Source organism: Streptomyces sp. NPDC051563, from assembly GCF_044454225.1.
In the GTDB taxonomy this organism is placed as follows: domain Bacteria; phylum Actinomycetota; class Actinomycetes; order Streptomycetales; family Streptomycetaceae; genus Streptomyces.
On sequence record NZ_JBITDL010000030.1, the window covers coordinates 1 to 56578 of the forward strand.

The 56578-nt window shown below is 71.9% G+C and carries 51 protein-coding genes and 2 riboswitches (1 of these 53 cut by a window edge); of the genes, 17 read left to right on the plus strand and 34 right to left on the minus strand.

The genetic code is table 11. The annotated features are described in order from the left end of the window. Positions 1-144: 144 nt before the first annotated feature. The gene (locus tag ACIA8F_RS29985; protein ID WP_243330105.1) at positions 145-510 is read right to left on the minus strand and encodes an Rv2175c family DNA-binding protein; all 366 of its coding nucleotides are present in this window, start codon (positions 508-510) and stop codon (positions 145-147) included. A gap of 571 nt (positions 511-1081) precedes the next feature. Then, on the minus strand, positions 1082-2326 hold the full coding sequence (locus ACIA8F_RS29990; protein WP_399383456.1) for an NAD(P)/FAD-dependent oxidoreductase: 1245 nt from the start codon (positions 2324-2326) through the stop codon (positions 1082-1084). A gap of 130 nt (positions 2327-2456) precedes the next feature. Further along, positions 2457-2569: riboswitch (TPP riboswitch) on the plus strand. Here ACIA8F_RS29990 and thiO point away from each other — a divergent pair. The 6 genes from thiO to ACIA8F_RS30020 all read left to right on the plus strand — a co-directional run bounded on the left by thiO (position 2567) and on the right by ACIA8F_RS30020 (position 8342). Further along, positions 2567-3790: a glycine oxidase ThiO gene (gene thiO / locus ACIA8F_RS29995; RefSeq protein ID WP_399383457.1), complete on the plus strand. Its 1224-nt coding sequence runs from the start codon at positions 2567-2569 to the stop codon at positions 3788-3790. (Overlaps the previous riboswitch by 3 nt.) After that, positions 3787-3987, plus strand: a complete 201-nt coding sequence (thiS, locus tag ACIA8F_RS30000) for a sulfur carrier protein ThiS (RefSeq protein ID WP_399383458.1) — start codon at positions 3787-3789, stop codon at positions 3985-3987. Before thiO ends, thiS begins: the two co-directional genes overlap by 4 nt. Positions 3988-3991: 4 nt before the next feature. Then, positions 3992-4786: a thiazole synthase gene (locus tag ACIA8F_RS30005; protein ID WP_399383459.1), complete on the plus strand. Its 795-nt coding sequence runs from the start codon at positions 3992-3994 to the stop codon at positions 4784-4786. Between the two features lie 111 nt (positions 4787-4897). Next, entirely contained in the window at positions 4898-6880 is a 1983-nt protein-coding gene (gene pknB, locus ACIA8F_RS30010; protein ID WP_399383460.1) for a Stk1 family PASTA domain-containing Ser/Thr kinase, read from the plus strand. Between the two features lie 9 nt (positions 6881-6889). Beyond that, positions 6890-7765: a deoxyribonuclease IV gene (locus ACIA8F_RS30015; protein WP_399383461.1), complete on the plus strand. Its 876-nt coding sequence runs from the start codon at positions 6890-6892 to the stop codon at positions 7763-7765. 88 nt (positions 7766-7853) lie between these two features. After that, positions 7854-8342 carry a DUF4396 domain-containing protein gene (locus tag ACIA8F_RS30020; protein WP_399383463.1) on the plus strand — a complete coding sequence of 163 codons (489 nt, stop codon included), beginning with the start codon at positions 7854-7856 and terminating at the stop codon, positions 8340-8342. 50 nt (positions 8343-8392) lie between these two features. On the opposite strand, the gene ACIA8F_RS30025 is transcribed toward ACIA8F_RS30020, so the two are convergent. Then, a complete protein-coding gene (locus ACIA8F_RS30025; RefSeq protein WP_399383464.1) occupies positions 8393-9025 on the minus strand; it encodes a sulfite oxidase-like oxidoreductase in 633 nt (210 codons plus the stop codon). A gap of 173 nt (positions 9026-9198) precedes the next feature. On the opposite strand from ACIA8F_RS30025, the gene bfr reads away from it, so the two are divergent. Next, positions 9199-9675 carry a bacterioferritin gene (gene bfr, locus ACIA8F_RS30030; protein ID WP_112446344.1) on the plus strand — a complete coding sequence of 159 codons (477 nt, stop codon included), beginning with the start codon at positions 9199-9201 and terminating at the stop codon, positions 9673-9675. 45 nt (positions 9676-9720) lie between these two features. Here the strand turns inward: bfr and ACIA8F_RS30035 are convergent, their stop codons facing one another. Beyond that, positions 9721-9987, minus strand: a complete 267-nt coding sequence (locus tag ACIA8F_RS30035; protein ID WP_383950621.1) for a bacterioferritin-associated ferredoxin — start codon at positions 9985-9987, stop codon at positions 9721-9723. 164 nt (positions 9988-10151) lie between these two features. Continuing rightward, positions 10152-11516, minus strand: coding sequence for a class II 3-deoxy-7-phosphoheptulonate synthase (locus tag ACIA8F_RS30040; RefSeq protein ID WP_399383466.1), 1365 nt, complete (start codon positions 11514-11516; stop codon positions 10152-10154). Positions 11517-11805: 289 nt separating this feature from the next. Here ACIA8F_RS30040 and ACIA8F_RS30045 point away from each other — a divergent pair, with 289 nt between their 5' ends. Next, the gene (locus ACIA8F_RS30045) at positions 11806-13710 is read left to right on the plus strand and encodes an anthranilate synthase family protein (protein ID WP_399383467.1); all 1905 of its coding nucleotides are present in this window, start codon (positions 11806-11808) and stop codon (positions 13708-13710) included. A gap of 188 nt (positions 13711-13898) precedes the next feature. On the opposite strand, the gene ACIA8F_RS30050 is transcribed toward ACIA8F_RS30045, so the two are convergent. From ACIA8F_RS30050 to ACIA8F_RS30070, 5 genes are all read right to left on the minus strand, one after another. Continuing rightward, positions 13899-14897 (minus strand): 2-hydroxyacid dehydrogenase, encoded by a 999-nt coding sequence (locus tag ACIA8F_RS30050; RefSeq protein ID WP_399383469.1) that lies wholly within the window; start codon positions 14895-14897, stop codon positions 13899-13901. Between the two features lie 106 nt (positions 14898-15003). After that, positions 15004-16032, minus strand: a complete 1029-nt coding sequence (locus ACIA8F_RS30055; protein ID WP_399383580.1) for a 6-phosphofructokinase — start codon at positions 16030-16032, stop codon at positions 15004-15006. A gap of 194 nt (positions 16033-16226) precedes the next feature. After that, positions 16227-16871, minus strand: coding sequence for a response regulator transcription factor (locus tag ACIA8F_RS30060; protein ID WP_250743819.1), 645 nt, complete (start codon positions 16869-16871; stop codon positions 16227-16229). A gap of 104 nt (positions 16872-16975) precedes the next feature. After that, positions 16976-18184 carry a MacS family sensor histidine kinase gene (gene macS, locus ACIA8F_RS30065; protein WP_399383471.1) on the minus strand — a complete coding sequence of 403 codons (1209 nt, stop codon included), beginning with the start codon at positions 18182-18184 and terminating at the stop codon, positions 16976-16978. 38 nt (positions 18185-18222) lie between these two features. Further along, the gene (locus ACIA8F_RS30070) at positions 18223-19005 is read right to left on the minus strand and encodes a 1-acyl-sn-glycerol-3-phosphate acyltransferase (protein ID WP_399383581.1); all 783 of its coding nucleotides are present in this window, start codon (positions 19003-19005) and stop codon (positions 18223-18225) included. A gap of 163 nt (positions 19006-19168) precedes the next feature. Here ACIA8F_RS30070 and ACIA8F_RS30075 point away from each other — a divergent pair, with 163 nt between their 5' ends. Beyond that, complete coding sequence (locus tag ACIA8F_RS30075) at positions 19169-19948, plus strand: alpha/beta hydrolase (protein WP_399383472.1); 780 nt, start codon at positions 19169-19171, stop codon at positions 19946-19948. Then, the gene (locus tag ACIA8F_RS30080; RefSeq protein WP_399383473.1) at positions 19941-20543 is read left to right on the plus strand and encodes a hypothetical protein; all 603 of its coding nucleotides are present in this window, start codon (positions 19941-19943) and stop codon (positions 20541-20543) included. The genes ACIA8F_RS30075 and ACIA8F_RS30080 overlap by 8 nt, the downstream gene beginning before the upstream one ends. 825 nt (positions 20544-21368) lie before the next feature. On the opposite strand, the gene ACIA8F_RS30085 is transcribed toward ACIA8F_RS30080, so the two are convergent. From ACIA8F_RS30085 to ACIA8F_RS30110, 6 genes are all read right to left on the minus strand, one after another. Beyond that, positions 21369-22124, minus strand: a complete 756-nt coding sequence (locus ACIA8F_RS30085; RefSeq protein ID WP_399383474.1) for an endonuclease/exonuclease/phosphatase family protein — start codon at positions 22122-22124, stop codon at positions 21369-21371. A 69-nt stretch (positions 22125-22193) separates the two neighbouring features. Continuing rightward, positions 22194-23135 carry an ROK family glucokinase gene (locus ACIA8F_RS30090; RefSeq protein ID WP_383957068.1) on the minus strand — a complete coding sequence of 314 codons (942 nt, stop codon included), beginning with the start codon at positions 23133-23135 and terminating at the stop codon, positions 22194-22196. A 61-nt stretch (positions 23136-23196) separates the two neighbouring features. Continuing rightward, positions 23197-23742 (minus strand): DUF5304 domain-containing protein, encoded by a 546-nt coding sequence (locus tag ACIA8F_RS30095; RefSeq protein WP_399383476.1) that lies wholly within the window; start codon positions 23740-23742, stop codon positions 23197-23199. A 124-nt stretch (positions 23743-23866) separates the two neighbouring features. Further along, entirely contained in the window at positions 23867-25015 is a 1149-nt protein-coding gene (locus tag ACIA8F_RS30100) for an ArsA family ATPase (protein WP_399383478.1), read from the minus strand. Positions 25016-26065: 1050 nt separating this feature from the next. Continuing rightward, on the minus strand, positions 26066-26521 hold the full coding sequence (locus tag ACIA8F_RS30105) for an SRPBCC family protein (protein WP_399383479.1): 456 nt from the start codon (positions 26519-26521) through the stop codon (positions 26066-26068). A gap of 82 nt (positions 26522-26603) precedes the next feature. Further along, on the minus strand, positions 26604-27386 hold the full coding sequence (locus ACIA8F_RS30110) for a metallophosphoesterase (protein ID WP_399383480.1): 783 nt from the start codon (positions 27384-27386) through the stop codon (positions 26604-26606). Positions 27387-27626: 240 nt separating this feature from the next. On the opposite strand from ACIA8F_RS30110, the gene ACIA8F_RS30115 reads away from it, so the two are divergent. Continuing rightward, entirely contained in the window at positions 27627-29423 is a 1797-nt protein-coding gene (locus tag ACIA8F_RS30115) for an AMP-dependent synthetase/ligase (protein WP_399383482.1), read from the plus strand. A 33-nt stretch (positions 29424-29456) separates the two neighbouring features. Here the strand turns inward: ACIA8F_RS30115 and ACIA8F_RS30120 are convergent, their stop codons facing one another. From ACIA8F_RS30120 to ACIA8F_RS30150, 7 genes are all read right to left on the minus strand, one after another. Beyond that, a complete protein-coding gene (locus ACIA8F_RS30120; protein ID WP_399383483.1) occupies positions 29457-31073 on the minus strand; it encodes a GMC oxidoreductase in 1617 nt (538 codons plus the stop codon). 227 nt (positions 31074-31300) lie between these two features. Next, a complete protein-coding gene (locus ACIA8F_RS30125) occupies positions 31301-32443 on the minus strand; it encodes a glycosyltransferase family 4 protein (protein WP_399383485.1) in 1143 nt (380 codons plus the stop codon). Between the two features lie 355 nt (positions 32444-32798). Then, positions 32799-33992 carry a hypothetical protein gene (locus tag ACIA8F_RS30130; protein ID WP_399383486.1) on the minus strand — a complete coding sequence of 398 codons (1194 nt, stop codon included), beginning with the start codon at positions 33990-33992 and terminating at the stop codon, positions 32799-32801. Positions 33993-34016: 24 nt separating this feature from the next. Beyond that, the gene (locus ACIA8F_RS30135; protein WP_399383487.1) at positions 34017-35069 is read right to left on the minus strand and encodes an NlpC/P60 family protein; all 1053 of its coding nucleotides are present in this window, start codon (positions 35067-35069) and stop codon (positions 34017-34019) included. A 318-nt stretch (positions 35070-35387) separates the two neighbouring features. After that, entirely contained in the window at positions 35388-36419 is a 1032-nt protein-coding gene (locus ACIA8F_RS30140) for an NlpC/P60 family protein (protein ID WP_399383488.1), read from the minus strand. A gap of 252 nt (positions 36420-36671) precedes the next feature. Next, complete coding sequence (locus tag ACIA8F_RS30145) at positions 36672-38036, minus strand: NYN domain-containing protein (protein WP_399383583.1); 1365 nt, start codon at positions 38034-38036, stop codon at positions 36672-36674. A 40-nt stretch (positions 38037-38076) separates the two neighbouring features. Continuing rightward, positions 38077-38316, minus strand: coding sequence for a hypothetical protein (locus ACIA8F_RS30150; RefSeq protein ID WP_008738811.1), 240 nt, complete (start codon positions 38314-38316; stop codon positions 38077-38079). Positions 38317-38449: 133 nt separating this feature from the next. Here ACIA8F_RS30150 and ACIA8F_RS30155 point away from each other — a divergent pair, with 133 nt between their 5' ends. Both ACIA8F_RS30155 and ACIA8F_RS30160 read left to right on the plus strand, forming a co-directional pair. Continuing rightward, positions 38450-39184 (plus strand): rhomboid family intramembrane serine protease, encoded by a 735-nt coding sequence (locus ACIA8F_RS30155; protein ID WP_399383489.1) that lies wholly within the window; start codon positions 38450-38452, stop codon positions 39182-39184. Then, positions 39181-39462, plus strand: coding sequence for an Lrp/AsnC family transcriptional regulator (locus ACIA8F_RS30160; RefSeq protein WP_243330042.1), 282 nt, complete (start codon positions 39181-39183; stop codon positions 39460-39462). The genes ACIA8F_RS30155 and ACIA8F_RS30160 overlap by 4 nt, the downstream gene beginning before the upstream one ends. Positions 39463-39501: 39 nt before the next feature. Here ACIA8F_RS30160 and ACIA8F_RS30165 read toward each other — a convergent pair whose 3' ends face one another. From ACIA8F_RS30165 to ACIA8F_RS30190, 6 genes are all read right to left on the minus strand, one after another. Beyond that, the gene (locus ACIA8F_RS30165) at positions 39502-40887 is read right to left on the minus strand and encodes an aminotransferase class V-fold PLP-dependent enzyme (protein WP_399383491.1); all 1386 of its coding nucleotides are present in this window, start codon (positions 40885-40887) and stop codon (positions 39502-39504) included. Positions 40888-41135: 248 nt separating this feature from the next. Beyond that, positions 41136-41252: riboswitch (SAM riboswitch) on the minus strand. Between the two features lie 105 nt (positions 41253-41357). Further along, positions 41358-42422, minus strand: coding sequence for an anthranilate phosphoribosyltransferase (trpD, locus tag ACIA8F_RS30170; RefSeq protein ID WP_399383493.1), 1065 nt, complete (start codon positions 42420-42422; stop codon positions 41358-41360). A gap of 207 nt (positions 42423-42629) precedes the next feature. Continuing rightward, a complete protein-coding gene (locus ACIA8F_RS30175) occupies positions 42630-44258 on the minus strand; it encodes a cytochrome bc complex cytochrome b subunit (protein ID WP_399383495.1) in 1629 nt (542 codons plus the stop codon). Then, a complete protein-coding gene (locus ACIA8F_RS30180; RefSeq protein WP_399383497.1) occupies positions 44255-45313 on the minus strand; it encodes a Rieske 2Fe-2S domain-containing protein in 1059 nt (352 codons plus the stop codon). Before ACIA8F_RS30180 ends, ACIA8F_RS30175 begins: the two co-directional genes overlap by 4 nt. Next, complete coding sequence (locus ACIA8F_RS30185) at positions 45310-46119, minus strand: c-type cytochrome (protein WP_399383499.1); 810 nt, start codon at positions 46117-46119, stop codon at positions 45310-45312. The genes ACIA8F_RS30180 and ACIA8F_RS30185 overlap by 4 nt, the downstream gene beginning before the upstream one ends. A 76-nt stretch (positions 46120-46195) precedes the next feature. Beyond that, positions 46196-46816 carry a heme-copper oxidase subunit III gene (locus ACIA8F_RS30190; RefSeq protein WP_008738823.1) on the minus strand — a complete coding sequence of 207 codons (621 nt, stop codon included), beginning with the start codon at positions 46814-46816 and terminating at the stop codon, positions 46196-46198. Between the two features lie 212 nt (positions 46817-47028). Here ACIA8F_RS30190 and ACIA8F_RS30195 point away from each other — a divergent pair, with 212 nt between their 5' ends. Beyond that, positions 47029-47430, plus strand: a complete 402-nt coding sequence (locus tag ACIA8F_RS30195) for a hypothetical protein (protein ID WP_250742508.1) — start codon at positions 47029-47031, stop codon at positions 47428-47430. Between the two features lie 129 nt (positions 47431-47559). On the opposite strand, the gene ACIA8F_RS30200 is transcribed toward ACIA8F_RS30195, so the two are convergent. The 4 genes from ACIA8F_RS30200 to coxB all read right to left on the minus strand — a co-directional run bounded on the left by ACIA8F_RS30200 (position 47560) and on the right by coxB (position 52041). Then, positions 47560-48807 carry an Ig-like domain-containing protein gene (locus ACIA8F_RS30200; protein WP_399383501.1) on the minus strand — a complete coding sequence of 416 codons (1248 nt, stop codon included), beginning with the start codon at positions 48805-48807 and terminating at the stop codon, positions 47560-47562. 137 nt (positions 48808-48944) lie between these two features. Then, positions 48945-49343, minus strand: coding sequence for a cytochrome c oxidase subunit 4 (locus ACIA8F_RS30205; RefSeq protein ID WP_389433978.1), 399 nt, complete (start codon positions 49341-49343; stop codon positions 48945-48947). Continuing rightward, on the minus strand, positions 49340-51070 hold the full coding sequence (gene ctaD, locus ACIA8F_RS30210) for a cytochrome c oxidase subunit I (RefSeq protein WP_383952640.1): 1731 nt from the start codon (positions 51068-51070) through the stop codon (positions 49340-49342). The genes ACIA8F_RS30205 and ctaD overlap by 4 nt, the downstream gene beginning before the upstream one ends. Then, positions 51067-52041 (minus strand): cytochrome c oxidase subunit II, encoded by a 975-nt coding sequence (coxB, locus tag ACIA8F_RS30215; RefSeq protein ID WP_399383504.1) that lies wholly within the window; start codon positions 52039-52041, stop codon positions 51067-51069. Before coxB ends, ctaD begins: the two co-directional genes overlap by 4 nt. Before the next feature lie 305 nt (positions 52042-52346). Here coxB and ACIA8F_RS30220 point away from each other — a divergent pair, with 305 nt between their 5' ends. Beyond that, entirely contained in the window at positions 52347-53732 is a 1386-nt protein-coding gene (locus ACIA8F_RS30220; RefSeq protein ID WP_399383505.1) for a cysteine desulfurase/sulfurtransferase TusA family protein, read from the plus strand. A gap of 278 nt (positions 53733-54010) precedes the next feature. On the opposite strand, the gene ACIA8F_RS30225 is transcribed toward ACIA8F_RS30220, so the two are convergent. Next, positions 54011-54988, minus strand: a complete 978-nt coding sequence (locus ACIA8F_RS30225; RefSeq protein WP_399383506.1) for a carbohydrate kinase family protein — start codon at positions 54986-54988, stop codon at positions 54011-54013. Positions 54989-55120: 132 nt separating this feature from the next. On the opposite strand from ACIA8F_RS30225, the gene ACIA8F_RS30230 reads away from it, so the two are divergent. Then, positions 55121-55339, plus strand: a complete 219-nt coding sequence (locus ACIA8F_RS30230) for a hypothetical protein (RefSeq protein WP_399383508.1) — start codon at positions 55121-55123, stop codon at positions 55337-55339. A gap of 93 nt (positions 55340-55432) precedes the next feature. Then, positions 55433-56578: the 5' portion of a hypothetical protein gene (locus ACIA8F_RS30235; RefSeq protein ID WP_399383509.1), read on the plus strand. It continues 351 nt past the right edge of the window; only the first 1146 of its 1497 coding nucleotides appear in the window; the start codon lies at positions 55433-55435; its stop codon lies off the right edge, out of view.

The following is a 56578-nucleotide window of genomic DNA, read 5'->3' on the forward strand; positions in this document are numbered from 1 at the left end:
GGGCACTGTTCGCGCGGGGCTCGGCCCGGGGGGGGGCCGTGGGGGAACTGGGGGGCACCCCGGGGTTGGGGGGGGGCCCCCCCCCCGGGGGGGGGGGGCCCCGGGCGGGGCCCCCCCCCCCCGCGCCCGTACGGCGGAGTCAGGTCAGATGGCGAGCGCCTGAGCGCGGCGCTTCACCTCCGTGCCGCGATTCTCGCTCAGCGCCTGCACGGGGGTGCCGGGCAGGGTCTCGTCGGCGGTGAAGAGCCACTCCAGGATCTCCGCGTCGGTGAAGCGGTCGTCACGGAGCACGGTCAGCAGGCCGACCAGCCCCTTGACGATCTTGTCTCCGTCGATGAAGGCCGCGGGGACCTGGAGGGAACGGTTCTCGCCGCGGCGCACCGCGAGCAGCTGCCCCTCCTTGACCAGCTGGCGAACCTTGGTCACTTCGATGTCGAGCATCTCCGCGATGTCGGGGAGGTACAGCCAGGCGGGAACAAGGGCATCGATCTTTGCGTCAATCTCGGTCACGAGCACAAGCCTGCCATCTCCCACCGACCGCCGGTACCCGAGCGACCCCGTCCGGGGAGCGGGGGCCCCGTGACCGGGGCCGGGGACGGGGTCCGGGCGGGGGCCGGGCGGAGTCCGGGCGGGCCTCAACGGGGCGGCCTCGGGCCGGGGGTGGGGGCAGGGGCGCAGCCCCGATGCGGGTCCGGGCACAGCCCGGGGAACAGGGGCGCAGCCCCGGAACAGGTCCGGGCACAGCCCGGGGAACAGGGGCACAGCCCCGGAACGGGTCCGGGCGCAGCCCGGGGAACAGGGGCCGGGGCTCAGCCCCGATGCGGGTCCGGGCGCTGCCCGGGGAACGGGCGAAGGGCGGTTAGGGGACTTCCCAGGGCCGGGACCGGGCGGGTGTCGGCGCAGCCCGGGGGCGCTCAGGGCAAGGGCCCCGGGCTCGAGGCCGGCCCGGGCGGGAGCCGGTGCAGCCGGGCCGGGCAGCGCCCAGGGCAAGGCCCCCGGGCTCGGGGCCGGGCGGGCACGGGGTGTTCGGGCTCGGGGCCCAGGTGCTGCCCGGGGGCGTCGCCGGGACGGCTTCGCCGGGTCAGTGGGGGGCCGACTTCAGGGCGACCCCCGGGTCCGCGACCTTCGCCGGGTCCACCGGGACGCCCGACTCGATGAGGCGCCGCCCCTGGGCGAGGTCGCGCGGGCGCCCCACCGCGAGGACCGCGACGAGCCGCCCCTCCCGCAGCCAGCACACCGACCAGGTGTCCTCCGCCGGGGAGCCGCGCCACACCAGCGCATCCGCGGAGCCGTGGTGCCCCGCGTACTGCACGAAGCGGCCGAACTGCTCCGACCAGAAGTACGGCACCGGGTCGTAGACCTGCTCGCCGGAGCCCCCGGCCACGATGTCCGCCGCGACCACCCGCGGCCCCTGGAGCGCGTTGTCCCAGTGGTGCACCAGCAGCCGGGACCCGTAGCGCCCCGAGGGGAACGAGGCGCAGTCCCCCACCGCGTACACCCCGCGCACCGAGGTGCGCAGCCGCTCGTCGGCGATCACCGCCCCGTCCGCCCCGGGCTCCACTCCCGACCCCGCCAGCCATCCGGTGGCCGGCCGGGCGCCGATGCCCACCACCACCGCCCCGGCGGGCAGCGCCCGCCCGTCGGCGAGCAGGACCCGGCCCGGTTCCACGGAGGCCACCCGCGCGCCGGTCAGCAGCTCGGCGCCCGCCTGGGCGTACCACCGCCCCATCGGCTCGGCGACCTCCGCGGGCAGCGCGCCCGCCAGCACCCGGTCGGCCGCCTCGACGACGGTCACCGCGCAGCCCGCCCCGCGCGCGGCGGTGGCGAACTCCGCCCCGATCCAGCCGGCCCCGACCACGACCACCGGCGAGCCGGCCTCCAGTACGGGCCGCAGCCGGGCCGCGTCGTCCAGGGTGCGCAGCAGGTGCACCCCGGGGACGCCCTCCGCGCCGGGCAGGGTCAGCGGGAGGGCGCCGGTCGCCAGCACGAGGACCTCGTACGGGACCGGGCCCGCCTCGGTGTCCACCTCCCGGTCGGCGGGGCGCAGCCCGGTGACCTCGACGCCCAGCCGGAGCCCGATGCCGAGCTCCTCGAAGTCGACGTCGAAGGCCGAGTCCTCCGCCTTGCCGAGGAGCACCGCCTTGGACAGCGGGGGCCGGTCGTAGGGCTGGTGGGGTTCGGCCCCCAGCAGGGTGACGGGGCCGGTCCAGCCCTGTTCCCGCAGGGCAACCGCGGTCTGGACCCCGGCCATTCCGGCGCCGACGATCACGACTCCGCGCGGAGGGGTGCCGGCCTGTTGCGTCTGCTGTTGCGTCTGCTCGCTCACGCGGCTCAGCCTAATCAACTGACGGTCCGCCAGGAATAGCGGGCGGAAACCTCCCGCGGGCCGGGCCGGGCCGGCCCCGGCACCGGGGAGGCAGCCTTACCGGCCGTCGGCCTCGGCGTTACTCTGGCACCGAACCTATCGCGGGAGTCCGGGCGCACCGGGCTGAGAGGGAGGCTGGCCGGCCTCCGACCGTACGAACCTGATCCGGGTCATGCCGGCGAAGGGAGGGGCTGGACGCCCATGCATTCATCCAGGAACGGCCGGAGTCCCGGCCACGACGTCCTCGTCATCGGGGGCGGCATCATCGGGCTGGTCACCGCCTGGCGGGCGGCTCGCCGCGGGCTGCGCACCGCGCTGGCCGATCCGGACCCCGGCGGCGGCGCCGCCCAGGTCGCGGCCGGCATGCTGGCCGCCGTCACCGAGCTGCACTACGGCGAGGAGACCCTGCTCGGGCTCAACCTCGCCTCCGCCGCCCGCTACCCCGCGTTCGCCGCCGAGCTCGCCGAAGCCAGCGGCGGCATGGACATCGGCTACCGCGCCTGCGGCACCCTCGCCGTCGCCCTCGACGCCGACGACCGGCTGCACCTGCGCGAGCTGCACGCCCTCCAGCGCCGCTGCGGCCTGGAGTCCGAGTGGCTGACCGGCCGCGAGTGCCGCCGCCTGGAGCCGATGCTGGCTCCGGGCGTACGCGGCGGCCTGCGCGTGGACGGCGACCACCAGGTCGACCCCCGCCGCCTCGCCGCCGCCCTGCTGGCCGCCTGCGAACGGGCCGGCGTCACCCTGCACCGCGCCGCCGCGGCCCGGCTGCTGACCACCGCCGACCGGGCCTGCGGCGCGGTCCTCGACGACTCGGATGCCACGGAGCTGCGCGCCGACCAGGTGGTGCTGGCCGCGGGTTCGCTCAGCGGCCGGCTGGACGGCGTACCGCCCGAGGCCGTGGCCCCCGTACGGCCGGTGAAGGGGCAGGTGCTGCGCCTCGCGGTGCCGCCGTCCTACGCGCCGTTCCTGTCACGGACCGTACGGGCCGTGGTGCGCGGCAGCCACGTCTACCTGGTCCCCCGCGAGAACGGCGAACTCGTCGTCGGCGCCACCAGCGAGGAACTCGGCTGGGACACCACCGTCACCGCGGGCGGGGTCTACGAACTCCTGCGCGACGCCCACGAACTGGTGCCGGGGATCACCGAACTCCCCCTGGTGGAGACCCGCGCGGGGCTGCGTCCCGGTTCCCCGGACAACGCCCCCCTCCTCGGCCCGACCGAACTCCCCGGCCTGCACCTGGCCACCGGGCACTACCGCAACGGCGTCCTGCTGACCCCGCTGACCGGGGACGTGATGGCGGACCTCCTGACCACCGGCGAACTGCCGGAGATCGCCCGCCCCTTCACCCCACGCCGTTTCACCCTCACGTCCACCCCCGCATCCCCCCTCACATCCCCCCTCACGCGACAGGAGTCGTTCGCATGACCATTTCCGTCAACGGCGAGCCGCGCGAGATCGCGGACGGGACCATGCTCGCCACCGTGGTCGCCACCCTCACCGAAGCCACCAAGGGGGTCGCGGCCGCCCTCAACGAAACCGTCGTGCCGCGCGGCCAATGGCCCTACACCTCCGTGGCCGACGGCGACCGCGTCGAGGTCCTCACCGCGGTCCAGGGAGGCTGACCCCATGGCAGACGACGCCTTCACCCTCGCCGGCCGGACCTTCTCCTCCCGCCTGATCATGGGCACGGGCGGAGCCCCGAGCCTGGACATCCTGGAACGGGCGCTGGTCGCGTCCGGCACCGAACTCACCACGGTCGCGATGCGGCGCCTCGACCCGACGGTCCAGGGCTCGGTCCTGTCCGTCCTGAACCGCCTCGGCATCTCCGTACTCCCCAACACCGCGGGCTGCTTCACCGCCGGCGAGGCCGTACTGACGGCCCGGCTGGCCCGCGAGGCCCTCGGCACGGACTGGATCAAACTGGAGGTCGTCGCCGACGAACGCACCCTCCTCCCGGACGGGGTCGAGCTGCTCGACGCGGCGGAGACCCTGGTCGACGACGGCTTCACCGTCCTCCCCTACACGAACGACGACCCGGTCCTCGCCCGCAAACTGGAGGACGTGGGCTGCGCGGCGATCATGCCGCTCGGCTCCCCCATCGGCTCCGGCATGGGCATCCGCAACCCGCACAACTTCGAGCTGATCACCGAGCGGGCCGGGGTCCCGGTCATCCTGGACGCGGGAGCCGGAACGGCCTCGGACGTGGCCCTGGCCATGGAACTCGGCTGCGCGGCGGTCATGCTCGCCTCCGCGGTGACCCGCGCGCAGCTCCCCGTCCTGATGGCCGCGGCCATGCGCGACGCGGTCTCGGCGGGCCGCCTGGCCCACCGCGCGGGCCGCATCCCCCAACGCCGCTTCGCGGAACCCTCCTCCCCGACAGAAGGCCGAGCCACCCTGGACCCGGAACGCCCGGCGTTCTGAGGGGGCTGTACGGGTTCACGCCCGCGCGGGGCCCTCGCCCCACGTCACAGCTGCGCTGCAACCGTTCGGTGCCCGGGGCGGGGGGCTCGGGGGCCCTCGTAGAATCGGCGGGTGGATACGACCCTGGATGACCCGCTCGTCGGGCAGACGCTCGATGGCCGCTACCGCGTGGACGCCCGTATCGCGGCCGGCGGCATGGCCACGGTCTACCGGGCCGTCGACACCCGTCTGGACCGGATCCTCGCCCTCAAGGTGATGCACCCGGCCCTCGCCGCCGACCCCGGCTTCGTCGACCGGTTCATCCGCGAGGCGAAGTCCGTGGCCCGGCTGGCCCACCCCAACGTCGTGGCCGTCTTCGACCAGGGCACGCACGGGCCGTACACGTACCTCGCCATGGAGTACGTGTCCGGCTGCACGCTGCGCGACGTGCTGCGCGAGCGCGGTGCGCTCCAGCCCCGGGCGGCCCTCGACATCCTGGAACCGGTGCTCGCCGCCCTCGGCGCCGCGCACCGTGCCGGTTTCGTGCACCGGGACATGAAGCCCGAGAACGTGCTGATCGGCGACGACGGCCGGGTGAAGGTGGCCGACTTCGGGCTGGTGCGGTCCGTGGACTCCGTGACCAACACCACCGGGTCAGTCCTCGGCACCGTCTCCTACCTCGCTCCCGAGCAGATCGAGAACGGCGTCACCGACACCCGGGTGGACGTCTACGCCTGCGGGGTCGTGTTCTACGAGATGCTCACCGGATCCAAGCCGCACACCGGGTCCAACCCCGCCCAGGTGATCTACCAGCACCTCAACGAGGACGTTCCGCCGCCGTCGGCCGCCGTCCCGGGGCTGCCCGTCGCGCTCGACGAGCTCGTCGCCCAGGCGACCGCCCGCCATCCCGATCTGCGGCCCTACGACGCGGCCGCCCTCCTCGGGCTGGCCATAGAAGCCCGCGTGCAGCTCAGCGACTCCGAGCTGGACGCCGTGCCTCCGCAGGCCCGGGCCGGGGAGCGGACCGCGGCCGAGGACCGCACCAGCGTGATCCCCCGCCCGGTGACCACCCGGGCCGCACACGCCTCGCACGCGCCCCACGCCTCGCATGCCTCGCACGCCGTCCGCGTCTCACACGCCTCGCACGCCGAGCCCGTGTCCCACACCTCCCGGCTCGCGTCCCCGCCGCTGCCCCCGGCGGCGGCGCCGGCCGCCTCCCGGATCCGGCGCCCCGGCCGCCCGCTGCTCCTCGCGCTCGCCGTCCTGCTCTTCCTCGGCCTCGGTACCGGGGTCTGGTACATCAGCTCGGGCCAGTTCACCAAGGTCCCGAACCTGCTCGGCAAGACCGAGGCGGAGGCCAAGTCCCAGCTGTCGGCGGCCGGGCTCGGGGTGAAGCGGGTCGACCGGAGGTTCAGCGCGGCCTTCGACAAGGGGACCGTGATGAACACCGACCCGGCCGGCGGCAGGCGCATCCGCGGCAACGGCGCGGTGACGCTCACCATCTCGCGCGGTCCGGAGGTCGTGGTCGTCCCGGACCTCAAGGGCAAGCCGCTGGAGGCCGCGAAGGGCGAGCTGACCTCGGCCGGCCTGACGCCGGGGGCCGTCACGCAGGCGTTCAGCCAGGACGTCGCGCAGGGCTCGGTGATCAGCACCGACCCGGCGGGCGGCCAGAAGCGGTCGCTCGACACCCTCGTCGCGATGGTCGTCAGCAAGGGCCGCCCGGTGGCGGTCCCGCGCGTGACGGGGACTCCTGTGGACCAGGCCCGTTCCACCCTGGAGGGCCTCGGCCTGAAGGTGGAGATGGCTCCGGAGCAGGTCGATTCGCCCTCCCCCGCCGGTACGGTCGCCAACCAGTCGATCGGCGCCGGCAGCCAGGCCGCCGCGGGTGACACCGTGACCCTCACCGTGTCCAAGGGCCCCCGTCAGATCCCCGTCCCGGACGTCACCGGGCAGGAGGCCGACGCGGCCCGCGCGACCCTGGAGGGACTGGGCTTCAAGGTCAAGGTCGACAAGCCCTTCCTCTCCTTCAGCAACACCGTCGACTCCCAGTCGGTCCCCGCGGGCCAGAACGCCGCCGAGGGCAGCACCATCACCATCAGGACCAAGGGGCTGTAACAGCACGCCATGAAGAACAATTCAACGGGCCGCAATCCAGTCGGCGGGCACGTGCCCGTCGCGGGCGGGCTCGCCTCGGTCGGGCTGGCGTACGCCCGCGAGATGGGCGCCGAGGCCGTCCAGGTCTTCGTGGCCAATCCGCGCGGCTGGGCCACCCCGGTCGGCAATCCGGCGCAGGACGAGCTGTTCCGCGAAGGCTGTGCGGCCGGGGGCATCCCGGCGTACGTCCACGCGCCGTACCTGATCAACTTCGGCTCGCACACCGAGGCCACCGTCGAGAAGTCCGTGGAATCGCTGCGGCACTCACTGCGCCGGGCCCGGGCGATCGGCGCGCTCGGGGTGGTCGTGCACACCGGCTCGGCGACCGGGGGCCGGCCGCGCGAGGCGGCGTACGCGCAGGTCAGGGAGCACATGCTGCCGCTGCTGGACGAGCTGACGCATGACGACGACCCCTTCCTGCTGCTGGAGTCCACGGCCGGGCAGGGTTCCTCGCTGTGCTCGACCGCGGAGGAGTTCGGCCCGTACTTCGACGCCCTCGACCGGCATCCGATGCTCGGGGTCTGCCTCGACACCTGCCACATCTTCGCGGCGGGCCACGATCTGGCGGAGCCGGGCGGGACGAAGCTGACGCTGGACCTGCTGGTGGACACGGTGGGCGAGGGCCGGCTGAAGCTGGTGCACGCCAACGACTCCAAGGAGGGTGTCGGCGCCCACAAGGACCGGCACGCGCAGATCGGTCAGGGCCACATCGGCCGGGAGGCCTTCGCCGAGCTGTTCACGCACCCGGCGATGGAGGGCGTACCGCTGATCATCGAGACGCCGGGCGGCAAGGAAGGGCACGCGGCGGACGTGGCGCTGCTGAAGGAGCTGCGCGCGCTCGGCTGACCCGTTGAGGAATACCCCAGGGGGGTATACGGTTCTGTCCTATCGACCGACAGAGCCGCTATCCGGCGTTCCTCGCCAGGGGGTTGTCATGGAGCACGCGCACGAGCAGCACCCACACCACCACGGCGCCGCCGGCGGAAAGGTCACCTGGGCCGCCGCCGCGCAGGCCACGCTCCACTGCCTCACCGGATGCGCCATCGGCGAGGTGCTCGGCATGGTCATCGGTACGGCGCTCGGCTGGGGGAACGCCCCGACGATGGTCCTCGCGATCGCCCTGGCCTTCTTCTTCGGCTACGCGCTCACCCTGCGCGGGGTCCGCGCCGCCGGCCTGGACGTCCATACGGCCATCCGGGTGGCTTTGGCGGCGGACACCCTGTCGATCGCCGTCATGGAACTGATCGACAACGGGGTGATCCTGCTCTGGCCCGGAGCCATGGACGCGACGCTGTCGGACCTGCTGTTCTGGACGACGCTCGGGATCGCGCTGGCGCTGGCCTTCGTCGTCACGACGCCCGTCAACAAGTGGATGATCGGCCGCGGAAAGGGTCACGCGGTGGTCCACCAGTACCACCACTGAGCCACCGAACCGATGAGCTAGGGCACCGGTGAAGTTACGGCACCGGTGAGCTACAGCTCGGGGCCGTCCCCCGGCTCCTCCTGGTACGAGTAGCGCTGCTCTCGCCAGGGGTCGCCGATGTTGTGGTAGCCGCGCTCCTCCCAGAAGCCGCGGCGGTCGGCGGTCATGTACTCGATGCCGCGGACCCACTTGGGGCCCTTCCACGCGTAGAGGTGGGGCACGACCAGCCGGAGCGGGAAACCGTGCTCGGCGGTGAGCAGTTCGCCGCCCTGGTGCGTGGCGAAGACGGTCCGCTCGGAGGCGAAGTCCTCCAGGCGCAGGTTGGAGCTGAAGCCGTACTCGGCCCACACCATCACGTGCGTGACCTGCGGGGACGGCGGTGCGAGGGCGAGGACCGTGCGGGCGAGCACGCCGCCCCATTCGGCACCGGTCATGCTGAACTTCGTCACGCAGTGCAGGTCGGCCTCGACGGACTCGAACGGCAGGGCCGCGAACTCCTCGTGGTTCCAGCAGCGCTTCTCACCGTCGGCCGTCGCGCCGAAGACGCGGAACTCCCAGCGCTCGGGCTTGAACTTGGGTACCGGTCCGTAGTGGGTGACCGGCCAGCCTCGCTGCAACCGCTGCCCCGGGGGAAGCTCCAGTTGCTCTGATCCCGGAGATTCCCGGCTTTCCGGCTGACCCATGTATCCATGGTGACAGACTTGGCGGGGTGGTCATGACCAGCTTCGCCCGGATTCGGGCAAGTCACGGTAACTCCCACTAAGGAGGCACTTACTGGACGGCCTCCTGCGGCGGTGCAAGGATGCGCGCACCTGCCCCGTCACATTGCTGACATTGCTTGGAAGGAGCCTCTGCGATGCAGGGCGACCCCGAGGTCCTCGAGTTTCTCAACGAGCAGCTGACCGGCGAACTTACGGCCATCAACCAGTACTGGCTCCACTACCGGATCCAGGACAACAAGGGCTGGACGAAGCTCGCCAAGTACACGCGTGAAGAGTCCATCGATGAGATGAAGCACGCGGACAAGATCACCGAGCGCATCCTGATGCTCGACGGTCTGCCGAACTACCAGCGCCTCTTCCACGTCCGCGTGGGTCAGACGCTGACGGAGATGTTCCAGGCCGACCGGCAGGTGGAGGTCGAGGCGATCGACCGCCTCAAGCGCGGCATCGAGGTCATGCGCGGCAAGGGTGACGTCACCTCGGCGCGGCTCTTCGAGGAGATCCTGGAGGACGAGGAGCACCACATCGACTACCTCGACACCCAGCTGGAGCTCATCGAGTCCATCGGCGAGGCGCTCTACATCGCGCAGCTCATCGAGCAGCCGAGCTAGTCCTCACGGGTTCGCCCGGCCCGTCCTACGCCGCTTCGGCCCGCCCTACGCTGCTTCGGCGAGCTCCGCACCGACCGGTACCAGCGGATCGGCCGCGAGCACGGCGGCGGCGTCGCCCTTCTCCAGCAGCTCACGGCGCGGGCAGGCCCCGCGGCCGAGGAGGCCCTGGATGGTCCGCACGCAGGAACCGCAGTCGGTGCCGGCCTTCGTGACAGAGGCGATCTGGCGGGGGGTGCAGGCCCCGGCGGCCGCGTGGTCCTTGACCTGCTTGTCGGTGATCCCGAAACAAGAGCAGACGTACACGCGGTTCACCTCCCTGACAGGAACGGTTCGGCCAGCCATCCCCTGTTCGGTGAGGCTTACCTAACCCTACCCAAACTTAGGGTTCCCTAAAAGAGCCGGGTACGACGATGGGGCGCGGATCACATTCGATCCGCGCCCCATCGTCATGCGGTGCTCACACTGCGCAGGCGGGCCTACTGGTCGCGGTACATCTCGGCGACGAGGAACGCCAGGTCAAGGGACTGGCTGCGGTTCAGGCGCGGGTCGCAGGCCGTCTCGTAGCGCTGGTGCAGGTCGTCGACGAAGATCTCGTCGCCGCCGCCCACGCACTCGGTGACGTCGTCACCGGTGAGCTCGACGTGGATGCCGCCCGGGTGGGTGCCGAGGCCCTTGTGGACCTCGAAGAAGCCCTTGACCTCGTCGAGCACGTCGTCGAAACGGCGCGTCTTGTGGCCGGAGGCCGCCTCGAAGGTGTTGCCGTGCATCGGGTCGGTGACCCAGGCGACGGTCGCGCCGGAGGCGGTGACCTTCTCGACGAGCTCGGGGAGCTTGTCGCGGACCTTGTCGGCGCCCATGCGGACCACGAAGGTCAGCCGGCCCGGCTCGCGCTCGGGGTCGAGGCGGTCGATGTAGGTGAGCGCCTCGTCCACCGTGGTCGTGGGGCCGAGCTTGATGCCGATCGGGTTGGCGATCTGCGAGCAGAACTCGATGTGCGCGTGGTCGAGCTGGCGGGTGCGCTCACCGATCCAGACCATGTGGCCCGAGGTGTCGTACAGCCGGCCGGTGCGCGAGTCCGTACGGGTGAGGGCGCCCTCGTAGTCGAGGAGCAGCGCCTCGTGGGAGGCGTAGAACTCGACGGCCTTGAACTCGGCCGGGTCGGTGCCGCACGCCTTCATGAAGTTCAGGGCGTTGTCGATCTCCCGCGCGAGCTGCTCGTAGCGCTGCCCGGACGGGGAGTTCTTGACGAAGTCCTGGTTCCAGGCGTGCACCTGGCGCAGGTCGGCGTAGCCGCCGGTGGTGAAGGCGCGCACCAGGTTCAGCGTGGAGGCCGACGCGTGGTACATGCGCTTGAGGCGCTCGGGGTCCGGGACGCGGGACTCCTCCGTGAAGGCGAAGCCGTTCACGGAGTCGCCGCGGTAGGTCGGCAGGGTGATGCCGTCGCGGGTCTCGGTGTCCTTGGAGCGCGGCTTGGAGTACTGGCCGGCGATGCGGCCGACCTTGACGACCGGCACGGAGGCCGCGTACGTCAGGACGGCGCTCATCTGGAGCAGCGTCTTCAGCTTGGCGCGGATGTGGTCGGCGGAGACGGCATCGAAGGCCTCGGCGCAGTCGCCACCCTGCAGCAGGAACGCCTCGCCCTTGGCGACGGCTCCCAGACGGGCGCGCAGCTGGTCGCATTCGCCCGCGAAAACGAGGGGAGGATACGACTCGAGGTCCGCGACGACAGCGCGCAGGGCCTCGGCATCGGGGTACGAAGGCTGCTGCGCCGCGGGAAGGTCTCGCCAGGTCGCCTTGGAGGCGGGGGCTTGGGTTTCAGCGTTCACGGTCACCCCACACACATTACGGCGTCACACCCCACGTCCCGGTCGAGGACCACTACGTGAGACAGATGTCTCTCACCGTATTACTCGCCCGTTTACCTCCCCCGGCCGGACGCGTGGGCTAGGGTTCGGACCATGTACGCGCACTCGAACCAGAACTGGTGGTGGCCCGCTCCCGGCGGCCCACTTCTCGCGCGTACCTGAAGACACGAGCGATACGAAGGCCGCCCCGAGGGGCGGCCTTCCGCGTTTCCGCTGGAAACACCGGGCCGTCCCACCCTCCGAAACCGGATAGGACGCCCACTCCATGCACGCGCACCCGCACCCGCTCCTGAGCCGCCTGCTCGACGACACCTGCCCGCCCTTCGCGCTGCTGCGCCGCCGTACGCCCGGCCGCGACCACGACACCGTCGAGCTGCTGATCGGGCCGGTCCACGAGGCCGCGCAGCTGGCCGACCTGCCCGTCGGCGAGCGGCCCGCCCTGGCACTCGTGCCGTTCCGCCAGATCCGGGAGCGCGGGTTCGACGTCCGCGACGACGGCACCCCGCTGAGCGTGCTGGTCGCCGAGGAGACGTACGAGATCCCGCTCGCCGAGGCGCTGGCCGCGCTGCCGGCCCACGCGGTGCGCGTCGACGGCGGCGGCTTCGACGTCCCCGACGAGGAGTACGCGGACACCGTCCGGCGGGTCATCGAGGACGAGATCGGCCGGGGCGAGGGCGCGAACTTCGTCATCCGGCGCACCTACGAGGGCCGGATCGAGGGCTTCGGCCGCGCCGACGCCCTCGCGCTGTTCCGGCGGCTGCTGGAGGGCGAGCGGGGCGCTTACTGGACGTACGTGGTCCACACCGGGGACCGCACCCTCGTCGGGGCCAGCCCCGAGGTGCACGTGCGGATGTCCGGGGGCACGGTCGTGATGAATCCGATCAGCGGTACGTACCGCCATCCGGCCGGCGGGCCGACCGCCGACTCGCTCCTCGCCTTCCTCGGGGACCGCAAGGAGACCGAGGAGCTGTCCATGGTGGTGGACGAGGAGCTCAAGATGATGTGCACGGTCGGGGACATGGGCGGGGTCGTCGTCGGTCCCCGGCTCAAGGAGATGGCGCACCTCGCGCACACCGAGTACGAGCTGCGCGGCCGGTCCTCGCTGGACGTGCGGGAGGTGCTGCGGGAGACGATGTTCGCGGCGACGGTCACCGGCTCGCCGGTGCAGAACGCCTGCCGGGTCATCGAGCGCTACGAGACGGGCGGCCGCGGCTACTACGCGGGCGCGCTGGCCCTGCTGGGCGTGGACGCCTCGGGCGCGCAGACCCTGGACTCCCCCATCCTCATCCGGACCGCGGACATCGCCCCGGACGGCACGCTGCGGGTGCCCGTCGGGGCCACCCTCGTACGGCACTCCGACCCGGCGGGCGAGGTGGCGGAGACGCACGCGAAGGCGGCCGGGGTGCTGGCGGCACTGGGCGTCCGCCCGGCGGCGGTGCGGCCCTCCTTCGCGGGGGCCCGGCTGGCCGACGACCCCCGGGTCCAGGCGGCCCTGGCCGCGCGCCGGGAGGACCTGGCGCCGTTCTGGCTGCGGATGCAGGAGCGGCCGGCGCAGGTGACGGGCCACGCGCTGGTGGTGGACGGGGAGGACACCTTCACCTCGATGCTGCGGCACGTGCTGCGGGTGGCCGGGCTGGAGGTGACCGTACGCCGCTACGACGACCCGGGGCTGCGGGCGGCCGCCCTGGCCTGGGACGGACCGATCGTGCTCGGCCCCGGCCCGGGCGACCCGGGCGACTTCGGCGACCCGAAGATCCGCACGATGCGCGAGCTGACGGCGGAGCTCTTGGCCTCGCACCGGGGCGGGCTGCTCGGGGTCTGCCTCAGCCACCAGCTGCTCGCCGCCGAGCTGGGGCTTCCGCTGGTCCGCAAGGCGGAGCCGGCGCAGGGGGCGCAGACGCGGATCCCGCTGTTCGGGGCGGAGGAGGTCGTCGGCTTCTACAACACCTACGCCGCGCACTGCTCCGCGGAGCGGGAGCGGTCGCTGGCCCTGCGGGGCATCGAGGTGTCGCGTGACCCGGTCACGGGCGAGGTCCACGCGCTGCGGTCCGCCTCCGGCGGCTTCGCGGGGGTCCAGTTCCACCCGGAGTCGGTGCTGACGCTGCGGGGCGCGGAGGTCGTCCGCGACCTGGTCGCCGGGGTCCGGGCCCCGGCCCCGGCCCCGGCGTAGCCCGCCCGGGCGGGTCGAGCGGCCGCTGCGCGGGGCCGTCCCCTACCCGCCCTTCCACCGTTCCCCGGGGCTCCGCCCCGGACCCCGCGCCTCGAACGCCGGCGGGGGTGGACATGGCCCGGCGGGCCACCCGCCGGACGGAGTCCGGCGCAGCGCCCCGAAGCCCGCGCAGCGGTGCGAGGGGGGCGTCAAGAAGGGGAAGGTACGAGGGTGTTCTCCGAGCGGCGGCCGGCCAGGTAGTCCGCGACGTTGGCGACCGTGGTGTCGATGATCTGGCCCACCGCGTCGTGGGTGTAGTACGCCTGATGGGAGGTGACGACCACGTTCGGGAAGGTGATCAGCCGCGCCAGGGTGTCGTCCTCGACGACCACCAGGGACTTGTCCAGGAAGAACAGGCCGGCCTCCGCCTCGTACACGTCCAGGCCCACCCCCGCGAAGCGGCCCGACCGGAGCTCCGTGACCAGTGCGTCCGTGTCGACCAGCCCGCCGCGGCTGGAGTTCACGAGGATCGCGTCGTCCTTCATGAGCTTCAGCGCCTCGGCGCCGATGATGTGGTGCGTGGAGTCGAGCAGCGGCACGTGCAGGCTGATCAGGTCCGAGGAGGCGAACAGTTCGTCCTTGTCCACGTACTTCATGCCGAGCTCCACGCACGCCGGGTTCTGCGCCACGTCCCAGCCGAGCAGGTTCATCCCGAAGCCGTGGGCGATCCGGGTGAACGCCTCCCCGATCTTGCCGGTGCCGAGCACGCCCACCGTGCGGCCCCGCATGTCGCGGCCCATCAGGCCGTTCAGCCGGAAGTCGAAGTCCCGGGTGCGGTTGGAGGCCCGGACGATCCGCCGGTTGACGGCCATGGCCAGGGTCCACGCGAACTCGGCCACCGAGTAGGGCGAGTAGTACGACACCCGGCTGACGGTCAGGCCGAGCTGCCGCGCGACCTCCAGGTCGATGTTGTTGAAGCCGGTGGAGCGCTGGGCGATCATCTTCGTGCCGCCCGCCGCCAGGGTCCGCAGTACCCGGCCGTTCAGGTCCGCGTTGACGCTCGACGAGACGATCTCGTACCCGGCCGCGATGGGGGCGGTGTCCTCACTGAGGAACACGTCCAGGCAGCGCACCTCGTGCTGGCCCGCGAAGGCCTTCTCGATGAGCGGTTTCTCGTCCGCCGTCACCCCGAATGCCAGGATTTCCACGTTCGCTCCCGTACTGCGGAAAATAATCGGACCATGGGTCGTCTGTCACCTTACGACCCATGACCCGCACCCGCGCTGCGGCTCAGCGGCTCAGCACCTCAGCGGCTCAGCCGAAGAACACCCCGGCCTCCTTGTACAGCGCCGGGTCCACCGTCTTCAGCTTCGCCGTCGCCTCGGCGATCGGCACCCGCACGATGTCCGTCCCCTTCAGGGCGACCATCTTCCCGAAGTCCCCGTCGCGCACCGCGTCGATCGCGTGCAGCCCGAAGCGGGTGGCCAGCCACCGGTCGAACGCGCTCGGGGTGCCGCCCCGCTGGATGTGTCCGAGTACGGTCGTACGGGCCTCCTTGCCGGTCCGCGCCTCGATCTCCTTGGCCAGCCACTCGCCGACCCCGGACAGCCGGACGTGACCGAAGGAGTCCTTCGTCCCGTCCTTCAGCACCATGTCGCCGTCCTTGGGCATGGCCCCCTCGGCTACGCACACGATCGGCGCGTAGCTCGCCTTGAACCGCGAGTTCACCCAGGCGCAGACCTGGTCCACGTCGAAGCGCTGCTCGGGGATGAGGATGACGTTGGCGCCGCCCGCGAGCCCCGAGTGCAGGGCGATCCACCCGGCGTGCCGGCCCATCACCTCGACGACGAGCACCCGCATGTGGGATTCGGCGGTGGTGTGCAGCCGGTCGATGGCCTCGGTGGCGATGCCGACCGCGGTGTCGAAGCCGAAGGTGTAGTCGGTGGCCGACAGGTCGTTGTCGATGGTCTTCGGGACCCCGACGCAGGGGATGCCGTACTCCTCGTAGAGCTTCGCGGCCACGCCCAGGGTGTCCTCGCCGCCGATCGCGACGAGGGCGTCGACCTCGTACTTGGCGAGGTTCTCCTTGATCCGGCGGACCCCGTCGTCCAGCTTGAACGGGTTGGTGCGCGAGGAGCCGAGGATGGTTCCGCCGCGCGGCAGGATCCCTCGGACCGCGGGGATGTCGAGCGGGACGGTGCGTCCTTCGACCGTTCCGCGCCAGCCGTCCTTGAATCCGATGAACTCGTAGTCGTACTCCTGCACGCCCTTGCGCACGACGCTGCGGATCACCGCGTTGAGCCCGGGGCAGTCGCCGCCGCCCGTCAGCACTCCGACCTTCATGGCCTTCATGGAATTTTCCCTTCGCCACAGGGCCCGCTGAGGGCGCGGGGCCCGCATGACGGTCACGCTAGTGGTGACTCAGGTCACAGCAAGATGCCGGGAAGGGTCAATTCCGGGGGAATTGCGGGGCGTTGCATCCACCCGTTCACTCGTACGAGGGGTGGCTCCGGAGCGCGGGCACCCCCGTGCGCGCCCTACGCGTCGTCGAGGCCCCGCTCTATCGCGTACCGGACGAGCTCCACCCGGTTGTGCAACTGGAGCTTGCCCAGGGTGTTCTGCACGTGGTTCTGCACGGTGCGGTGGGAGATGACCAGGCGTTCCGCGATCTGCTTGTACGAGAGCCCCTTGGCCACCAGCCGCAGCACCTCGGTCTCCCGGTCGGTGAGCTGCGGGGCCTTCGGCTCGTCGGAGGCGGCGGGCGCCGGGTCGGTGGCGAGGCGCCGGTACTCGCCGAGGACCAGGCCGGCCAGGCCCGGGGTGAAGACGGGGTCGCCGGCCGCCGTGCGGCGCACGGCGTCGATGAGTTCCTGGGCGCCCGCGGACTTCAGCAGGTAGCCGGTCGCGCCGGACTTCACCGCTTCCAGGACGTCGGCGTGCTCGCCGCTCGCGGAGAGCACGAGAACCCGCAGCGCCGGGTTCGCGCCGACCAGTTCCTTGCAGACCTGGACCCCGGGCATGCCGGGCAGGTTGAGGTCGAGGACCAGGACGTGCGGGGCCGCGGCGCGGGCCCGGCGGACGGCCTCGGGGCCGTCGCCGGCGGTGGCGACCAGGTCGAAGCCGGCGGCGGCCAGGTCGCGGGCGACCGCGTCGCGCCACATCGGGTGGTCGTCGACGACCATGACCTTGATGCCGCCGAGGCCGCTCTGGCCGGCCTGGCCGCTCTGGCCGCTCTGCCCGTTCGACTCGCTCCGGCCGTTCGGCTCGCTCGCCTGGATCGACTCGTTCACTTGGTGCTCCCCCTCGGTACTTTCAGTTCCACTTCGGTGCCCTGCCCCGGGACGGACACCAGCTCGGCGCTGCCGCCGAGGTCGCGGAGCCGGCCCCGGATGGACAGGGCCACTCCCATCCGGCCCTCGCCCTCGGCCTGGTCGAGCCGGCCGGCCGGGATGCCCGGCCCGTCGTCGCGGACGGTCACGATCACCTCGTTGCCCCAGTCCTCGACCAGGATCCACGCGCTGGCCCCCTCGCCGGCGTGCTTGCGCACGTTGTCGAGGGCGGCTCCGACCGCCGCGGCCAGCTCCCTCGCGGCGGGCACCGGCAGCGGCACCGGGGTGCCCGGCTCGGCGAAGCTCACCCGCGAGCCGGCGTGCGGGGCGAGGAGGGCCCGCAGATCGAGCTCGCCCTCCTCCTCGCCGGGCTCCTCCACCTCGAAGGCGGCCACGATCGCGCCGAGCGCCTCGTCGCGGGAGATCCGCGAGGGGCGCGCCAGTCCGCTGGAGACCAGGGTGCGCAGCGCGACCTCCTGCTCCCCCGCCATCCGCCCGAGCTCTGCGGCCTCCCCGCCCAGTTCGGTGCCTCGCCGCTGGACCATGGCGAGGACCTGGAGGACCCCGTCGTGGATGTCGCGGGCGAGGCGTTCGCGCTCGCGGGTGGCCGCCTCGATCTCCAGGGCGCGGGCGAGGGTGGCCTCACTGGCCCGGGCGACCTCGACGACGTAGCCGATGGCGATGGAGGCGACCCAGACCAGCAGCACGTTGTGCAGGGTGTCCCGGGTGGGCTCGCCGCGCTGCACGAGGTTGGCGGCGGCGACGAAGCTGGAGGCGAAACAGGCCCAGCGCCAGCCGCCCTTGATGGCGAAGGCGAGGACCGCGCCCGCGGTCCATATGGAAGGGAGCGTGGGGCCGCCGCCGGTGACCCGCTCGTGGCTGTCGGCGAGCGGGGTGAGCAGGATCCCGACGCAGGCGACGGTGAGGTCGGCGCACAGGAACCGCTTGGTGCAACTGGCGGCGTTGGCCACCTTGGGCAGCGTGACCAGGGTCCAGCCCGCCAGGAAGGCGAGGTAGGAGGCCGCGATCCAGGGGCGGTCGAACTTCTGGTAGGCGGAGGCGAACAGCAGGGCCGCGTAGACCATGGTGAGCAGCCGGTAGGCCGTCAGGGCGCGCCACAGCGGCTGCTCGACCGACATGCGTACGACGCGCTCGCGCTTCGCCATCTCCCCCACCCCGTACGGGCGGTCCCGCCCGTGTGCTGCTACTTGTCGCTGTCCGCGGCAGCCTGTTCGGCCTTGTCCGCGCTCTCGGCCTTCTCGGCGTGCTCGGCCTTCTCCGCGTGCTCGGCCTTCTCGCTCTTGGCGGCAGCCTTCTCCGCGTCGGCGATCTGCCGCTTGGCGGCCGTCGCGTAGATGTCGACGTACTCCTGGCCGGAGAGCTTCATGATCTCGTACATGACCTCGTCGGTCACCGAGCGGAGGATGAAGCGGTCCCCTTCCATGCCGTGGTAGCGGCTGAAGTCCAACGGCTTGCCGATCCGGATGCCCGGGCGCATCAGCTTGGGCATCACCTTGCCGGGCGGCTGGATCTTCTCCGTGTCGATCATCGCTACGGGGATCACGGGCGCACCGGTGGCCAGCGCCACCCTGGCCAGACCGCCGGGCTTGCCGCGGTACAGGCGGCCGTCGGGTGAACGCGTCCCCTCGGGGTAAATACCGAACAGCTCTCCGCGCTCGATGACGTCGATGCCGCTCTTGATGGCGGCCTCGCCGGCCCCGCGCGCACCCGAACGGTCCACCGGGAGCTGGCCGACGCCCTTGAAGAAGGCGGCCGTCAGCTTGCCCTTGACACCCGGGGAGGTGAAGTACTCCGCCTTCGCGATGAAGGTGACCTTCCGGTCCAGCACGGCCGGGAGGAAGAAGGAGTCGGAGAAGGACAGGTGGTTGCTCGCGAGGATCGCCGGCCCCTCTGCGGGAATGTTCTCGAGGCCCTCCACCCACGGCCTGAAGGCGAGCTTCAGAGAACCGCCGATCGAGAACTTCATTGCGCCGTAGATCAACTCGAAAGCCTTCCTGTGTCTGTCGAACAGACCTTATCCCGTGGCTGCGCCCGGAGCGGTCCGACGACCCTGGTCGGTGTCACCCTGGTCGCGTACGGTGAAGTCACACAGCGCTACGCACCCCACGCCCCCCTCGAAGGAGACCCTGGTGCCCGTCCTCCCTGGAGCCGAGCCGTTCCGCCACGAGGGCGGAAAGGTCGGCGTCCTCCTCTGCCACGGCTTCACCGGTTCCCCCCAGTCGATGCGGCCCTGGGCCGAGCATCTGGCCGCGCAGGGACTGACGGTGTCGCTGCCCCTGCTCCCCGGGCACGGGACGCGCTGGCAGGACATGCAGCTCACCGGCTGGCAGGACTGGTACGCCGAGGTGGACCGCGCGCTGCGGGAGCTGCTCGACAGCTGCGACCAGGTGTTCGTCTTCGGGCTGTCGATGGGCGGCGCGCTGACGCTGCGGCTCGCGGCCAAGCACGGGGACAGCATCAGCGGGATCGTCCTCGTCAACCCGGTCAACAAGATCCACGACCCGCTGGCCGTGGCCCTGCCGGTGGTCAAGCACTTCATCCGGTCCACCCCGGGCATCGCGAGCGACATCGCCAAGCCGGGCGCGGAAGAGGTCGGCTACGACCGGGTCCCGACCCGGGCCGCGCACTCGCTGCGGAAGTTCCTGCAGATGCTGGACACCGAACTGCCGCAGGTGACGCAGCCGCTGCTGCTCCTGCACAGCCCGCAGGACCACGTGGTGCGGCCGACGGACTCGACGCGGATCCTGGCGCGGGTGTCCTCGACGGACGTCACCGAGACGCTGCTGGAACAGAGTTACCACGTCGCGACGTTGGACCATGACGCGGAGCGGATCTTCGCGGACAGCCACGCGTTCGTCGGACGGCTGTCGGAGAGCTTGGGCAGGGAGGGGGCGGCCAGCGGTGGCTGAGCACGAGGAGTCCTCCGGGGGTGTCCCCCCGCTGGACGAGGAAGCGGCGTGGGCGGCGATCGTGGCCGGCTACGGCCAGGAGCCCGCGGATCCGCCGGGCGCGAGACCGTTCCGGCCGATCGAGAACCTCCTCCTGCCGGAGGAGGACGTGAAACCGGCCGGCCCGACGGGCCCGGTGCCCCCGGCCGACCCGGCGGGCCCAGCCTCCCCGGCTTCTACGGAACCGCCGTCGGCGGCCCTGGGCAGCTCGGTGGTGTTCGCCCCCGGCGTGGGCGGCGGGGCGATCGGGCCGGGGCCGCGGGACCACTCCCTGGCCGACCCCGACGACTCCCCCGAGGCGGCGAAGGACGAGGGCCACTTCGTCCCCCCGGAGCCGGAGCTGCCGGAGGCGGACGCGACGTCGAAGTTCGCCTGGCTGGCAGTGGTGGGCGGGCCCGTCCTGCTGCTCCTGGCGGTGCTGCTCCAGTGGGAGATGACCTGGTGGCTGACGACGCTGGGCGTCGGGGGCTTCCTGGGGGGCTTCGCGACCCTGGTCGCGCGGATGTCCACGGACGAGGACGAGGACGACGACCCCGGTCGGGGCGCGGTCGTCTGACCTCCGCCCGTGCCGCCGCGCGGACTTCGCGCCGCCGTGCCCGACTTTGTCCGGCGGCGGCCGATCGGCATGCCCGCCACCGCCGTCCCGTAGCGGGCCCGGTGGGCGGGTACGGCCTGGCCGGGGCCGTGCGGGGCGCAGTCCCCGCAGCACCCTTTGCCGCTGCGCGGGGCAAAGGTCCCCTACCCGCCCTTCCACCGTTCCCCGGGCGCTGCCCGGACCCGCGCCTCAAACGCCGGCGAGGCTGGGAGGGTCCCCGGGCGCTGCCCGGGTCCCGGTCCTCAAACGCCGGACGGGCTGAGAGGGGCCCCGGGCTGCGCCCGGACCCCCTGGGGCTCCGCCCCAGACCCCGCGCCTCAAACGCCGGCGAGGCTGAGGGTGCCCCGGGCGCTGCCCGGGCCCCGGTCCTCGAACGCCGGACCGGCTGGGAAGGGGCCCCGGGCTGCGCCCGGACCCCCTGGGGCTCCGCCCCAGACCCCGCTCCTCAAACGCCGGAGGGGCTGGATTGTGCCGCTGCGCGGCAAACCAGCCCGCCCCGCGCACATCCAGCCGGACGCCGGCCAAACTCAGCCCCTCCGGCGTTTGAGGAGCGGGGGCCCGGGGGCTGGCCCCCGGAAACGGGTCCGGGCGGAGCCCGGGGAACGGGCGAAGGGCGGGTAGGGGACCTTGCCCCGCAGGGCACACCCAGCCGCACCCGCCCACCGGACCCCCCGCCAGGACGGCCGCGGCCGCAACCCCGACCCGCCACCGCCGGACGGAGTCCGGCGCAGCGAAGCGAAGCCCGCGCAGCGGTGCGAGCGGCGCGTCAAGGGGGGGCGCGGCGCGTCAAAAGGGGTTCGGCAGTCGGAGGGTGGCCAGGACCGGTAGGTGGTCCGTGGCGTGGGTCAGGTCCTGGGAGGTGACTCCCGGGAGCCCCGCGGGGACACCGCAGGCGAGCACCTCCACCCCCGCACTGGCGAAGACCGCGTCGATCCGCCGCGGCGGCGAAGACCGCACCCACGTGTGCTCCCCACCCCACGGCGCCACCGCCCGGCAGTCCTGGAGCGCCCCCGCCAGCCGGCGGAAGGCGGGCCCGGTCGGCCCCTCGTTGATGTCCCCCGCGGCGATCGCGTACGGCACGTCCATCCCGGCGAGCTGTTCCAGGAGCAGCTCGGACTGGACCAGCCGCTCGGGGCCGTCGAGCGACAGGTGTGCGCTGAGCACCCCGACCCGTACCCCGCCGAGCCGTACGACGGCCGTGGCGAAGCCGCGCCGGTGGCGGCCCGGGGTCAGTGGCAGCAGTATGTCCTCGGTCCGCTCCACGAAGGCCCGTAGCGAGCACAGGAGCAGCGGCCCCGCGGCCGTCGCGCCGCCCGACAGGACGACCAGGTCGCACTTCGAGGCCAGCCGCGCCGCGTGCTTGCGCCAGCGGAAGAACCGCGGCGCCTCCTGGACGCACACCAGGTCGGGTGCGCACGCGCGGATGACCCTGGCCAGCGCGTCCTCGTCGTCGCGCAGGGAGCGGACGTTGTAGGAGAGCACCCGGATCACGGCGGAACCGTCGGCTTCGGTACGGGAGTTCGGCAGCTCGGTGAGATCCATACCCGGCAACATAACGAGACTGCCCGCCGCACCCCAGGGGGCGCGGCGGGCAGTTCTCCGATGGGGGTGTCAGCCCTGGCGGGCCAGGTCCGCCGCGCCGACCAGTCCGGCCTTGCCGCCCAGCTGGGCGGCGAGCACCTGGGCGTGCGGCCGCCACGCGCCGCCGATCAGCCAGCGCTTGAACGACTTGCGGATCGGGTCGAGGACCAGGTCGCCCTCGTCCGAGACGCCGCCGCCGACGATGAACGCCGACGGGTCGAAGAGCGAGGCCAGGTCCGCGAGGCCGGCGCCCGCCCAACGGGCCAGTTCGCGGAAGGAGTCGATGGCCACCAGGTCGCCGGCCCGGGCCGCCTCGCTGATGTGCTTGCCCTCGATGCCCTCGGGGGTGCCGTCGCCGAGGGCGAGGAGCGCCTTCGCGTTCTCGGGGGTGGCGTTGGCGCGCTGCTTGGCGTACCGGACGAGCGCCCGCCCGGAGGCGTACTGCTCCCAGCAGCCCTGGCTTCCGCAGCCGCACAGCAGGCCGTCGGGGACCACCCGGATGTGGCCGAACTCGGCGGCCACGCCGAAGCGTCCGCGCCGGAGCTTGTTGCCGATGATGATGCCGCCGCCCAGGCCCGTGCCGAGCGTGATGCAGATGACGTCCTCGTGGCCCTGGCCGGCGCCGAAGCGGTATTCGCCCCAGGCGGCGCAGTTGGCGTCGTTCTCGACGACCACGGGCAGGCCGATGCGCTGCTCGACCTTGTCCTTCAGCGGCTCGTGCCGCCAGTTGATGTTCGGCGCGAAGAGTACGGTCGCGCGCTTGTCGTCGACGTATCCGGCGGCACCGATGCCGACCGCGTCGATGGTGTGGCTGGCGCTGACCTCGGAGACGGCGGCGCAGATCGCGTCCGTCACCCCGTCCGGGGTCGGCGGCGTGGGCACCTTGTACGTCTCAAGGATGGTGCCGTCTTCGTCGACCACGCCGGCCGCGATCTTCGTGCCGCCGATGTCGACGCCGATGGTGAGTCCCATTAGTCCCTCGGTTTCCGGTCAAACCCCGCCGCTGTCAACCGTACCCGAGGGAGGAGGGGGTTCAGTCGAGATCGATCCGCTCGGTCGGACCGTCGTCGCCCTCGTCACGGGGGTCCTTCGCGTTCCCGGCGGCATTTCCGGCATCGTGTGCGGTGGCGTTTCCTGCTGCGTTCCCGGCGGGTCCGCTCCCGCGTCCGGGGGCCGGTTCGTCGCGCGTCCAGCGGCGCTCGTGGCCCTCGACGGCCGAACGGTAGGCGGCGAGCAGCTCCGAGCCGGCCGCCGCGAGGTGGTCGAAGACCTCGGGATTGCGCTCGACGACGGGTTTGGCCGCGGTCTTCGCCTGGTTGACGAACTGCCGTACGGCGCCCTGCGCGGCGACGCCGAACAGCGGGTTGTTCAGCGCGGACACCTTGTCGGACACCTTGTCGGCGACGGCCTCGAAAAGCCTGAACAGCTCCTCGGCGGCGGTCCCGGTACCGGCGCCCGCGGAGGCGCCCTGCTCGGACCTGCGGCGCTCCCGCTCGGCGGCGAGGTCCTCGGCGCAGGCCTCGGCCCAGGCGTCGTCCCCGGAGGAGGGATCGGTGGGGCGGTCGGTGGCCTCGCTCATGGCGGACTCCTGCGGCGGCGGCGGGCGTGCGGGCGGTACGGATTCCTGACTGCTGCTCCCTACGACCGTACCCGAACGGCGGTACGCCCCCCAGGCCCGCGGGGCCCCCGGGCGGGACCGGCGGCTACGCCTTCGCGCCGCTCCGGGGCCACAGGTCCGGGTCCGGGGTGAAGCGGATGCGGAGCTCGCCATCGGCGAGGGCGGCGCCGGAGACGGTGCAGCGGCGCAGCGCGGCGGGCAGCGGAACGATCCTGCGGTACGGGCCCACCGTGAGCAGCAGCTCGTCCCCGCGCCGGACCAGCCCGAGCTCGCTCTTCTCCGCTCGGGGCAGCGGGACCCGCCAGTGCAGCACCCCGTCCTCGGCGATCCGGTCCTCGACGGTCCAGGCCGGGCGGGGCGCGGTCGCCGGGGCGGGGGCCGGGGCCAGCTCCGCCAGATCCTCGGGGCCGTGCGGGTCCCGGCCCAGGTGGGGTACGGGGAGCACCGGGATTCTGTCGTCCCCGGCCCACTGGGCGGCGTACTTCTCCTGCTGGGCGGCGAGCCCCGCCAGCCACGGGTCGGCGGAACCGGCGGGCAGCATCCGGTTCGCGACGAGCGCGGAGACGGGCAGCCGGTACAGGGCGAGCCCGAGCCCGCCCAGGCGCAGCGCGGCGTCGGCGGCCGGCCCCGGCTCCGCGACCAGCCGTACGGAGGTGGTGGGGGCCTCCAGGACGTCCTGTACGGCCGCCAGGTCCTCGTCCCAGCGGGCGGCGGCCTCGTACAGCCACTGCGCGGGCATCGGGACGCCGGCGAGCTGGGCCAGTACGGGGCGCAGGGCGCGGGCCGCCTGGCGCTCCGCGGGGAGCAGCCGGGCGAGGTAGCGGCGGAGCTGGGCGGGGAGGGCGAGGGTGGTGATCGCCTGGTGCAGCGGCGGCAGGTCCACCACCAGCAGGTCGGTGCCGGGCTCGTCCGCGGCCCGCCGCAGGGCGCGGAGCAGGGCGAACTGTTCGGCGCCGGGCAGTTCGGTGATCTCGTCGGCGTGCAGGGGGCGTGCGCCGAGCATCCCGAGCACCGCGGAGCCGCGCTCCTGGAGCGCGACGAGCTCGCGCCGGAACTCCTCGCCGGAGTCGACGCGGGCCACCCTGAGCGTGCCCTCCGCGCCCACGGGCGGGGCGGCGGGGCCGGCGGTGAGCAGGAGCACGCGGTGGCCCTGCCGGGCCGCGGCGAGTGCGGTGGCCGCCGCGACGGTGCTCCGGCCGGCGCCGCCGGGGCCGGTGACGAGAAGGGTGTGCATGCTGCTCCTAGCTCCGCGTGCGCCGGGCCCATTCCCCACCGAACCCCGACCGACCCCGCCAGCCTGCCACGCCCCGACACCCCACCCGTCCGGGGCCCAGGCCCTGGCCCCGTTCCCGGCCTTGGCCCTGGCCCCGTTCCCGGAGCCTCCGTCCTGGTCCTGCGGCGGGCGCCGGGCCGATAGATGCGCGGCCTGGCTGCGGGGTGCCGCTGCGCGGGGCGGAGTTCCCCTACCCACCCTTCCACCGTTCCCCGGGCTCCGCCCGGACCCGCGCCTCAAACGCCGGCGAGGCTGGGAGTGTCCCGAGGCTGGGTGGGTCCGCGAGCGTGACCGGACCCTGCGCCTCAAACGCCGGCGGGCCGAGTGTGCCCTCCGGGCTGTCCTGACCCCGCTGGGCCCGCGCCTCAAGCCCCGGCGGGGCTGGGGAATGGCCCGGGCTCTGCCCGGACCCCGGCCCTCCAGTGCCGGACGGGCTGACAGCGGGGTGCAGGGCTGCGCCCTGAGCCCTCCTGGGGCTCCGCCCCAGACCCCGCGCCTCAAACGCCGGCGAGGCTGGATGTGGCCGGCCGCACCTGAACCCTGGAGCAGGAGGATTTGGCAGCCTCGGCCCGCACCTGAACGCCGGAGGGGCTGGAAAATCCAGCCCCTCCGGCGTTTGAGGAGCGGGGGCCCGGGGGCCGGCCCCCGGCAACGGCGCCGCACCCGGCAACGGGTCCGGGGCGGAGCCCGGGAACGGGCGAAGGGCGGGTAGCTGGAAAATCCAGCCCCCCCCCCCGGCGTTTGAGGAGCGGGGGTCCGGGGGCTGGCCCCCGGCAACGGGGCCGCACCCGGCAAGGGTCCGGGCGCAGCCCGGGGAACGGGCGAAGGGCGGGTAGGGGACCTTGCCCCGCAGGGCCCACCCAGCCGCACCCGCCCACCGGACCCCCCGCCGGGACGGCCCTGGCAGCAGCCCCGACCGGCCACCGCCGGACGGAGTCCGGCGCAGCGGCGCGAAGCCGGTGAGGCCCGCCAGGGCCGAGCGGTGCGAGCGGAGCGTTAAGAAGGTGCGCGTCAGGAGGAGGCCGCGGGGTGGCTTTCCACGCGCTTCTTCAGGCCCGCCAGCGCGCGGTCGATGATGACCTTCTCCGCCTTGCGCTTGATCATGCCGAGCATCGGGATCTTGACGTCCACCGTGAGGGAGTAGGTCACCTCGGTGCTCGTACCGCCCGCGACGGCCGCCAGCTGGTAGGACCCGTCGAGCTGCCGCAGCATCTGGGACTTGTCCAGCGTCCAGCTGACCGTGTTCGGCGCCGGCCAGGTGTAGGCCAGCGTGTGGTCGTCCTTGATCGCGCCCGCGTCCAGCAGCAGCCGGACGAGCGAGGCCCGGCCGGCGTCGTCCGTGGCCAGTACCTCGGCCTCCTTCACCTCGCCGGTCCATTCCGGGTAGCGCGCGAAGTCGGCGATCACGGCCATGACGTCGGCCGGGGCCGCCTCGATCGTGATGCTCGAGCTGGTGTGTTCCGCCATCGCGGTCGCTCCTCCGGGGGGAGTTCGAGGAAGTGTGCGGACGGCCTGGGCCGCCGCGTGAAGGCTATCGCGCGTCATGACCTCACCACTCCAGGGCCCAGGGCCTTCCGGTGGCGGCGAAGTGCCCGACGTTCACGCACTCGGTGGCGCCGATGCGCATCCGCCGGGCGAGCGGCTGGTGGACGTGGCCGAAGAGGGCGTAGCGGGGCCGCATCCGGCGGATCGCGGCGAGGAGCGCGCCGCTGCCCCGTTCGAAGCGCCGGGCCACCGTGTCGTAGCAGAGCTCGGGCACCTCGGGCGGGATGTGCGAGCACAGGACGTCGACGTCGCCGAGCGCCTCCACCTTGGCCGCGTACTCCTCTTCGGGGACCTCGTAGGGCGTGCGCATCGGGGAGGGCAGGCCGCCGCCGACGAAGCCGAAGACCCGGCCGCCGATCTCGGCCCGCTGGCCGTCGAGCACGGTGAGGCCGGGGCCGGCGTACTCGGGCCAGAGCCCGGGGATGTCGACGTTGCCGTACGTGGCGTAGGTGGGCCGGGGGAAGGCGGCGAACATCTCGGCGTACTGGCGCCGGACCGCGCCCTCGACGAGGCGTTCCCGGTCCCGCCCGGCCCACAGGCCGCGGGCGAACTCCCGGGCCTCCTCGAACCGGCGGGCGGTGCGCAGCGCCACGATGTGGTCGGCGTTCTCGACGCCGAAGAGGTCGGGGAAGATGCCGCGCGAGTGGTCGGCGTAGTCGAGGAAGAGGACGAGGTCGCCGAGGCAGATCAGCGCGTCGGCGCCGTCCCCGGCCCGCGCCAGGGCTTCGGTGTTGCCGTGGACGTCGCTGACGACGTGGATCCGTGTCCGGTTCTTAGTGCCACCCATAGAGCCACCCATGCGGCCACCCTAGGCGCGCCGGGGCGTTGCGGGGAGGGAATCGGCTCAGGCGGCCGGACCTGCGGTTACTTCCGAGTCGCAAAGCGGGTCGACTAATGTCGGCAGGACACGGCCGCGACATGTGACGCAGGGAACATCTGGCCGGTTCCCTCTATCCGGAACCCCCTACCGGTGGGTAACGTCGCGTCGGTCCACATGGTGGCGATGGCGCCCAGAGGAGCAGCAGTCTTGCGCGAGTTCAGCCTTCCGGCCCTGTACGAGGTCCCGTCGGACGGGAACCTGACGGATCTCATCCGCCGCAACGCCGCTCAGCATCCCGACACCGCCGTCATGGCCCGCAAGGTCGGCGGCGCGTGGCAGGACGTCACCGCGACCGAGTTCCTCGCCGAGGTCCGCGCCGCGGCGAAGGGCCTGATCGCCGCCGGCATCCAGCCCGGTGACCGGGTCGCCCTGATCTCCCGCACCCGCTACGAGTGGGTGCTGATCGACTTCGCGATCTGGAGCGCGGGCGCCGTCACGGTCCCCGTGTACGAGACCAGCTCCCCCGAGCAGATCCAGTGGATCCTCGGCGACTCCGGCGCCGTCGCCGTCGTCGTGGAGTCCCCCGGGCACGCGGCGGCCGTGGCCGCCCTGCGCGACCGGCTGCCGGAGCTGCGCGAGGTCTGGGAGATCGAGCAGGGCGCGATGGAGACGCTGGCCGCGGCCGGCGCGGGGATCTCCGACGCCGAGCTGGACGCGCGCAGCGCGCTGGCGGGCGCCGACGACCCGGCCACCATCGTCTACACCTCCGGTACCACCGGCCGCCCCAAGGGCTGCGTGCTGACCCACCGCAGCTTCTTCGCCGAGGTCGGGAACATCGTGGCCCGGCTGCACCCGCTCTTCCGGACCGGCGAGTGCTCCGTGCTGCTCTTCCTGCCGGCCGCGCACGTGTTCGGCCGCCTGGTGGAGGTGGCGGCGGTACTGGCGCCGATCCGGCTGGGCTGCGTACCGGACATCAAGAACCTCACCGACGAGCTGCAGTCCTTCCGCCCCACGCTGATCCTCGGCGTGCCGCGCGTCTTCGAGAAGGTCTACAACTCGGCGCGCGCCAAGGCGCAGGCCGACGGCAAGGGCAAGATCTTCGACGCGGCGGCCGAGACGGCGATCGCGTACAGCCGCGCCCTGGACCTGCCGGGCGGGCCGTCCCTCAAGCTCCGACTGAAGCACAAGCTCTTCTCGAAGCTGGTCTACAGCAAGCTCCACACGGTGCTCGGCGGGCGCGGCGAGTACGCGATCTCCGGCGGGGCCCCGCTGGGCGAGCGGCTCGGCCACTTCTTCCGCGGCATCGGCTTCACGGTGCTGGAGGGCTACGGGCTGACCGAGTCCTGCGCGGCCACGGCCTTCAACCCGTGGGACAAGACGAAGATCGGTACGGTCGGCCAGCCGCTCCCCGGCTCCGTGGTGCGCATCGCCGACGACGGCGAGGTGCTCCTGCACGGCGAGCACATCTTCAAGGAGTACTGGAACAACCCGACGGCCACCGCCGACGCGCTGACCGACGGCTGGTTCCACACCGGCGACGTCGGCACGCTCGACGAGGACGGCTACCTGGCGATCACCGGGCGCAAGAAGGAGCTCATCGTCACGGCGGGCGGCAAGAACGTCGCCCCCGCGGTGATCGAGGACCGGATCCGGGCGCACGCGCTGGTCGCGGAGTGCATGGTGGTCGGTGACGCGCGGCCGTTCGTGGCCGCGCTGGTCACCCTCGACGAGGAGTTCCTGGGCCGGTGGGCCGCGGAGAACGGCAAGCCGGCCGGTTCCACGGCGGCCCAGCTGCGCGAGGACGCCGATCTGGTCGCCGCCGTCCAGAAGGCGGTGGACGACGGCAACGCGGCGGTTTCCAAGGCGGAATCGGTGCGGAAATTCCGCATTCTGCCCTCCCAGTTCACGGAGGAGTCCGGGCACATCACCCCTTCGCTGAAGCTGAAGCGGAATGTGGTGGCGAAGGACTTCGCGGACGAGATCGAAGCCCTCTACCGGGGCTAGCGCCGACTACCGGGGCTACCGGGACTACGGGGACTACCGGGCATCCTCGGCGAGCACCCGCGCCATGTTCCGTTCCGCGAGGGCGGTGACGGTCACGAAGGGGTTCACGCCGAGCGATCCGGGGATCAGCGAGCTGTCGGTGACGTAGAGGCCCTGATAGCCCTTGACCCGGCCGAAGTCGTCGGTCGCGTCCCCGAGGACGCAGCCGCCCAGCGGGTGGTAGGTGAAGTTGTCGGCGAAGTTCTTGTTGTCGCCGAACAGGTCGTAGCGGTAGATGGTGAAGTTGGCCCGGTTGATCCGGTCGAAGAGCCGCTTGGCGGCCTGGACGGACGGGGTGTTCTGGTCCCGGGTCCACTGGAGCTTCGCCGAGTCGCTGGCGGCGTCGTAGGTGAAGTGCCCGCGCTCCGGGTTCTTGGTGATGGCCAGGTACATCGAGATCCAGTGCTCGAACCCCATGGGGAGCGGGGCGATCTCGGCGAAGACCGGGTTCGAGGCGTTGTCCCAGTCGTCGATGCCGAGGGCGGGCATGGTGGCCTGGTTGGCGCCGACCGTGTCCCAGAGGTGGTTGGCGCGGGCGGTCATGACGTTGCCGTTGTGGCCCCAGCCGAGGCCGACCTTGTCGTTCAGGGCGGGCAGGGTGCCGGTTTCGCGGGCGCGCAGCAGGATCTCGGTGGTGCCGAGGCTGCCGGCGCCGAGGAAGAGCTGCTTGCAGCCCAGTTCACGGACCTGGGTGACGCGGCCGGTGAGGTCGCTGGTCTGCACGGTGAGCACGTACCCGCCGGCCGGGTCCTGCCGTACGCCGACCACCCGCTGCATGGTCTCGATGGTGACGTTCCCGGTGCCGAGGGCGGCGGCGAGGTAGGTCTTGTCGACGCTCTTCTTGCCGTGGTTGTTGCCGTAGATGACCTCTCCGGCGAGCGCGGACTTGGTGGCGGTCCCGGCGGCCTCGCGCTTCATGTACGCGAAGTCGTAGACGTTGGGGACGAAGGTGGTCTTCAGTCCGGTGTTCTGGGCGTGCTTGCGGGAGATCCGGGCGAAGCGGTACCACTCGGTGGACTCGAACCAGGCCGGGTCGATGTCGTTGACCCCGAGCATGGCGCGGGCCCGCGGGTAGTAGGTGCCGTACATCTCGTCGGCGTCCACCCGGGGCAGGATCTCGGTGAAGTACGAGCGCTTGGGCGTGGGCGCCATGCCGCCGTTGACCAGGGAGCCGCCGCCGACGCCGCGGCCCACGTACACCGACATGTCCCCGTAGTTCACCCGGTCCAGGACCCCGGGGTACGGGCTGATGTTGCGGTTGACCACGTCCAGCCAGAGGAACTGGGCGAGCGGGGCCTCGGTGCGGTTGCGGAACCACATCGAGCGCTGGTCGGGGGCGGAGGTGGAGGGGAAGATCTTCCCGTCGGCTCCGGGGGTGTCCCAGAGCCGGCCCATCTCCAGGACGACGGTCCGCACCCCGGCCTGCCCGAGGCGGAGCGCGGCGACGGCGGATCCGTAGCCGGAGCCGACGACGATGGCCGGGGCGTACGTGGCGGCCGCCGGCTCGGCGGCGGCGGCGGACTGCAGGCCGATCCGGGTGAAGCCGAGGGCCGCTGCGGTCTGCAGGGCGCCGAGACCGAGAACATGACGACGTGTCAGGTTTGGTGTCATGGCCGCATCATGAGCGGATTCCGCTCAACCGGCCATAACCCGCACAGACACGCTTCTGAGTAACAGTCAGACATGGCTCGACCGTAGGCGGGCCCCGCCCCGTCCCGCGGAGTTTGATCAACTCCGCCCGCGATCGGCTCCCCGGGCGCGATAATCCGCCCTCCGTACGGAAAAGGGATCCCCTGCGTACGGAGGGGGGATGCCGGGCGCCGGGCCCGGAACGTGCCCTACAGCAGCTCGCGCAGGCGCTCCGCCAGCAGGTCCCAGCGCCACTTCTCCTCGACCCAGGCGCGGCCCCGCTCGCCCATGCGGGCGCGCAGGGCCGGGTCCCCGAGCAGGGTGACGACCCGGTCCGCGGTCTCGGCCGGGGCGCCGCCGCGGACCACCCAGCCCGTCTCCCCGTCCAGTACGGCGTCCGGGGCGCCGCCGGAGTCGCCGGCGATCACCGGCAGGCCCGTGGCGGACGCCTCCAGGTAGACGATGCCCAGACCCTCCACGTCGAGCCCGCCGCGCCGGGTCCGGCAGGGCATCGCGAAGACGTCCCCGGCCCCGTAGTGGGCGGGCAGTTCGGACCACGGGACCGCGCCCGTGAACACGACGGACCCGGCGACCCCGGTCGAGGCGGCCAGGGCCCGCAGGTAGGCCTCGTACGGGCCGCCGCCGACGATCAGCAGGACGGCGTCCGGCAGGGCGGCCAGGATCCGCGGCATCGCCTCGATCAGGGTGTCCTGTCCCTTGCGGGGGACGAGCCGCGAGACGCAGACCACCACCGGCCGGTCCGTCAGGCCCAGCCGCGCCCGGACCTCCGCGCCGCCCGACGCCGGGTGGAAGGTCTTCTCGTCCACCCCCGGCGGGAGTTGCACCATCCGCGCGGCCGCCCGGTCCGTCAGGGCGGAGGCGATCCGCGAACGCGTGTACTCCCCCAGGTAGGTCATGGTGTCGGTGCCCTCGCCGATCCGCCTCAGCAGCTGCCGCGCCGCCGGCAGCTGCGCCCAGCCCGCCTCGTGCCCGTGCGTGGTCGCCACGATCCGGCGCGCGCCGGCCCGGCGCAGGGCGGGGCCCATCAGGCCCAGCGGGGCCGCCGCGCCGAACCACACCGACGAGCAGCCGTGTTCGCGCAGCAGGCCCACGGCCCGGCGGGTGACCCGCGGGGTCGGCAGCAGCATGGTCGTCCGGTCGCGGACCACCTGGAAGGGCTGCTCCGCGTCGAAGGCGGCGGTGGCGGCGCGGGCCTCGGCGGAGTGCTTCCAGGTGGAGGCGTAGACCACGACCCGGTCGGGGTCCAGGCGGAGCGCCATGTTGTGCAGGAAGGCCTGGATGCCCCCCTGCCGCGGCGGGAAGTCGTTGGTCACGATCAGCGTCTTGTCCATCGCCTGCCGACCCTACCGGAGGCCCGCGGCCGGGCCCCGCGGGCCCGGTGCCCCGGCGGGGCGGTGCCCTGCGGGGCTCTGACCGGCGTACGGGGCTGCGCGCGGGTGCGGCCGGGGCCGCGGGGAACCCGGGCTGCGCCGGAGGCCCCTGGGGCTCCGCCCCAGACCCCGCTCCTCAAACGCCGGAGGGGCTGGATTTGGCCGGCGTCAGTCCCCAAGTGCCGGCGAGGCCGGATCTGCCCGGGCCGGGCCGCACGGGCCGGCCGGATGCGATCCACGCCGAGCCGCTCGTGGCCCCCGGCGCGGGCCCCACCCGAAGCTCCCCGGCGGGGCAGGCCCGCCAGTGCCCGCCCGCCTAGCGGAACTCCCGCGCCAGGTCCTCTTTCCAAGCCCGGGTCAGCCCGCCCGGGTCCGTCCCCAGTGCGTCCTGCACCGCGGCAGGAAGGGAGTCCCGGCCCGCCCTCTCGTAGAGGGAGATCAGGGCCGCCTCGCCCCAGCGGCGGGCGATGAGGCGGCAGGCCAGCCAGGAGCCCTCGTAGGCCCGCGCCAGCGCGTCCGCGTCCCCGCCGAAGGCGAAGGCCCCGGCCCCGGGGAGGTCCGCCGGCAGGTCGCCCCGCCGCACCGCGCGGGCGAGGGACGGGGCGACTTCGGCCGGGGTGCGGTCGCTCTCGCGGTAGGCGGCCCAGTCCGCGAAGCCCTCGGAGAGCCAGAGCGGGGTACGGGACGTGGTCGCGGCCCGGGTCGCCACGTGGGTGGTCTCGTGGGTCAGGATCACCTGGCGGCCCTCCGCCGTGAGCTGCCCGTACCCCTCCGGGTTCACCACGACCCGGTCGGCGGGGGCGGGGCCCGCCCCGGTCCGCCCCGTGGTGACGGCGCCCAGGCCGCGGTACTCCTCCGCGGGCCGCCCCAGCAGCGCCGCCATCGCGTCGAGCGAGCCGGGCACCAGCACCACCACCCGGCCCGCCCATGGCCGCGGCCAGGCCGCGCTCGCCGCGGGCACGGCCTCGTCCGCCTCGGCGGCGATCGCGGAGAGGGAGGCCGAGTCCTGTCCGGCGCCGCCGAGCACCAGGGCGTGCGTCCCGCGCGCCACGGACACCGGGCCCTGGTCCCACAGCTGCGGCAGGGCTCCGGGGGCGGGCCGGTCGGCGGTCACCGCCCAGGAGCCGCCCTCGTGGGCGAGTTCCACCTCGCGTGCGGAGCCGGCCGGGGCGGCGTCGTAGCCGGTGAGCCGGTAGCGCAGCTCGGCGCGGACGAAGGCCCGTACGCCGTCCACGCGGACCGTGGTGACCTCGTACGACCATCCCTCCAGCGGGATCGCCGCGAGGGCCGCGGGCGGGGCCGCCGACCAGGCGGCGACGGCCCGCCGGACGTCCCGTTCGGCGGGTTCCGCAGAAGCCGAGGGCGCCCCGGTACCGGTACCGGCGGGAGACCCCGAACCGCACCCGGTGAGCGGCACCCCGAGCAGCAGCAGGCAGAGCAGCACCAGCGCCAGTGCGCGCGGGCGCCGGTACGGCGGACGGCCAGGGGGACGGCCAGGGACCGGGAGCATCACCCGATCGTACGCAGCGCGGTACTAGGGGCGGGTCACCGAGGAGACGGGCATCATCCCGACCGGGTCGTAGCGGACCCGGGCCCCCGGGTACGGGGCGTGCACCACCTGGCCGTTGCCCACGTACATGCCGACGTGGCTGGCGTCCGAGCGGTACGTCACCAGGTCCCCCGGGCGCGCCTCCGACAGCGGGACCCGCCGTCCGGCGTGCCGCTGCGCCTGCGAGGTGCGCGGCAGGGAGACGCCCGCCTGCCGGTACGACCACACCATGAGCCCGGAGCAGTCGAAGCCGGAGGGGCCGGTGGATCCCCAGACGTAGGGCCGCCCGACGGCGGACCGGGCCGCCATCACGGCGGTCATGGCGCGCCCGGACGAGGGCCCGGAGGCGGCGGCGTCGGGGAGCTCGGGCAGGGCGTCGGGGCGGCCGCCGGAGCGCGAGGCCCGGTCGAAGTCGGCGCGCTCCTGCGTGGGCATGGCGTTCAGCAGCCGGCGGGCGGCGGCCAGTTTGGCGGTGACGGCCCGCTTCTCCTTCGCCACCTCCGAGCGCAGGGCGTCGAGTTCGGAGAGCTTGCGGGAGGCTTCCTGGCGTTCCTGGCCGAGGCGGCGCTGTTCGGAGCGCAGTTCGTCGAGCTGCCGGGCCTGCCGGCCGGACAGCCGGTCGAGGGCGGCGGCCTTGGCGAGGTAGTCGTCCGGGTCGTCGGAGAGCATCAGCTCGACGGCCGGGTCGATGCCGCCGGCCCGGTACTGGGCTCCGGCGTAGGCGCCGAGCACCCCGCGCATGGTGTTGATGCGGTCCTGCCCGCGGGCCACCGCGTCCTGGACGCGGGCGACTTCGGCGCGGAGCCGGCCGGCGCGCTCGCCCGCCTGGTTGAAGCGTTCGGTGGCCTGCTCGGCCTCTTCGAAGAGCTGGTCGACCTGGGCGCGGGAGCCGGCGGCGGGCTCCTGTGGGAGGCCGGGGGCCGCGCCGGCGGGTGCGGCCGACATGAGGGCCGCTGCTCCCGCCGCGGCGGCGGTGAGGACGGTGACCTTGGTGTTCCGGTCGAGGGCGCTGGGCCCGGACCGGCGATGGGACGCCACGTGAAACCGCTCCCTCCTGCTGGGCGGGACCCGGGTCCGCCCTCCGTGGACGGCCGTGTGCCGGGGTTCCGCGCTGGCAGACAGTAGCCGCGCGGGAGGGCACCGGCCAACGACCTCCGGCGGGCACGCACAGTGACGCCCCGTCGGAGACGCAGGTCACCGGCGGGGCGTGTGGTCAGAGCGGGGCCTCGGAATTCGCCCGGATGGGCGGTGTGCGGCGCGTCCTGACGGGACGCGGAGCCAGGCGGGCGGGGCCCGCCCGGAGGGAGCGGACAGCGGACCCGGGGCACGCGGCCCGGGGGACGCACGCCCGGGGCGTCAGCCGATGCGGACGCCGAACTGGAACGGCATGTTGTTGATGGATTCGTACTTGACGCCGCCGCGCGGGTTCGAGGCGTGCAGCACCATGTTGTTGCCGGCGTACAGGCCGATGTGGTGCAGGTCGCCGTAGAAGAGCACCAGGTCGCCGGGCTGGAGCTGGCTCTTGCCGATCCGGGTGCCGTCGTTGGCCTGGGTGTACGTGACGCGGGATATGTTCACGCCGGCCTGCTTGTACGCCCACTGGGTCAGACCCGAGCAGTCGAACGAGTTGGGGCCTTCGTGCCCGGAGATGTACGCGCTGCCGATCTTGGTCTGGGCGGCCGCGAGAGCGGCACCGGCCCGGCCGGAGGGCTTGACGTTGCCCAGGTCGGGGGCGCGGCCGTCGGCGCCGCGGCTGGCCCGGGAGTCCTCTTCCTTGATCTGCGACCGTTCCTGGGCGGTCAGCGAGTTGAGGAGGGCCTGGGCCTCGGCGAGCTTGTCCGAGGAAACCTTCTTCTTCTCGCCGAGCTCCTTGCGGGTGGCGTCGAGGTCGGTGAGCTTGCCCGCGGCCTCCTGGCGCTGCTGCGCGAGGGTGCGCTGCTTGGCCTGGATCTTCTGGACCGCTTCGACCTGCTGACCGCTCAGCTGCTCCAGGGTGGAGGCCTTGTCGAGGTAGCTGTCCGGGTCGGCCGAGAGGAAGAGCGCGAGGGACTGGTCGATGCCGCCGCTGCGGTACTGGGCGCTGGCCATCGAACCGAGGGTGCCGCGCAGCGCGTTGAGGTCCTCCTGGCCGCGGGCGACCTGGTCCTGGAGCTGCCCGATCTCGGTTTCGAGCTTGTCCTGGCGCTCCTTGGCCCCGTTGAACTTCTCGGTGGCCTGCTCCGCCTCTTCGTAGAGGGCGTCGACCTTGGCCTTGACCTCGTCCTTGCTGGGCTTGGCGGGGGCGGCGTTGGCGGCCTGCCCCGAGAGGACCACGGCGGCTGCCGCGGTGACGCCGAGCACGGTCGTGCGCATGCGGGTCGGCTGCTTGGGTCGACGGTGGGACGCCACGAAGGCGAGCTCCTTCTTCCTAGAGCCGCCGAAGAACGCAAGCTCGGCGACACCTTCGCTGTCACCCCGAATGAGTGAACTACCGCACGAAGGTTTGACTGACCCTAGTGACCCTTCTGTGATCAGTTCAAATCCTGTCGGGAAAAAACTCGCCGTCCGACCAGGTTCTTTACCTACAGCGCACGCTCCGTGTCGGCGACTTGACGGTCCGTTCCTGCGGGGCCCTGCCAATTCCGGCATTGGGCCCAGCAGTTACGAAACGCGCGAAAGCCGCTTCAGCAACAAGGCGGACGCGACCGGCCGCGCGCCGGCCTTGGCCACCCCGTCGGCGACCTCCCGGTCGGTGGAGACCACGACCACGGGACGGCCCGACGGTTCGGCGCGCACCAGCTGACGGATCAGCTCGTCCGCCGTCACCCCGGCCTTGGAGAACAGCACCCGCACCCCGCGCGGCGGCGCGAGCAGCACGGGGGCCGCCAGCTCCGCCCCGTCGAAGACGCAGGTCATCTCGGCGCCCGTCTGCGCGGCGAGCATCGACAGCCCGCCCAGCAGCCGCAGCCGCTGCTTCTCCAGCGGCATGGTCGGGTAGCCGGTCTTGGTGACGTTGTAGCCGTCGACCACCAGGTGGGCCTGGGGCAGCGCCAGCAACTGGTCCAGCAGCGCCGGGTCGGTCTCCGACAGGGCGCGCGCCGCGATGTCCTTCGGGGTCATCCGGCCCGGCTCCACCGCTTCCACCGTGTCGGCGGGCCGGGTGGAGACCGGCGGCAGCGCGAGCTCCCGGCGCAGTCCCGCGGCCGCGTCCAGGACGGTGTCCAGCAGCAGCCGCAGCCGCATGTCCTCGATGCTGCGCCCCTCGCGGGTGGCCCGGCGCGAGGTCTCCAGTGCCGATTCCACCTCCGCGAGGCGGGACTTGAGCCGCCGGGTCTCGCTCTCCGCGGAGGTCACCTGGGCGGCCGCCTCGGCGCGGATGCCGTCGACCTCCGCGTTGATCTTGCGCAGGGCCGCGTCGCCGCGCTTGACGTCGCTCAGGGCGCTGCGCAGCTTGCGCTGAAGCGATTCCGCTTCCTTGCGCGCCGCTTCCAGCTCGGCCCGCACGGTGTCGGCACCCGTGCGCTGGAGTTCCCGTACGTGGGCCAGCTCCTCGCGGAGCCGCTCCATCTCGCGGCGGGCCTCCTCGTCGACCCGCTCGGCGTCGGCGCGCTGCGCCTCCTCGCCCGCGGCGGCGACCAGCTTGACCCAGCCGGCCGGCCGCAGCACGTAGGCGGCGGCCGCCACGTCCAGCGGATCGGCGGCGGCGGGCGGGGAGCCCGAATCCAGCGCGGAGGCCAGGTCGGCCTGCGCCTCGCGGAGCTTCTCGGCGACCCGGCCCCGGAAGACGGGGTCGCTCTCCACGGCCGTGGCCATGGCGTTGCCCGCGAACTTGGCCCGCCTGCTCGGGGTGAAACGGGCGTACTGGCGCAACTGCGCCGGGAGGTCCGCGACCGTCAGCCCGCCGAAGGCGTCGGAGACGAGTGCGACGACCCGGCGCCGCACGCCTTCCGGCAGCGGGCGGTCGAGCACCTCGGCGGCGTCACCGGCCGACTCGGCCGGCTCAGCGCCGCTTGCTGGCTCCACAATCCGTCACCCCTACCGTCATTCACCTGCGGGCGGGGCTCCTTCAGGAGTCCGCGCCCGGCCTGTCCACGAGCTCGATCTGGTCCACCGCGTTGCACCAGCGGCAGCGCACCGACTCGATGGTCTCATTGACCACCTCGCGCTCCTCGACCTTGGGCTCCCCGGCGAGGTCCAGGTGGACGTACTCCACGACCTTCGACGAACGGGTGACGTCGAAGCGCGTGAGGTTGCCGCACAGGGTGCAGCGCCACCGGGTGGTGTCGGTCGGCAGGGGAACCGTCATCAGGCCGCTCTCTCCTTCTATCGCTCACATGGCGCAAGCGCTGCACCCTCCCGTGTCGTCCGGGCGTGCGCGCGTGCGTGCGTAGCTCGTAACCCTACGGCCTGCCGCACCCGCTGGTGGGCCCGGCTGGGTCATGCTCGGTCGCATGATCGTAAGGTGGCAGGCCGTACGCGAGGCCGCCCGGGGCCCGGTGGTCACCCACGCGCTGATCGCCGGCTGCTGCGTGGTGTTCGTGCTGAGCCCGGCGTCGGGGCTGAACCCGGTCTACGGGGCGGGCGATCAGCTGCTCGCCAACGGGACGGCGTACTTCCGGCGCTGGGGCGTGGTCCCGGACGAGCTGTTCACCGGCTCGGGCCGCGCGGCGCTCACCCCGCTCACGGCCCTGTTCGTGCACGGGAGCTGGCTGCACCTGCTGGGCAACATGCTGTTCCTCTACGTCTTCGGGGCGATGACGGAGCGGCGCATGGGCCGGGCCGGGTTCCTCTGCTTCTACGTCTGCACGGGCTACCTGGCCCTGGCGGCGTACGCGGCCGCCTACGCCTCCTCGGACCAGACCCTGGTCGGGGCCTCCGGGGCGATCTCCGCGGTCCTGGGCGCCTTCCTGTACCTCTTCCCCAGGGCACGGGTGACGAGCCTGTTCCCGTTCCTGTTCTTCGTGCCGCTGCGCTTCCCGGCGTGGATCGTGCTGATCTTCTGGTTCGGCCTCCAGTGGCTTGCGGCCCACCGCGCGGCGAGCGGCCCCGGGGTCGCCTATCTGGCGCACGTCGTGGGCTTCTCGGCGGGCTTCCTCTACGCATGGGCCCGCTACCGGCGTGGGACTAGAGTGGGTCGACCAGTGACTGCCGTCGAGGGAGACAGCCAACCGTGATCACCGCACTCGTGCTCATCAAGACCAGCGTGGACCGGATCCCCGAGATCGCCGAGGCCATCGCCGCGCTGGACAGCGTCAGCGAGGTCTACTCGGTCACGGGTACCTACGACCTCATCGCGCTGGTCCGGGTGTCCCGGCACGAGGACCTGGCCGACATCATCCCCGGCCGCATCAGCAAGATCCCGGGCGTCGAGGCCACGGACACCCACGTGGCCTTCCGCACGTACTCCCAGCACGACCTGGAAGCCGCCTTCGCGATCGGCCTGGACGCGTAGGGCCGTCCGACCATCCGGCCGTCCGGCGCCCGCGGGCTGTCAGACGGCCGGGACGCAGCGGCCCTCTTCGGTGCGGTACTGCCACTTGGCGCCGTCCGCGACGAGCTCCTTGACGGCGCGGACGAAGCGGTCCACGTGCTCGTCGGGGGTGCCGGCGCCGAAGCTGACGCGGATCGCGTTCAGGGACCGCTCCCCCGGGGCCGCCTCCGGGGCTCCGCACTCGCCCTGGGCCTGCGGCTCGCTGCCGAGGAGGGTGCGGACCAGCGGGTGGGCGCAGAACAGGCCGTCGCGGACGCCGATGCCGTACTCGGCGGAGAGCGCGGCCGCGAAGTGCGAGCTGTTCCAGCCGTCGACGACGAAGGAGATGACGCCCACCCGCGGGGCGTCGTCACCGAAGAGGGACAGGACGCGGACCGCCGGAACCTCGGCGAGGCCTTCGCGGACCTTGCCGATGAGGTACTGCTCGCGGGCGACGAGGTTCTCGAAGCCCGCCTCGTTCAGCGCCTTGCAGGCGGAGGCGATGGAGTAGACGCCGATGACGTTCGGGGAGCCGGCCTCGTGGCGGGCCGCGGTGGTGTGCCACTCGACGTCCACGCCGCCGTCCTCGCGGCGGGCGACCTTGCGGGAGGCTCCGCCACCGGCCAGGTACGGCTCGGCCTCCTGGAGCCAGTCCGCGCGGCCGGCGAGCACGCCCGAGCCGAAGGGCGCGTAGAGCTTGTGGCCGGAGAAGGCGACCCAGTCCACGTCGAGGTCCTGGACCGAGACGGGGTGGTGCGGGGCCAGCTGGGCGGCGTCGAGGACGATCCGGGCACCGTGGGCGTGCGCGGCGGCGGCGAGCTCCTTGACGGGCCACAGCTCGCCGGTGACGTTGGAGGCTCCGGTGACGCAGACCAGCGCGGGGCCGTACGGGTCGCGGTCGGCCAGGGCGCGCTCCAGGGTGGCGACGGCCTCGGCCGGGGTGCGGGGGGCGTTGAGGTAGCTGACCTGCGCGTTCGTCCACGGGAGCAGCGAGGCGTGGTGCTCGGTCTCGAAGACGAAGACCTGGCAGTCGGCCGGGAGCACCGCGGCGAGCAGGTTGAGGGAGTCGGTGGTGGACCGGGTGAAGATCACCTGGTCGGAGGGCCGGCAGTCGAGGAACTCGGCGACCGTGACGCGGCTCTGCTCGAACAGGTCGGTGGAGAGCTGCGAGAGGTACCCGGCGCCGCGGTGGACGCTGCCGTAGTACGGGGCGTACGCGGCCACGTCGTCCCAGACCCGCTGGAGCGCCGGGGCGCTGGCCGCGTAGTCGAGGGCGGCGTAGGTGACCTCGCCACCGGTGACGAGCGGCACGGTGACGTCCCGGCCCAGGACCGGCAGCGGCTCGGCACAGGCGGGGTCGACGGTGACGGCGGTGACGGTGGCGGTGGTGTTCAGGGTTGCGGACATGGCGGTATCTCCCGGCAGGCAGGTGTGAATGGCTTCGGTGGGCCCGTCCGCCGGCACGGACACGGCGCTGCCGCCGTGCAGGGTACGGGAGTGCCCCGGAGTCGAGGTCGGCCGGCGTCGGCAGCGGTGCTGCGGGTACGCGGAAGTGACCCTGTTCCGAGGGGTGAAGAAGGGGCGGATTCGCCCTATCGCATTCGCTTGCTCACGGAAAACGCTCCTCAGAAGACCAGGACCCCTGGTGTTCGAGGGATCCGCGCTTGCCGTAGACCTCACTGCCTACGACCTGGTCATCACCCGGGGCACCCCGCCACGGAAGGAGGGTTGCCGGACAGCAAGCCGGGGCCTAAACGCTGTCACTCGTGACCTGGAAAGCATCCTGCCACACGATCTTGCGAACGCAAGACCCCGGTCCACATGGCGGACCGGGGTCGTTGCGGGATCTTGGCCGGATCCCATGGGAGCAGGGGTTGCTACGCGTTGCTCGCCGCCACCCAGCGGGCCAGCGCCTCCCGGGCCGCGCCCGAGTCCACTGACTCCGCCGCCCGTACGACGCCGGCCGCGAGTTGCTCCTCCAGGGTGCCGGTGCCCGGGTCCAGCGCGACCAGGGCCGCCGCCGAGTTCAGGAGCACCGCGTCGCGCACCGGGCCGGTCTCGCCGGCCAGCAGGCGCCGGGCCACGTCCGCGTTGTACGAGGCGTCCGCGCCGCCGAGCGCGGAGACGTCCACCAGCGGGATGCCGATGTCGCGCGGGTCGAAGGACTGCTCCGCGACCTTGCCGTCGCGGACCCACCAGACCCGGGAGGTCGCCGTGGTGGTGAGCTCGTCGAGCCCGTCGTCACCGCGGAAGACCAGCGCCGAGGAGCCCCGCTCCGCCAGGACGCCCGCGACGATCGGGGCGACCCGCGCGTCGGCCACGCCGGTGGCCTGTGCCCGGACCCGCGCCGGGTTGGTGAGCGGGCCGAGGAAGTTGAAGGTGGTCCGGATGCCGAGCTCCCGGCGGGCCGCCGCCACGTGCCGCAGCGCGGGGTGGAACTTCACGGCGAAGCAGAAGGTGATCCCGGCTTCCTCGGCCACCTCCACGACCCGTGCGGGGGTGAGGTCGAGGTTGACGCCCAGCTTCTCCAGGACGTCCGAGGAGCCGCTCGCGGAGGACGCGGCCCGGTTGCCGTGCTTGACCACCTTGGCGCCCGTACCGGCCACGACGACGGCCGACATCGTGGAGATGTTCACCGTCTTGGCCCCGTCGCCGCCGGTGCCGACGATGTCGACCGTCCGGCCCGGCACCTCGATCAGGTTGGCGTGTTCGTACATGGCGCGGACCAGGCCGTTGATCTCGGCCACGGTCTCCCCCTTGGCCCGCAGGGCGACGGCGAAGCCGGCGATCTGGGCGTCGGTGGCCTCCCCGCGCATGATCCGGTCCATGGCCCAGGCCGTGTCGTCGGCGCCGAGGTCACGGCCGGTCAGCAGGGCGTCCAGAAGGCCCGGCCAGCCGCGGGCCGCCACGCTGTCGCCGCCTGCCGGGGTCACCAGGTTCATGGTCCGCTCCTGCTGCTCATCGAGGATTCCACGTCGAAAGGGAAGGGGATCAGCCTATCCAGCCCCGGGGACGGCAAAGAGCCCCGTCCAGACACTGGACGGGGCTCTCGCCGTGGCGACACCAGGACTGACCGAAATCAGTCCCTCAAGCAGTCATGCGTACTGCGTGATTCATGAATGAAGCGCGTGAAGCCGTGTTGCGGGAGATCAGTGGTGGCCGTGGCCGCTCTGGATCTCCTTGTACTCCTCGACCGTGGGCTTGGGGATCTGGTTGTTCTCCCCGTAGTAGCCCTTGCTCAGCTTGGCGCGGAGCTTCTCCAGCGGCTTCACCTTGCGCTCGACACCGTTCTCGTCGACCGTGGGGCCGATCTCGGCGGGCTCGTACTGGTCGTACGAGGTGAGCGTGTGCAGCTTGCCCTGCGAGAGCGGCTCGTGGACCTCGACGAACTCACCGTGCGGCAGGCGCTTGATGACGCCGGTCTCGCGACCGTGCAGCACCTTGTCCCGGTCCCGGCGCTGGAGTCCGAGGCAGATCCGCTTGGTGATGATGAACGCGATGACCGGACCCACGAAGAAGGCGATGCGGGCGAACCAGGTGATCGAGTTGATCGACAGGTGGAAGTACTGCGCGAACATGTCGTTTCCACCGGCGATCAGCAGGATGACGTACCACGTCAGCCAGGCCACGCCGAAACCGGTACGCGTCGGCACGTTGCGCGGACGGTCCAGGATGTGGTGCTCGCGCTTGTCCCCGGTGACCCAGGACTCGATGAACGGGTAGACCGCGATCACGACGAGGACGAGCGGGAAGATGACCAGCGGGATGAAGACACCCAGGACGAGGGTGTGGCCCCACAGGTTGATCTCCCAGCCGGGCATGGCACGGATCAGGCCTTCGGAGAAGCCCATGTACCAGTCGGGCTGCGCACCGGTGGACACGTGGTCCGGGCGGTACGGGCCGAGCGCCCAGATCGGGTTGATCGAGGCGATCGCCGAGACGGCCGCGATGACACCGAAGACCAGGAAGAAGAAGCCTCCGGCCTTGGCCATGTAGACCGGGAGCAGCGGCATGCCGACGACGTTCTTCTCCGTCTTGCCGGGGCCCGCGAACTGGGTGTGCTTGTGGTAGAAGACCAGGATCAGGTGGGCCACCAGCAGGCCCATCATGATGCCGGGCAGCAGCAGGATGTGCACCGAGTAGAACCGGCCCACGAAGTCGCCGCCGGGGAACTCTCCGCCGAAGAGGAAGAACGACAGGTACGTGCCCACGATCGGCACGGACAGCATGGCGCCTTCCATGAAGCGCACACCGGTGCCCGAGAGCAGGTCGTCCGGCAGGGAGTAACCGGTGAAACCGGTGAACATGCCGAGGACCAGCAGCAGGAAGCCGAAGACCCAGTTGACCTCGCGCGGCTTGCGGAACGCGCCGGTGAAGAACACGCGCATCATGTGCACGAGCATCGCCGCGATGAAGATCAGCGCCGACCAGTGGTGGATCTGCCGGATGAGCAGGCCGCCGCGGACGTCGAAGCTGATTTCCAGGGTCGACTTGAAGGCCTCCGACATCGCCACACCCTGCATGGGGACGTAGGAGCCGTCGTAGTGCACTTCGTTCATGCTCGGGTGGAAGAACAGCGTCAGGTACACACCCGTGAGGATGAGGATGATGAAGCTGTAGAGGCAGATCTCACCCAGCATGAAGGACCAGTGGTCCGGGAAGATCTTGCGCATGTTGGCCTTGGCGAGGCTGTAGATGCCCAGCCGGCCGTCGGCCCAGTCGGCTACGCGCTCGCCGGCCGGAGCCTTGCGCTCTTTGGTCTGTGTCGCAGTGCTCATCCGCGCTCCCAGAATGCAGGACCGACGGGCTCTTCGAAGTCGCCGAGCGCCTCGAGGAAACCTTCGTCATTCACGCCGATCCGCAGCTGCGGGAGCGCGTGACCAGCCGGGCCGAAGATGACTCGGGCGCCGTCGGAGAGGTCGAAGGTGGACTGGTGGCACGGGCAGAGCACGTGGTGCGACTGCTGCTCGTACAGGCTGATCGGGCAGCCGACGTGGGTGCAGATCTTGGAGTAGGCCACGATCCCGTCGTGGGACCACTCCAGTTCCTTCTTGTCCTTGATGTTCTCCGGCTGGATGCGGACGATCATCAGGGCGGCCTTGGCGATCTGCTGCTGGAAGTCGTGGGCGTCCTCCTCCAGGCCTTCCGGCATGGCGAAGGTCAGCGAACCGACGACGACGTCCTCGGGACGGAGCGGCTCCATCGTGTTCTGGTTGATGAGCATCTTGCCCTTCGCCCAGATGGTCTTGCGCAGCTTGTCCTCGGGCAGCGGGCCCAGGTCGCGCAGGATCACGACGGCGGAGAGCGGCAGCAGGGCCAGCGCGCCGAACATCGTGTTGCGGATCAGCGGGCGGCGGCCGATGGCCGACTCGCGCGCGCCGTCCGCGAAGTCCTGCATGACCTGCGCCTTGACCTCGGCCGGGGCCGCGATCTCGTGGCGCTCGGCGGCGACCTCCACGTCGGACATCAGGGTGCGGGCCCAGTGGACCGCGCCCGCGCCGATGCAGAAGAGGGCTGCGCCGAGGCTGATGCCGAGGGCGAAGTTGAGAGCGCTCACCTTCCCGATGGGGAAGATGTAGACGATCTTGTCGACCGGCAGGATCACGTACGAGGCGATGAAGGCGACCGTGGCCAGCATCGACAGCGTGAACAGCATGGCCACCGTGCGCTCGGAGCGCTTCGCGGCCCGCTCGTCGATGTCCTGGATCCGAGGCCGGTGAACCGGCAGACCGGGGTCGGCGAACGGGTCGTCCGCCACTGCCACGGCACCGTGGTGCGCGTCGCCCTGCTCGCTCGGCAGGTGCTTCTCTTCGGGAATGTCTTGGCTACTCATGACTTCTTGGCCTTAGCGGTGTGGGCCGCGACCCAGACGGCGACAGCGATCAGCGCACCCAGTCCGAAGATCCAGCCGAAGAGACCCTCGGAGACGGGGCCGAGGCCACCGAGCTTGAGGCCACCGGGGTTGGTCGACTTCTCGCCGTTCACGTGCTGGAGGTACGCGATGATGTCCTTCTTCTGCTTCTCCGGCATGGTGCTGTCGGGGAAGGAGGGCATGTTCTGCGGGCCGGTGAGCATGGCCTCGTAGATGTGCTTCGGCTCGACGCCCTCGAGGTTGGGGGCGTACTTGCCGTTCGTCAGTGCGCCGCCCTCACCGGTGAAGTTGTGGCACTGCGCGCAGTTGTTGCGGAACAGCTCGCCACCCTTCGCGATGTCGGCACCCGCCGGGTCGTACTGCTTCCCGGTCGGCGTGATCGGGCCGGCTCCGAGCGACGAGATGTACGCGGCGAGCTGGTCGGCCTGCGCCTGGGTGTAGATGACGGGCTTCTTCGGCACCTGGGCGCCGGGCTGCTGGGCGGGCATACGGCCCGTCATCACCTGGAAGTCGACGGCAGCGGAGCCGACGCCTACCAGGCTGGGGCCGTCAGAGGAACCCTGACCGCCGGTTCCGTGGCAGCTTGCGCAGCCGACGGCGTAGAGCTTCTGGCCCTCCTCGATGGCGAGGGACTGGACGGTTTCGTCGGCCTTCGCAGTGCCCGCGGGCGCGAAGGCGCTGTACAGCCCCCCGGTAACCGCCAGCGCGAAGAGTAGAACGACGACCGCCGCCAGCGGATGGCGTCGTCGTGCGGAGAGCTTTTTCACGGATTACCCCGGTGTCAGGATCTTCTGCGTCGGTGTGTCTGGATGGAGTGCCGGGTCGGGCCCGGCGACGTGTTCGCTACTTGATCAGGTAGATCGTTGCGAAGAGGCCGATCCAGACGACATCGACGAAGTGCCAGTAGTAGGACACGACGATGGCCGACGTGGCCTGTTCGTGGGTGAACCTCTTGGCCGCGTACGTCCGGCCGAGGACCAGCAGGAAGGCGATGAGACCGCCCGTCACGTGCAGACCGTGGAAGCCGGTGGTCAGGTAGAAGACCGAGCCGTACGGACCGGACGAGAGGCTCATGCCCTCGTGCTTGACCAGCTCGGTGTACTCGAACACCTGGCCGCCAATGAAGATCGCACCCATGACGAACGTGATGATGAACCACGTCCTGAGCTTCTTCACGTCACCGCGCTCGGCGGCGAATACGCCGAGCTGGCAGGTGAGCGAGGAAAGCACCAGGATCGTCGTGTTCGTCGCCGAGAAGGGCAGATTCAAGGCCGAAGCCTGTTCTGTCCAGTACTCGGCGCCTGTCACTGATCGCAGGGTGAAGTACATCGCGAAGAGGGCCGCGAAGAACATCAGCTCGGAACTCAACCAGATGATGGTTCCCACGCTGACGAGGTTCGGCCTGTTGACCGTCGGGTGCGCGTGCCCGGTATCTACTGTCGTTGCTGTCGCCACGACCGACATTATGTCGGTCCCTTATCCCGCCCTCACCCCGGGGGGTGCCGTTCGGAGTGTCAGGGGCGTGTGCAAGGCCCGAACGGCCCATCAGATCGCCCTTCGGACGCCTGTCGGACATCCCTCGGGCGAGGCTGTGCGAACCGATGTTGACACCGGGTCGGACGGAGTAGCATCCCGCGCAACATCAACGTGATTCACGGGACACGTGGAGGAACGAAATGCGGGCGACTGCGCGGGTTCTGGTCTACAGCGACGACGCGGGCACCCGGGAGCAGGTGCGGCTGGCGGCCGGGCGCAGGCCGGCCGCCGACCTGCCGCCGGTGGAGTTCCTGGAGTGCGCCACGCTGCCGGCCGTCCTGAAGGAACTGGACGCGGGCGGCATCGACGTGTGCGTGCTGGACGGCGAGGCGGTTCCGGCCGGGGGCATGGGGGTGTGCCGGCAGATCAAGGACGAGATCTTCCAGTGCCCGCCCGTGCTGCTCCTGATGGGCCGTCCGCAGGACGCCTGGCTGGCCACCTGGAGCCGCGCGGACGCCGCGGTCACCCTTCCGGTGGATCCGGTGGACTTCGCGCAGGCCCTGGCGGGTCTGCTGCGCGCCCGGCTCTCCCCGGCGGCGTAGCGGGGCCTGTGCGCCCCGCACGGCCCCTTAACGGCGCATACCGGGGCACGGGCGCCCGTACGGTTCGTACGGGCGCCCGTGCCCCGGCTGTGGCTTCTCCCGGCGCTCCAGGCGCTCCCGGCCCGGTGGTTACACCTGCGGGCGCAGGCGCGCCTGGTCGACCGGGCTGCGCCCCTCCTGGGTGCCCTTGAGGAGGGCGCTGCCCTCGCGCCAGTCCTTCCAGTCCATGTTCCAGTCGCCGTAGCCGTTGCCGAAGGTGTCCATGTCGTCGCCGATGCTGTTGATGACGCGGACGATGTCGCCTTCGCTGATGTTCTCGTAGAACCAGGCGGCGTTGCCCGTGCTCATGCCGGTGCAGCCGTGGCTGACGTTCTCGTAGCCCTGGGAGCCGACGGACCACGGCGCGGCGTGGACGTATTCACCGCTCCAGGTGACGCGGGTCGCGTAGTAGACGGGCAGGTTGTAGTACTCGCTGCCGCCGATGCCGACCGTGTCCCCGCGCATCTGGACGTAGTACTGCTTGCCGAGGACCACCTTGACGCCGTTGCGGGTGGAGAAGCCCGGCTTTCCGGTGGTCACCGGAATGGTGTTGATCACTTCTCCGTTGCGCTTGAACGTGAGGTAGTGCGAGGAGGCGTCCGTGGTGACCTCGACGCGGTCGCCGATCTCCAGCTTCAGCGGCTTGGAGGCGGCCCCGTGCAGGTCATCGGAGATCTTGACGCCCTCCAGGTTGCTCCGTACGGAGACCGTGGTGTTGGCGGGCCAGTACTCCTTGGGCCGGTAGTGGAGCTTCTTGTCGTCCACCCAGTGCCAGGCGCCCACGGCTTCCGGCGGGGCGTCGACGACCAGGCCCCGCTCGATGACGGCGCGGGCGGCCTTGTCCTTGACGGGCTCGTTGAGTTCGGCCGTGAGGGGCTGTCCGACGCCGTACTTGCCCTCGTCGGGGCCGAATTCGACCTTGAGGACCTTCTGGGCCGGGGTGGTGTCGAAGGTGAGCGTGCGCTGCCCGGGAGCGCCCCGTTCGTCCTCGGTGCTCACGAGGACGGTGTAGCGGACGCCTGCGGCCATCGGGACGGTGCTGTGCCAGCGGTCGCCGGAGGCGGACAGCTCGCCCGCCAGGCGGCGGCCGTGGGTGTCCACGGCGCTGACGTCGGTGATCCGGCCGTCACCGCTCTTGCGGGTGACTTCCAGGGGCTTGTCCGGGTCGACCGGGCGACTGCCGGAGGGCTGGTTGAGTACGACTTGGTCGCCCGCGTCGTAGGGGCGGGCTGACAGCGGGTTGTCATCGCCCGACCCGCATGCGGTGGCGCCGGCCCCGAGGGACGCGACCAGCAGGGAGCAGCCGATAACCGTCCAAAGACGCGGTGACTGGTTCATGGAGCCAACGCTATGAAGATATGACAATTACTGCGCGCGGGGTGACTGCAAACGAGGGGCCCGGACTCCTCCATTGGAGGAGTCCGGGCCCCTGGTCTGATGCTGCGGCCGCTGCGGGAGCGGTCACGCGGGTGCGGCTACTGGTTCTGGTTCTCGCCGCGGTAGTACTCGTACACCCAGCCCCACAGACCCACGAGGATCAGCGGCGCCGAGAAGTACATCAGCCACCAGCCGAAGACGACGCCCATGAAGGCGAAGGCGCCACCGATGGCCAGCGAGAGCGGCTGCCAGCTGTGCGGGGAGAAGAACCCCAGCTCGCCCGCCTCGTCGGCGACGTCGGCCTCCAGGTTGTCCTGGGCCATCTGGTCGACGCGCGCGGCCGTGAAGGCCAGGTAGTAGCCGATCATGGCGCTCAGGCCGAAGGCCAGCGCGAGTGCCGTGGTGCCGACCGGCTCCTTGGACCACACGCCGTACACGACGGTCATGATCAGGATGAAGGCGGCGAGCCACAGGAACATCCTGCCCTGGATCTTCACTTGCCGGCCTCCTTGCCACCAGCGACGGCCTTGGCGGCCACGGAGTGGTCCTCAAGGTGGTCGAGGGCCGCGATCTCGGGGTGGTGCAGATCGAATGCCGGGGATTCGGACCGGATCCTCGGCAGGGTGAGGAAGTTGTGCCGCGGCGGCGGGCAAGACGTCGCCCATTCGAGCGAACGGCCGTAGCCCCACGGGTCGTCGACCTCGACCTTCTTGCCGTACTTCGCCGTCTTCCAGACGTTGTACATGAACGGCAGCATCGACAGGCCCAGCACGAACGAGCTGATCGTCGAGATGGTGTTCAGCAGGGTGAAGCCGTCCGCCGCGAGGTAGTCCGCGTAACGACGCGGCATGCCCTCGGCGCCCAGCCAGTGCTGCACCAGGAAGGTGCCGTGGAAGCCGATGAACAGCGTCCAGAAGGTGATCTTGCCGAGGCGCTCGTCCAGCATCTTGCCCGTGAACTTCGGCCACCAGAAGTGGAAGCCGGCGAACATCGCGAAGACCACGGTGCCGAAGACGACGTAGTGGAAGTGCGCGACGACGAAGTACGAGTCGGAGACGTGGAAGTCCATCGGGGGCGAGGCCAGGATGACGCCGGTCAGACCACCGAAGGTGAAGGTGACCAGGAAGCCGATCGTCCAGAGCATCGGGGTCTCGAAGGACAACGAGCCCTTCCACATGGTGCCGATCCAGTTGAAGAACTTCACACCGGTCGGAACCGCGATGAGGAACGTCATGAAGGAGAAGAACGGCAGCAGCACACCGCCGGTGACGTACATGTGGTGCGCCCACACGGTCACCGAAAGGCCGGCGATCGAGATCGTCGCGGCGATCAGACCGATGTAGCCGAACATCGGCTTGCGCGAGAAGACCGGAATGATTTCGGAAACGATTCCGAAGAATGGCAACGCGATGATGTACACCTCTGGATGGCCGAAGAACCAGAAGAGGTGTTGCCATAGCAGCGCGCCGCCGTTCGCGGCGTCGAAGACGTGCGCACCGAACTTGCGGTCCGCCTCCAGTGCGAAGAGCGCGGCGGCCAGCACCGGGAAGGCGAGCAGGACCAGGACACCGGTCAGCAGCACGTTCCAGGTGAAGATCGGCATGCGGAACATCGTCATGCCGGGGGCGCGCATGCAGATGATCGTGGTGATGAAGTTGACCGAACCGAGGATCGTGCCGAAGCCGGAGAAGGCCAGACCCATGATCCACATGTCGGCGCCGATGCCCGGCGACCGGACCGCGTCCGACAGCGGGGAGTAGGCGAACCAGCCGAAGTCGGCGGCACCCGAGGGGGTGACGAAGCCGGCCACCGCGATGGTCGAACCGAAGAGGTACAGCCAGTACGCGAACATGTTCAGCCGCGGGAACGCCACGTCGGGCGCGCCGATCTGCAGCGGCATGATCCAGTTCGCGAAGCCCGCGAAGAGCGGGGTGGCGAACATCAGCAGCATGATCGTGCCATGCATGGTGAACGCCTGGTTGAACTGCTCGTTCGACATGATCTGCGTCCCCGGACGGGCCAGCTCGGCGCGCATGAAGAGCGCCAGCAGACCGCCGATGAGGAAGAACACGAACGACGTCAGCAGGTACATCGTGCCGATGGTCTTGTGGTCGGTGGTGGTCAACCACTTCACGACGACATTGCCCGGCTGCTTGCTCCGTACCGGCAACTCGTTCTCGTACGAGTCGGCCTCGGCACCCTGAGGCTGGTTGAGGATGCTCACAGTTTGTTCACCTCAGCATTGCGGGCCGGGTCGGTCTGCTTGATGCCGGCCGGGAGGAAGCCGGTCTGACCCTTCTCCGCGAGCTCCTTCAGGTGCGCCTTGTACGCCTCCGGGGAGACGACCTTGACGTTGAAGAGCATTCGGGAGTGGTCGACACCGCAGAGCTCGGCGCACTTGCCCATGAAGACGCCCTCTTCGGTCGGGGTGACCTCGAAGACGTTGGTGTGGCCCGGAATGACGTCCTGCTTGAACAGGAAGGGGACCACCCAGAAGGAGTGGATGACGTCGTTGGACGACAGGATGAAGCGGACCTTCTCGCCCTTCGGCAGCCAGAGCGTCGGGCCCGGGTTGCCGGTCTCTTCGTTCCGGTCGCTCGGGACGCCCTTGGTGTAGACGCCTTCGGCGCCCGCCGGGAAGTCCTTGGTGTAGCGGTCCGGAAGGGAGGCGAGTTCCTTGGGAACCTCACCCGCCTTCGGGGTGGCCGCATCGCCGTCGACGTCCTCGACGTAGTTGAAGCCCCAGCTCCACTGGAAGCCGATCACGTTGATCGTGTGCGCCGGCTTGGCGGAGAGGGAGAGCAGCTTCGACTCGTCACGCGCGGTGAAGTAGAAGAGCACCGAGACGATGATGAGCGGGACCACGGTGTACAGCGCCTCGATGGGCATGTTGTACCGGGTCTGCGGGGGAACCTCGACCTTGGTCCGGCTGCGCCGGTGGAAGATGACGCTCCACATGATCAGGCCCCACACGAGGATGCCGGTGATCAGAGCGGCCGCCCAGGACCCCTGCCACAGGGAGAGGATGCGAGGCGCCTCTTCAGTGACCGGGGTGGGCAATCCGAGGCGGGGGAAGTCTTTCCATGTATACGAGCAACCAGTGGCGGTCGCCAGGACCACGCCCGCAGTCAGCGCCTGCAGCAGCTTCCGCCGCATCGGGCGCCGCGGCGAGCGGTCGGAGCCGTAGGGACTCACGTAGCGCCTTCCCGAGAGTCTCGGCCCGCGCGGCCGGCCGCGGCCGCATTCGGGTCGGTCGCCGGCCCTGACGCAGGCAGGGGTTTGGATGTTTATGCGGACCAAACCCTACTGGACGCTATTTGGGGTCGCGCGGGGAGGGTGCCCAACGCGCCGTTACTGACCCCGAAGGGATGGATCCGCCGTACGGGGGACGGCCCAACGTGCCCCGAATGGCGGCGTTCCGGCGGCATCTGACGGGCCCTGACCTCGACGCCGGGCCCACCGGTCGCGGCCCTGGCCCGGCGGCCGGTTAGCGTGACCGGATGCCGTACTTCGACACCGCGTCCGCCGCCCCGCTGCACCCCGTGGCCCGGCAGGCGCTCCAGGCCTCCCTTGACGAAGGCTGGGCCGACCCGGCCCGGCTGTACCGCGAAGGGCGCCGGGCCCGGATGCTGCTGGACGCGGCCCGGGAGGCGGCGGCGGAGTCGGTGGGCTGCCGCCCCGACGAGCTCGTGTTCACTCCTTCGGGGACGCACGCGGTTCACTCGGGCATGGCCGGGGTCCTGGCGGGCCGTCGGCGCGTCGGCGGGCATCTGGTCGTATCGGCGGTGGAACACAGTTCCGTACTGCACGCGGCGGAGGTCCACGCCGCGGGCGGCGGGCGGGTCGAGGAGGTCCCGGTGGACCGGTTCGGCCGGGTCTCCCCCTCCTCCTACGGGGAACTGATCGGGCCCGCCACCGCGCTGGCCTGCCTCCAGTCGGCCAACCACGAGGTGGGCACCGTCCAGCCCGTGGCGGAGGTGGCCGAGGTGTGCGCCGCCGCCGGGGTGCCGCTGCTGGTGGACGCCGCGCAGTCGCTGGCCTGGGGGCCCGTCCCCGGGAACTGGTCCGTGCTGTGCGCGAGCGCCCACAAATGGGGCGGCCCGGCCGGGGTCGGCCTGCTGGCGGTCCGCAAGGGAGTGCGCTTCTCCCCCCAAGGCCCCGCCGACGAAAGGGAGTCGGGGCGCTCCCCCGGTTTCGTCAACCTCCCCGCGGCGGTGGCGGCGGCGGCCTCCCTGCGGGCCGTACGGGCCGAGGCGGAGGCGGAAGCGGCCCGCCTGCGGATCCTGGTGGACCGGCTGCGGCGGCGGGTGGCCCGGCTGGTGCCGGACGTGGAGGTGGTGGGCCATCCCGACCTCCGGCTCCCGCACCTGGTCACCTTCTCCTGTCTCTACGTGGACGGGGAGACCCTGCTCCACGGCCTGGACCGGGCCGGCTACTCCGTCTCCTCCGGGTCCTCCTGCACCAGCTCGACGCTGACGCCGTCCCATGTCCTGCGGGCCATGGGGGTGCTGTCGGAAGGGAACGTACGGGTGTCTCTTCCCACCGGTACGACGGCGGCGGAGGTCAACGGCTTCCTGGAGGTGCTGCCCGGGCTGGTGGCGGGGATCCGCGAGCAACTCGGCGCGGCGGAAACGGTGATGGCCGCGGCCGGCCCGGAGGCGGAATCCCTGGAACTGGACGCCCTCGGCCTGCGGTGTCCGCAGCCGGTGATCGAGCTGGCCCGGGTGATCGGGCGGGTGCCGGTGGGGGGGACGGTCACGGTGCTGTCCGACGACGAGGTCGCCCGGCTGGACATCCCCGCGTGGTGCGCGATGCGCGGGCAGACCTACGTGGGCGAGGCCCCTCGTCCCCTCGGTACCGCGTACACGGTCCGCCGGGCGGTCTGACCCGGCGGGGGGGCCCGGGCTGCCCTGCGGGGGCTGTCCCCTACCCACCCTTCCACCGTTCCCCGGGCTCTGCCCGGACCCGGTCCTCAAACGCCGGACGGGCTGGATTTTCCGGCTCCGCCGGGAAAATTCAGCCTCGCCGGCGTTTGAGGCGCGGGGTCTGGGGCGGAGCCCCAGGGAACGGGCGAAGGGCGGGTAGGGGACTTCGCCCCGCGCAGCGGCCAAGGGTGCTGCGGGGACTTCGCCCCGCAGGGCCGGGCAGCCCGGGCCGCGAGGGGCTACGCGGGCAGGTGGGACTGGACTTCCGCCGCCGCCTCGTCGCCGTAGGCCTTCATGAAGCGCTCCATGAAGTGGGCGCGGCCCAGGGTGTACTCCTGGGTGCCCAGGGTCTCGATGACGAGCGTGGCCAGCATGCAGCCGACCTGCGCGGCCCGCTCCAGGCCGACGCCCCAGCCCAGCCCCGTCAGGAAGCCCGCGCGGAACGCGTCGCCGACGCCGGTCGGGTCGACCTTCGCGGTCTCCTCCGGGCAGCCGACCACGATCGGGTCGTGGCCGACCCGCTCGATGCGGACGCCGTTCGAGCCGAGCGTGGTCACCCGGGTGCCGACCTTCGCCAGGATCTCCGCGTCGGTCCAGCCCGACTTCGCCTCGATGAGGCCCTTCTCGTACTCGTTCGAGAAGAGGTACGTCGCGCCCTCCATCAGGGTGCGGATGTTGCCGCCGTCCATCCGGGCGATCTGCTGGGAGAAGTCCGCCGCGAAGGGGATCTCGCGGGTGCGGCACTCCTCCGTGTGGCGCAGCATCGCCTCGGGGTCGTCCGCGCCGATCAGGACGAGGTCCAGGCCGCCGACCCGGTCCGCGACCGACTTCAGCTCGATCAGGCGGGCCTCGCTCATCGCGCCCGTATAGAAGGAGCCGATCTGGTTGTGGTCCGAGTCCGTCGTGCAGACGAAGCGCGCGGTGTGCAGGACCTCGGAGATCCGCACGGACTGGGTGTCGACGCCGTGGCGGTCGAGCCAGGCGCGGTACTCGTCGAAGTCGGAGCCGGCGGCTCCGACGAGGATCGGCCGGGCGCCGAGCTGCCCCATGCCGAAGCAGATGTTCGGGCCGACTCCGCCGCGCCGCACGTCGAGGTTGTCGACGAGGAAGGAGAGGGAGACCGTGTGCAGCTGGTCCGCGACCAACTGGTCGGCGAAGCGGCCGGGGAAGGTCATGAGGTGGTCGGTGGCGATGGAGCCGGTGACTGCGATACGCACGGCGTGGACGCTCCTGCGGGGGAAGGCAAGGGGACAGTCAAAACTACCCGGTCGGGGGGCGGACAACCGACCGTCCGAAACTACCCCGTAGTAGCTCTTTCTTCGCCCGTGGTGCCGTGCCTACCGTGCCCCATGACCTACACCGATGGCTTCGGGCCCGTCCGGACCTCCGAGAACGCGGCGAGCACCGCGTTCGAACAGCTGCTGGGCGACTGTGCCCGGATGGCCCCGCATTGGCCGGTTCCCGCGGATCCGCGGCCGGATCGGGTGGCCCCCTCGCAGATCATCGGGATCCGCGTCCCGGCGGCCTCGGCCCGGCTCATCGCCTCCACGGCGGCCTACGGGGACTAGTCGCTCCGGCCGGACCGCCGGGGCGGAACCGGATCCGCGTCTGTTCCGTCACACCCGCATCACCCCATGCGGGACGGGCAAAGGAGCGATGCGGTGACCAGCGAACAACCCGATGGACCGGAAGCACCCGAGGACACCCCCCGGGCGCCCGAGGTGCCCGGCGCACCCGGTGCGCCTCGTGCCACACGACGGCGGCCCGTCTGGGTCGTCGGTTCGATCGCGGCCGCCGTCCTGCTCACCGGCGGCGGCACCGCGTACTGGGCTTCGGTCGCGCACGGCGAGGGCCGTACGGGCGACCGCGCGGCCTCGGCGCCCCGCTCGGCGGCCGCCGCGCCCACGCCGCCCGGGCCCGGCATCGCCCCCGGCGAGCCCGATCCCTCCGGCGGCGGTGTCACCTACACCGCCGACATTCCCCTCCCGGACGGCCCGGCCACGGCTCCGGCCTTCGCGGCGAGCGGCGAGGTGACCTCCGCCGAGGTGGCGCGGCTCGCGACGGCGCTGGGGATCTCCGGCGCGCCCCGGCTGGCCGGGGAGACCTGGCAGGCCGGGGAGGCCGCGGACGGCTCCGGACCCCGGCTCACGGTGAACCTCAAGGCCCCCGGGACCTGGAGCTTCTCCCGCTTCCAGGTCGGCGGCGCCGGGGACGACTGCGTGCGCGGCAAGGACACCTGCGGCCCCGCCACCCTCCCCCAGGACCTGGGGCCGGAGCGCGGCGGCACCGGCGGGACCCCGGTCACCGAGGCGGCCGCCAAGGCCGCCGCCGCGCCCGTGCTGGCCGCCGTGGGGCAGGACTCGGCGGCGCTCGACGCCCGGATCCTCCAGGGCTCCGTACGCCTGGTGACGGCCGACCCGGTGATCGGCGGGCTGGCCACGCAGGGCTGGTCCACCCGGATCGGTGTCGGGGCGGACTCCCGGGTGGTGTCGGGCAGCGGCGAGCTGAAGGCTCCGGCGCGGGCCGCCGAGCAGCCGGTGATCGGCGCCGTCGATGCGCTGGCCCGGCTGAACGACAAGGCGCGGGGTTCCGGCGCCCCGGACCCGGGTCCGAGCGGCTGCGCCACGAGCGTGCCGCTGACCCCGGACTCCCCGGTCGGGGCCACGGACACGCTGCCGTGCAACCCGGAGCCCCGGCCTATGAAGCCGACGCGGACGGAGTCGGTGCGGGGCGCCGCGCTCGGGCTGGTCCCGGGCACGGTCGACGGGGCCCGCGGGCTGGTGCCGGCCTGGCTGTTCGAGGTGGCC

Excerpts from the sequence above, each read along its gene's own strand:
- thiO (WP_399383457.1), top strand. The coding sequence starts at position 2,567 with ATGCATTCATCCAGGAACGGCCGGAGTCCCGGCCACGACGTCCTCGTC.
- thiS (WP_399383458.1), top strand. The coding sequence starts at position 3,787 with ATGACCATTTCCGTCAACGGCGAGCCGCGCGAGATCGCGGACGGGACC.
- ACIA8F_RS30005 (WP_399383459.1), top strand. The coding sequence starts at position 3,992 with ATGGCAGACGACGCCTTCACCCTCGCCGGCCGGACCTTCTCCTCCCGC.
- ACIA8F_RS30015 (WP_399383461.1), top strand. The coding sequence starts at position 6,890 with ATGAAGAACAATTCAACGGGCCGCAATCCAGTCGGCGGGCACGTGCCC.
- ACIA8F_RS30020 (WP_399383463.1), top strand. The coding sequence starts at position 7,854 with ATGGAGCACGCGCACGAGCAGCACCCACACCACCACGGCGCCGCCGGC.
- ACIA8F_RS30025 (WP_399383464.1), bottom strand. The coding sequence starts at position 9,025 with ATGGGTCAGCCGGAAAGCCGGGAATCTCCGGGATCAGAGCAACTGGAG.
- bfr (WP_112446344.1), top strand. The coding sequence starts at position 9,199 with ATGCAGGGCGACCCCGAGGTCCTCGAGTTTCTCAACGAGCAGCTGACC.
- ACIA8F_RS30045 (WP_399383467.1), top strand. The coding sequence starts at position 11,806 with ATGCACGCGCACCCGCACCCGCTCCTGAGCCGCCTGCTCGACGACACC.
- ACIA8F_RS30055 (WP_399383580.1), bottom strand. The coding sequence starts at position 16,032 with ATGAAGGTCGGAGTGCTGACGGGCGGCGGCGACTGCCCCGGGCTCAAC.
- ACIA8F_RS30060 (WP_250743819.1), bottom strand. The coding sequence starts at position 16,871 with ATGGTCGTCGACGACCACCCGATGTGGCGCGACGCGGTCGCCCGCGAC.
- macS (WP_399383471.1), bottom strand. The coding sequence starts at position 18,184 with ATGGCGAAGCGCGAGCGCGTCGTACGCATGTCGGTCGAGCAGCCGCTG.
- ACIA8F_RS30070 (WP_399383581.1), bottom strand. The coding sequence starts at position 19,005 with ATGAAGTTCTCGATCGGCGGTTCTCTGAAGCTCGCCTTCAGGCCGTGG.
- ACIA8F_RS30085 (WP_399383474.1), bottom strand. The coding sequence starts at position 22,124 with ATGGATCTCACCGAGCTGCCGAACTCCCGTACCGAAGCCGACGGTTCC.
- ACIA8F_RS30090 (WP_383957068.1), bottom strand. The coding sequence starts at position 23,135 with ATGGGACTCACCATCGGCGTCGACATCGGCGGCACGAAGATCGCGGCC.
- ACIA8F_RS30095 (WP_399383476.1), bottom strand. The coding sequence starts at position 23,742 with ATGAGCGAGGCCACCGACCGCCCCACCGATCCCTCCTCCGGGGACGAC.
- ACIA8F_RS30100 (WP_399383478.1), bottom strand. The coding sequence starts at position 25,015 with ATGCACACCCTTCTCGTCACCGGCCCCGGCGGCGCCGGCCGGAGCACC.
- ACIA8F_RS30105 (WP_399383479.1), bottom strand. The coding sequence starts at position 26,521 with ATGGCGGAACACACCAGCTCGAGCATCACGATCGAGGCGGCCCCGGCC.
- ACIA8F_RS30110 (WP_399383480.1), bottom strand. The coding sequence starts at position 27,386 with ATGGGTGGCACTAAGAACCGGACACGGATCCACGTCGTCAGCGACGTC.
- ACIA8F_RS30120 (WP_399383483.1), bottom strand. The coding sequence starts at position 31,073 with ATGACACCAAACCTGACACGTCGTCATGTTCTCGGTCTCGGCGCCCTG.
- ACIA8F_RS30125 (WP_399383485.1), bottom strand. The coding sequence starts at position 32,443 with ATGGACAAGACGCTGATCGTGACCAACGACTTCCCGCCGCGGCAGGGG.
- ACIA8F_RS30130 (WP_399383486.1), bottom strand. The coding sequence starts at position 33,992 with ATGCTCCCGGTCCCTGGCCGTCCCCCTGGCCGTCCGCCGTACCGGCGC.
- ACIA8F_RS30150 (WP_008738811.1), bottom strand. The coding sequence starts at position 38,316 with ATGACGGTTCCCCTGCCGACCGACACCACCCGGTGGCGCTGCACCCTG.
- ACIA8F_RS30155 (WP_399383489.1), top strand. The coding sequence starts at position 38,450 with ATGCTCGGTCGCATGATCGTAAGGTGGCAGGCCGTACGCGAGGCCGCC.
- ACIA8F_RS30165 (WP_399383491.1), bottom strand. The coding sequence starts at position 40,887 with ATGTCCGCAACCCTGAACACCACCGCCACCGTCACCGCCGTCACCGTC.
- trpD (WP_399383493.1), bottom strand. The coding sequence starts at position 42,422 with ATGAACCTGGTGACCCCGGCAGGCGGCGACAGCGTGGCGGCCCGCGGC.
- ACIA8F_RS30175 (WP_399383495.1), bottom strand. The coding sequence starts at position 44,258 with ATGAGCACTGCGACACAGACCAAAGAGCGCAAGGCTCCGGCCGGCGAG.
- ACIA8F_RS30180 (WP_399383497.1), bottom strand. The coding sequence starts at position 45,313 with ATGAGTAGCCAAGACATTCCCGAAGAGAAGCACCTGCCGAGCGAGCAG.
- ACIA8F_RS30190 (WP_008738823.1), bottom strand. The coding sequence starts at position 46,816 with ATGTCGGTCGTGGCGACAGCAACGACAGTAGATACCGGGCACGCGCAC.
- ACIA8F_RS30195 (WP_250742508.1), top strand. The coding sequence starts at position 47,029 with ATGCGGGCGACTGCGCGGGTTCTGGTCTACAGCGACGACGCGGGCACC.
- ACIA8F_RS30200 (WP_399383501.1), bottom strand. The coding sequence starts at position 48,807 with ATGAACCAGTCACCGCGTCTTTGGACGGTTATCGGCTGCTCCCTGCTG.
- ACIA8F_RS30220 (WP_399383505.1), top strand. The coding sequence starts at position 52,347 with ATGCCGTACTTCGACACCGCGTCCGCCGCCCCGCTGCACCCCGTGGCC.
- ACIA8F_RS30230 (WP_399383508.1), top strand. The coding sequence starts at position 55,121 with ATGACCTACACCGATGGCTTCGGGCCCGTCCGGACCTCCGAGAACGCG.